Raw genomic sequence first — 42,414 nt, 5'->3', positions numbered from 1 at the left:
GGAGTGGTAGTTCAGTTGGTTAGAATACCGGCCTGTCACGCCGGGGGTCGCGGGTTCGAGTCCCGTCCACTCCGCCATTTGATATCGTAACAAAATTAGTAAGTGCATTACCCCATGCACATACCACTGCGGAGTGGTAGTTCAGTTGGTTAGAATACCGGCCTGTCACGCCGGGGGTCGCGGGTTCGAGTCCCGTCCACTCCGCCACTTGTTATTTCCTCAATAGCAAGCAATAAATAATTTCCTTATTAACTAATCCAAATATAATTTTTTATCAGCTATCAGCCATAATTTACACGTAAACCGTAGTAGATTTGAATTAAAAACTCATAGCTTAATTTTTAGTTTAGTTCATAGCTTTACGTGTTATCAGAATTCAAATTGTCCTTTAAAGTAGTTTATATGGCTTGAGGCTAAGTCATAGCGCCGCAGATGTAAAAAGCTTATCTTTATAGTGAAGTGTTAGAGAGGAACGCTGTTGATGTCACAAGCTTTTTCAGAGCTTCTGATACTGTTTCACTTTGCTAAAAGATTTATCGCTATTAGAAAGCGACGTTACTTTCCCGTTAGTGTTGTTTTAAAGCTGTGGTGATGGGTTTAGTTTCTCATAAAAGTTTATTTATAATATCACGCTTACTTATAGGGATATTTTATGATTGAAGTGATTGGCTTAAATAAGCAGTTTGTTACCAACGTGGTTTATCGTGATTACAATAAAGTGTTTAGCAGCCAAAAAATATGCATAGAAGCACCTAATGGCCAAGGGAAAACAACTCTATTGATGATGTTAGCGGGGCTTGAAACTTACGAAAGTGGTGAGCTTTTGTTTTCTGGAAACGCATTAACCGAACCACATAAGCAAGTTGCTATAGCCTCTGACAGTATTGCTTTACCCGACTTTTTAACAGCAAAGCAAATAATTAACTTATCCTCAAATACATTTGGCTGTTGTTGGCCAACAGCTATAGTCGATGGGTTTAGTTTTAATGAATTTCTAAATACGCGCTTTGACGCTCTATCATCAGGGAACCAAAAGAAGTGTCAGTTAATTTTAGCGCTTATGCGCGATGCACCGTATTTACTGTTAGATGAACCCAGTGCAGCGCTTGATCAAGCGAGTATTGAGTATTTATTAATTTTACTTGATGAATATTTAGTAAATAAGCCACAAGGTCAAATAATTATCACCTGTCACGAGCCCGAGCCTTTTTTACTGCATGGCTTTGAGTGTATGCCTTTATGATTGCAAATTTAAAACAATCAATTGGCCAATACCGCTCTTTTATGGATTATCGTTTTCTGGCATACAAGACTGAACTTACACAATTATTATTACAACTGAAAAGCTTTGGGGTGTTATTTTTAGTGGTGTTGGGCTCGTCAGTGTTGGGTTTGATATTGCTACTTTTTTTAGGGCTTGGAAAAATTATTGATAGTAGTGATGCACCTCAATATGGTGCGCAAATGGCTTGGCTGTATTTGCTGCTACAAAGTGTAATGTTAAGCGCAATGAAGTCCGCAATAAAAAACTCAGCCCAACGAGCGTTTCAACAGACATTGGTAAAGCGGTATTGGCTTGGTTTGGTGGATATAAAGCTTTTGCTGTTAAGTAATGGCTGGTTGATTGCAAGCCTTGTTATTGCGATTGACCTGAGCATAAACCAGTGGCTTAGGGTGCCGCATTTTTTGGTGTTTTTACTATTACAATTTATCCTCGGCATTTTATGTTTATACAAGCCAATAGCGCTTGTTTATGGATTTTTGTTATCTGCAATGTGGCTAATGTTACCGTTTGATGTAAGTCCACTGACTTATCAGTGTGGCTTTGTGCTGTTATTTGCCTTAAGCACCTTAATGGTACCTTTTAATTTTGCAGCTAAGTTAGAGCTAAGCTCACTTACAGGCTTTTGGCTAATGTTTTTTATACACAACAGCTGGACTTTGATTTGGCGAGGTGCTTTATTGTTGTGCGTATTTATGGCATTTGAGGTACTACTACAAGAGCGCGCAAATTTAGCTGATATATTTAGTATTTTGTCACTAGCTTTTGTGGTGTTGTTTAGTAGTTCATTACAATTTGATTGTAGTCATCTACATCAACAATATAGTGTGTTTTTTAAAATGCAGAATAAGCAAACAGCATTTTTTATTGGCCAATTTGTTCCTAGTTTAATTGTGCTCTTACTTTCGCTTATTGGTTTTTTTGCTTTATTCAACCAAGCAAGTGGCTTATTGCTATTAACTGGCATTATTTGGTGCGCACTCCAACAAGCTATCGTGCAAAAAAAACCAGCGCATTACGCGCTGGTTTGGATGATCACAACAGGAGGACTGTTGGCTGCGTTAACCTAACGGGTTAAGCTGCATCTGCTTTGCTGTCTTCACTTTTACGTGCGGCTTTGCCTGCTAATAAATCAGCTGGATCAAAGTCATCAACGTTAATCACATCTAAGCGGGCTTTTTCAACAGCGGCTAATTTATCAGCTTCTGCTTGGCTTAATATGCCAGCTTCAAGGCCCATTTTCGCTACTTTATCAAGTTGGAAGAATGGCAGTTTAAGGCCTTTTTCTTTACATACTCGTTCAAATAACGGCTCTACAGCCAGTACGTCTTTAAGTGTTTGCTCTTGACGGCCAACTAGGTTTAGTGGCTCATCTTTTAAGTAAACATAGCTTGCTAAACGGTTACGCGTTTCGCTAGGTACTTGAAGTAGTTGTGCTAGTTTATGCTCAAGTTTGTCGGTAGGTTTACGAACCGGGCGACCAAACGGGAACAACAATACTTTTAATACACCACGTAATGGGGCAGACGGCATGTTATTGATTAAATCAGCAAGGGCACGTTGGCAGTGGTAAAGATGATCCTGACAGCTCCATTTTACTAGAGCTAAATCTTCTTGTTTACGGCCTTCGTCGTTATAGCGTTTAAGCGTTGCAGACACTAAATATAAGTAACTTAGTAAGTCACCTAAACGTGCTGAAATACGTTCTTTACGTTTAAGCGAGCCACCAAATACCGCCATGCTAATGTCAGACATAAGCGCGAGCGATGCACTAAAGCGTGATGCTATACGGTAAAACTCTGCGGTGTCGTCTTTGTACGGTACGCTAGTAAAACGTGCACCACTAAGCGCAAGCCACTTAGTACGTACAAGGTTCGACATTGTAAAGCCAATGTGGCCCATTAGCGCTTTATCAAATACGTTAAGCGCTTCTTCGCGGTCTTCAATTTCACAAGCACCAAGCTCGGTTAGTACAAATGGATGACAGCGAATTGCACCTTGACCATAAATAATCATATTACGGGTCAAGATGTTGGCACCTTCTACTGTTATAGCAATAGGGGCACCTTGATAGCCACGACCTAAATAGTTATTTGGCCCAAGCATAATCCCTTTACCGCCAAGTACGTCCATTGCATGAATGGTCGACTCGCGCATTTGCTCGGTTAGGTGGTATTTAATAATAGCTGAAACAACCGATGGCTTTTCACCTAAATCTACCGCACCCGTTGACATACTAACTGCTGCATCTGAGCTGTAAGCGTAACCTGCAAGTTTAGCCAGTGACTCTTCAACACCTTCCATTTTACCAATTGGTAAACGGAACTGACGACGAATACGGCTGTATGCACCTGTTGCTACGGCAATTGTTTTAATGCCACCGGCAGAGTTTGATGGCAATGTAATTGCACGGCCAACCGATAAACATTCAACCAGCATGCGCCAGCCTTGGCCAGCCATTTCTGGGCCACCAATAATGTAATCAAGGGGTACAAAAATATCTTTACCGCGAGTCGGGCCATTTTGAAATGGTACGTTAAGCGGGAAGTGGCGACGACCAATTTCAACACCTGGCGTGTTAGTTGGAATAAGTGCACAGGTAATACCTGGCTCTTTGTTGTCGCTTAGTAAACCATCTGGATCTTGTAGTTTAAAGGCAAGACCAAGTACTGTAGCCACTGGTGCAAGAGTAATGTAACGCTTGTTCCAAGTAAGGCTAATACCTACTACTTCTTCACCGTTCCATTGCCCTTTACACACAACACCGTAATCAGGAATTGAGCTCGCGTCAGAGCCTGCTTCTGGCGAGGTTAATGCAAAACATGGAATTTCTTGGCCTTGGGCTAAGCGCGGTAAATAATGATTTTTTTGATCTTCTGTACCGTAGTGCTGTAGTAATTCACCTGGGCCTAACGAGTTAGGTACACCTACAATTGACGATAGTAAGGTCGATTTACTGGTTAACTTTTGCAGAACACAAGATTGTGCAAACGCAGAAAACTCTAAACCGCCGTATTCTTTTTTGATGATCATGGCAAAGAATTTATTATCTTTTAGATATTGCCATACATCTTGCGGTAAATCGGTAAGCTCGTGTGTTGCTTCCCAATCATCTAGCATGCTACATACTACTTCTACAGGGCCATCAATAAAGGCTTGCTCTTCAATAGTCAGCTTTGGAACTGGGTATTGGTGTAGCTTTTTCCAATCTGGGTTACCACAAAACAAATCAGCTTCCCACCACGTAGTACCGGCATCGATTGCTGACTTTTCAGTGTCAGACATGCTTGGCGTTACTTTTTTAAAGGTAGTAAAAATCGGCTTGATAATATATTGCTGACGAATGCCAGTAACAGAAAGAGGAACTGCGATGATCAAAAAGATCAACCAGCTAATTAAACCAAAAGCACCTGCAAAGGTACCAATTAGTAATGTTGCGGCAGAAACACCAAGTGCTGTGTTCCAACTCGCTCTGTGGTAAACCGCGATGCTGAGCAGTGCGATTAAACCGAGTGTAAATATGAGTGTCATTGCTTATTCCTTAATAGAGGTCAGACCACCTCAGTTAGAGTAGCGCTAGTGAGCGTAAGTTTCAAGTACATTACAGCGTTAAATTAACGACAAACTAGCCATTATGCTTATCATTATTCCCTTTATAAGGAACAAACATGCACCACTGCTATGTTTAATTCAATCACAGCGATTATTTAAGCGCTAAAAATCAGTAAATCAGCTAGCCAAAAAAGTTTTTTTAAGTAAGTATGTCTGTTGTAGCGCACAGCAAAGTACAGCGCTATTTATACGTATTTTTTAAGGGTTAGTATATTAATGTGTGAATTACTTGGCATGTCAGCCAACGTACCTACGGATATTTGTTTTAGTTTTTCAGGTTTATTAGAGCGCGGTGGTAATACTGGCCCGCATAAAGATGGCTGGGGTATTACGTTTTACGAGGGTAAAGGGTGTAGAACCTTTAAAGATCCTGAGCCAAGCTATCAATCAGAAATCGCCAAGCTAGTAAAAGCCTACCCCATTAAAAGTGTGTCGGTAATTAGCCATATTCGCCAAGGAAACCGTGGCCGAGTGTGCCTTGAAAATACCCATCCGTTTACCCGTGAGCTTTGGGGACGCGAAATTACCTATGCACATAATGGCCAGTTATCTAACTATCACGATTTAAAACCACAATATTATCGCCCTGTGGGTAACACCGACAGTGAGCTGGCGTTTTGTTGGTTGCTAGATAAAATTCGTGAAAAATACCCAAAACGTCCCTCTAATATGGCCTCTGTATTTAGATATGCGGCTAAGCTTTCGCATACGTTACGTGAAAAGGGCGTATTTAATATGTTATTGACCGATGGCGTATTTGTATTGGCGTACTGCACGAATAACTTACACTACATAACGCGCCGAGCGCCATTTGGTAAAGCAACGTTAATTGATGCCGATATGGTGGTTGATTTTAACGAAGAAACCACCCCAAACGATGTAGTAACAGTAATAGCTACACGACCATTAACCAACGACGAACGCTGGCAAAAAATGCAGCCAGGGGAGTTTGCGTTATTTAAAATGGGCGAACTAATTTAGTTAAATAGCCTAAAAGCAAACACAAAAACGCGATATAAAATCGCGTTTTTGTGTTTGCTATCACCGTGTTTACGGCGCTTCTGATCTTACTTCGCTGCCCTCACTTACTGGAGTAGAAACAGGCTGGGTAACGGTAAATGAATTCATTTGTACTTCAAACTGCTCCATGCCTTTTTCGCCTTTCCACATACGTACAAGCATGTAGTCCATTTCTGGTGCAAACCAGGCAAGGGCTTGGCGTTTATCGTTATCGTATAAACGTTTTACTTTTATAGCTTCTACGTTACCAATTGGCAGCGAAATCATTTCTTTGCCAACCACTTCAAAGTTGTAGTCGCGGCGATTGCCTTTTTTATCAATAAGCGGAAACGAAAAATAAGTTTCGCCTTTTTTTAAGCCTTCGCGTACTTGTACTTGATACGAAATAGCATCTTGAAATTCGTCAGTCCATTCGCACTTTAGCGGGTATTCGCTAGTACTACTGGTGACCACTTTATTTTGTGTATCAAAGTCTATTTTATAATCTTTATCTGGGCCGGTGCCGGTACGCACCATATTGTAATGATGAGGAGTGACTTTGTTATCTAAAAAAGTAAATACAGAGGTTTCTTCTCGTTTGTCAGAGAAAATCATCCACTCAATATTGCTGTGGTAAGTAAGTTGATACGTTTGCTCGCCAACTTTTTTAAGTTCGCGTACTGCCTCGCCATGATTTTTACCTTTGCGTAAAATATCGTAGCTGGCTTGATACTCTGTTAGTTTGCCTGCAATTAGGCTAGTAGGAAGTAAAGCGCCCACACATAACAGCAGGGCACTTATTTTTTTATTGTGGGTAGTGCGCGCCGTGTGCAGGAAGTTGTTTTTCGTCAAGAACTGCATAATCTGCTTCCATAGTAAGTCTGTGTTCACTGAACCACTTGACCACCAAAGGATAAATTATATGCTCTTGTTCGTGCACGCGTTTAGCTAATGTTTCTGCTGTATCATCCTTGAGTACAGGTATTTGCGCTTGAAGAATAACGGGACCGCCGTCTAACTCTTCAGTTACAAAATGAACACTTACGCCATGAACATCGTCTTTTGCATCAATTGCTCTTTGGTGGGTATTCAGCCCCTGATACTTAGGCAACAAAGATGGATGAATGTTCAACATTTTTCCAACATATTTTTGCACTAAGCTAGGAGTAAGAATACGCATAAACCCAGCTAATACAACTAGATTTGGCATAAAAGAGTCAATAACGTTCATTAATTGCGCATCATAGGCCTCGCGCGAGTCAAAATCTTTGTGACTGAGCACTTTTGTAGCAATACCTGCTTGTTTTGCACGCTCAAGGCCGTAAGCGTCTGCTTTGTTACTTATAACAGCCGCTATGTGTCCGTTTATTTCGCCGCGCTCGCAGGCATCAATAATGGCTTGTAAATTAGAACCACTACCCGATATTAATACCACTAAGCGAATGGGTGCCATTACTTAGCACCACCTACGATTTCTACTTGCTCTTCCCCGGCAACAGCATCTTGAATTTCACCAAGGTGCCATGCGTTTTCGCCAAGCTCTTTTAAAATGCTTAAGCTTTGCTCTAGCGCGTCGCCTGGTACTACTAATACCATGCCTACACCACAGTTAAATGTACGGTACATTTCGTGCGTAGTAATATTGCCGTTTTCTTGTAACCAGTTAAAAACGGTTGGCCACTGCCAGCTATCGCCTTTAACTACTGCTTTTGCAGAATCAGGTAATACACGCGGAATGTTTTCCCAAAAGCCGCCGCCAGTAATATGCGATAGGGCATGCACGTCTACTTGCTTAAATAATTCAAGTAAAGGTTTAACGTAAATACGGGTTGGCTCTAGTAAGTGCTCGCCTAGTGTTTTGCCGTCAATAACTTGGTTCGTATCGGCGTTTGATACTTCAAGCACTTTACGAATTAAAGAAAAGCCGTTTGAGTGCGGACCGCTAGAGGCAAGGGCAATAAGTTGATCGCCGGCTGCTACTTTTGTGCCATCAATAATTTTAGATTTTTCTACTACGCCGGTACAAAAACCGGCCATGTCGTAGTCTTCACCATCGTACATACCTGGCATTTCAGCTGTTTCGCCGCCAATCAGGGCACAGCCAGAAATCTCACAGCCTTTACCAATACCGGTTACTACATCGGCCGCTGTGTCTACATCTAGTTTACCTGTTGCATAGTAATCTAGAAAAAACAGGGGTTCAGCGCCTTGTACTATTAAATCGTTTACACACATTGCAACTAAATCAATACCTACAGTGTCGTGTTTTTTTAAGTCGATAGCTAAACGTAGTTTAGTACCTACACCGTCAGTACCTGCTACTAGTACTGGCTGTTTGTAACCTTCTGGAATTTCGCAAAGAGCGCCAAAACCACCAATTCCGCCCATTACTTCTGGACGACGCGTTTTTTTAACTACGCCTTTAATACGCTCAACAAGTGCATTACCAGCGTCGATATCTACGCCCGCGTCTTTATAGCTTAATGACTGTTTTTGTTCGCTCACAGGTTTTCCTCAAATAATTGCTTGGGGTTGCTTTTCGATAGCTTAGAAACGCGCGTATTTTACAACAATTGCAACTGCGCGGCTAGCTCAAATATAGTTTTGAAATAATTAACAAGGACACTTGTCCGCTATTAGTTTGTTAATTGCACAAAAAAAGCACCCTAGGGCGTGTTGACCTTTGCGGATTGGAATTTGTTCAATCTAGGGGCGATTAAATCGCGGCGCGAGGTTTGTAACCTAGTGGGCTAAGTAAAAATCGAGCAACAAAGAGTTTATCGTCCCTAGAAAGAACCCGAAGGGCAGCGCATGTTTGGCATTTATGCTGCGTTATCGCCTATTTATGTGGAATAACCACACTTCATAGGCTCTGCCTTGCCTAAAAACCAAACACACTGCTGCAAATTCAACCATCAAAGAACAACACGCCCTGGGTGCTTTTTAGTTATTTATGCTTTGGCAGTTAGTATTGCTCTAAGTGGAGCAGGGTAACCTTCAATGGTTTTACTGGTATCGTTTGGGTCTAAAAAATCAACTAACGATTCGTTTTCCATCCAGTCGGTCCTGCGTTGCTCATCAAGCGTGGTAATTGCGCAATCTTTTATTTGCACATCTTTAAAGCCAACGCGTTCCATCCACAGTTTTAGTGCAGCAGTACTTGGAATAAACCAAACGTTGCGCATTTTTGCGTAGCGGTCGGTAGGTACCAGTACGGTGTTTTCATCGCCTTCAATTACTAACGTTTCTAGTACGAGTTCGCCACCTGGGCGAAGCTGCGCTTTTAACTGCGCTAAAAAATCGATAGGCGAGCGGCGGTGATACAGCACCCCCATAGAAAAAACCGTATCAAACGCTTTAAGCTCGGGTAGTGCTTCTACACCTAATGGTAATAAATGCACGTTTTCATCTGGGTTGTAATGTTTAATGGCCTGAAACTGACACAAAAATAAATCAGAAGGGTCAATACCCACTACAAATTCAGCGCCTTCACCGCGCATACGCCATAAGTGATAGCCAGAGCCACAGCCTATATCTAATACTGTGCGGCCTTTTAATGGCTCAATATGAGGAAGCAGGCGGTCCCACTTCCAATCGCTGCGCCACTCAGTGTTTATTTCAATACCGTGTACAGTAAAGGGACCTTTGCGCCATGGAATCATGCGTTTTAATAAATGCGTGGCTTGTTTTTGCTCGCCTTCGCTCATCTCCCCCGGTGCGCCAATTTCTACTTTAGTGGCGATATCAACGTGGGTTGTTTTTACTTCTGGCAAATTTTTAAGTACTTTTTGCCATTTTGGTAAATCGCCATGGCTTGCCTCGTTTTGCCAATGCTTTAATTGAGCGGGCAGGGTTTCTAGCCAGTGGCTAAGCGGGCTTTGTGCAATTGCTGCGTAAAATTGGTTAAACCATTGAGACATAAGTCACTCTCTTTATTTAATTGCTACCATTGAGCAAAAATTAAAACATTGATACCACACCTGCGTTTGGCTAAAACCAATGTCGCTTAAACGATTAAAGTGAGTGCTTAGCGTATCGGGGCGCATCACGTTTTCAATGGCAGTACGTTTTTGGCTTATTTCAAGCTCTGAGTAGCCATTGTGGCGTTTAAAGTCGTGGTGCAAATCAATTAATAAATTATCGCACTGCTCGTTTTCGGCTTTAATTTTTTCGCTAAGGAGCAGTACGCCACCGGGTTTTAAGTTAGCGTAAATTTTTTCAAGCACGGCTTGGCGCTGTAAAGGCGGAATAAATTGCAAGGTAAAATTCATGGCTACTACCGAGGCATTTTGAATCTCAAGCTCATTAATATCGCCTAAAGTTACTGTAACAGGCACGTCTGATTTAAAGCCTTGTAAATGAACCTTACAACGCTCAACCATAGCTTGTGAGTTATCTACAGCAATAATGTGGCAGTTATCGGTGCGAATATTACGGCGCATACTTAGGGTAACTGCACCAAGCGAGCAGCCTAAATCGTAAAGGTTTGAATTACTTTGCGCATATTCACCGGCCAATTTACCCATAGTGCTTACAATGGTGGCGTACCCAGGCACAGAGCGCTGAATCATATCCGGAAAAACCTCAACCACATTTTGGTCGAAGCTAAAATCTTTTACTTGTTGCTCAGAGGCGTAAATACTGTCTTTTATACTCACTAAGGCAGTCTCTTTAAAAATAATGGCACTATTTTAACATTTTATACTGGATAGTCAGTGATAAATTCAGTAGCTTGGCTAGAATTATGAATAATAAGTATAAAAGAGAACGTTAAATGAGCAAAAGTAAGGTAATTAGCACAGACGATATATTAGCAACCCTATGTCATTCAGTGACGGGTGTTCTGTCATCAGCCAGTGGTAACAAAATTAGCTACTCGGCTATGGTGCAAAAAATAACGCGCACCTGTATGCGTCCAGACATTGGCTGTTTTGTATTATTTGATGGTGGCTTTACAGGGCTGGTAGTCACTAATTTTACAGCGCAAGCGGCAATGGAAATTTACGGCGATTACATGCGCAATATGGGCATGCCTGAAGAAGAAATTGCCCACAGTCATTTATCGGATGACGTTTCAAATGTAATGGGCGAACTGATGAACCAAATTGTTGGTGACTTCACTTCTAAAGTGCGTGAGCAGCTGCATACCTCTATTACGCAAAACCAGCCAAAAATGATGGCGATTAATAAACAAGTGCAAATATCGGTTGATACCACAATGGACCGTCCACAAGCACGCCGCGTAACCTTTACTACGCGCAACCAAAATATCTTTTACCTAGAGCTGGCAATGGATAAAACAGAGTTTATTAAACTACATGACTTTGACATTGTAGAAGCGATAGACCCTGATGATATTATCGAAAACGAAGCTAAGCAAAAGGCCGAAAAAGCAAAAGCTAAGTCAAAAGAAGCAGAACAAGATGATGCCGATGATGACTTTATGGCTGAGCTAGGGCTGTAATGTAGGTTGGGTTGAGCGAAGCGAAACCCAACGTGCTTTTGAGCTGTCAGTTTTAAGCTATCAGCGGTCAGATCAGACCGCTGACCGTTCATGAATAAGGATTCTCTCCCATCGCCACTACCACACAAAAAATCCTCAAATCTAACTCTAACTGATGGTATTGCGGCTCCATATGGCAGCACAATTTATAAAAGCTCTTGTTGTGGTCTTTTTCTTTAAAGTGGGCGAGTTCGTGTACGACTAGCGCTTTTAACAGTGGCTCAGGTGCGCGCAGTAAATCGCTGTTTATGGCTAAATCGTGCTTACGGGTTTTACCTTGCATGCGGTAGGTGTGGGTACCGAGTGCATTGGTTACCATATCCCCTTGTTTTTTAAATGCAGCGCGGCCAAACGGTGGGGCGTTTTTTAAATACTGCTTTTTTAAATCAGTGGCGTAACTGTAAAGTAGTTTGTCGGTGGTGATGGTGTGCGCATGTGGGTATTTTTTAAGTAAGTAGTCACATACCTTATTGTTATTTATAAGGCTTAATACTTGCTCAACAATGTTAGCTGGGTAGCCGGTAAAGTAACGTGCGTATTCACTCATTTGTATTCTCTATTTAAAAAAGCGTTGGCTGGTGGGCTTCTTTTTCGCCGCTGAATGGATTTAATACTGGGTGATTATACCCTAGGTCTTCACAAAACTGCCTAGCGAGTAGTGGAGATTCACGGTTATCGGCAGTATGAAAAAAAACATACGGGGTTTTTCCCTCATCAAGCCATTGTTTTACTTTATTGAGCCACGGTTTATAAAAGGGTTTATAGTCGTTTTGTAAATCGGCTATTACAAAGCGTGCCATCGGCTGCGAGCCAGTAGCTATTGCATGTACCGGTAAGTGGGGCTTTTTTTGTTGTGCATCTATTAAAGCCTCGGTGGTGGGCTTTACTGCAAAAAGCGCACGGGTATCCATAGAAATACGGTTTATATTATTTGCCATTAATAGCTGATTAAGGGCAATTTCGGCCTCACCTTTTTTAAAAAAACCACTATGGCGTACTTCTACGCCGTAATTTAGCTCTTTGGGGAGCAAGCTAATAAATTGCGTTAATTTAGGTAAATCGCTTGGCCCAAACGCTTTGGGTAGTTGCAGCATTATTTGCCCTGTTTTTTCAAGTATTGGGGCAAATAACGTAAGCCAGTCATTAAGTTCTGTTTGAACATTACTAAGCGCAAGCTCGTGGCTAAAGCGACGATGAAACTTAAACGTAAATTTAAAGTCCTCGGGTACGCTTTGAGCCCAGCGTAAAACAGTGCTTGGCGCTGGGTCTGCGTAAAAGCTGGTATTGCCTTCAACTGAATTAAAATGCTGGGCATATTGGCTTAGCATATCGGCATTTTTACATTGGCGGGTAAATAAGTTGCCTTTCCAGGCGCTGCTCGACCACTGAGGGCATCCAATATATAACATAAAAAAGGGTGGCTTAATGACTTCGTGGCGTAAGTGTACCAAATACATACGGTGCTTGCTGCAAATTAACATTACAAAGCTAAACACACGCTCTAGGGCGTGTTGATCTTTGTAGATTGAAATTTGTTCAATCTAGGGGCGATTAAATCGCGGCGCGAGGTTTGTAACCTAGTGGGCTCGATAACTGCTCCTGCGTTATTCTAATGACTTACATCCCTGTAAGAATAAGTAAAAATCGAGCAAAGCTTCCGCGTCCTGCTCACGCCCCTTACCTACATCCATGTAGGCAACAAAGAGTTAATCGTCCCTAGAAAGAACCCAAAGGGCAGCGCATGTTTGGCATTTATGCTGCGTTATCGCCTTTTTATGGGGAATAACCACACTACATAGACTCTGCCTTGCCTAAAAGCCAAACATACTGCTGCAAATTCAACCACCAACGTTCAACACGCCCTAGCATCTTGATACTACTTGGGTATAATGCAGGGCTTAATTTGATTATTTTTAGATTGCTAGCGGCTTTATTTGTATTGTGGTGACCAGTTTTTTAAATCACACGCCTTAAAACAAATAAATATAACCGTTTAAGCCTTTTATCTGACAGGAAAACTATGCGCTCTATATATTGCGGACAGCTAAATAAAACTCACGTAGATCAAGAAGTTGAACTATGTGGCTGGATCAACAAACGACGTGACCTTGGTGGACTTATCTTTGTCGATTTACGCGATAGAGAAGGGTTAGTACAAGTTGTATTCGATCCAGAGGTTGAAGGACTAATGGATAACGCTAACAAACTTCGCCAAGAGTTTTGTGTGCAGTTAAAAGGTGTTGTACGTGCGCGCCCAGAAAGCCAAGTAAATAAAGACATGGCAACAGGCGAAGTAGAAATTTTAGGTACTGAGCTAACTATTATTAACCGCTCTGAGCCGCTTCCGCTTGATTTTAATCAAACCAATTCTGAAGAGCGCCGCTTAAAGTACCGCTACTTAGATTTACGTCGCCTTGAAATGAGCGACCGTATTAAACTGCGCGCTAAAGCAAGCAGCTTTGTTCGTCGCTTTTTAGATGACAATGGCTTTTTAGACATTGAAACACCTGTACTTACAAAAGCAACACCAGAAGGTGCACGCGATTACTTAGTACCAAGCCGTGTTCATAAAGGTAGCTTTTACGCATTACCACAGTCGCCACAGTTGTTTAAGCAATTGTTGATGATGTCGGGTTTTGACCGTTACTACCAAATTGTTAAATGTTTCCGTGATGAAGATTTACGTGCCGATCGTCAACCTGAATTTACCCAAATAGATTTAGAAACCTCGTTCATGAGCTCAGATCAAGTACGTGGTATGACTGAAAAAATGATCCGTGAAATGTGGCAATCATTACTAAACGTTGATTTAGGCGATTTCCCAATTATGCCTTACAGCGAAGCAATGAGCCTTTACGGTTCTGATAAGCCAGACTTACGTAACCCAATGAAGCTTGTTGATGTAGCTGATTTAGTAAAAGACGTAGAGTTTAACGTATTTTCAGGACCAGCTAACGACGAAAAAGGCCGCGTTGCTGTATTAACAGTACCAGGTGGCGCTAAGCTTTCGCGTAAGCAACTTGACGATTACACTAAGTTTATTGGCATTTACGGCGCTAAAGGTATGGCGTGGATGAAAGTAAACGACCGTGATGCAGGCGCTGAAGGCGTTCAATCTCCAGTTGCTAAGTTTTTAAACGAAGAGGTAATTACCCAGTTACTTGAGCGTACTAACGCACAAACGGGCGACATTATTTTATTTGGTGCCGATAAACGCAACGTTGTAAACGAAGCAATGGGCGCGCTTCGCTTGAAGATTGGTGTTGATTTAGAAATCACTAACCTTGATAGCTGGGCGCCACTTTGGGTTGTTGACTTCCCAATGTTTGAAGAAGATGACGAAGGCACGTTACATGCTGTGCATCATCCATTCACAGCACCAAAAGATATTAGCGCAGAAGAGCTTGAAGCAAACCCAGCAGCGGCTATTTCAGATGCTTACGACATGGTATTAAACGGCTACGAAGTAGGTGGCGGTTCGGTACGTATTCATAATGCTGATATGCAAGAAGCAGCATTTAGAATTTTAGGTATTGATGCGCAAGAGCAACAAGACAAGTTTGGCTTTTTACTTGATGCCCTTAAATACGGCACACCACCACATGCTGGTTTAGCCTTTGGTCTTGACCGTTTAGTTATGCTTTTATGTGGTACCGATAACATTCGTGACGTTATTGCGTTCCCTAAAACCACTCAAGCATCGTGCTTATTAACCGATGCACCTAGCAAAGCTAATAGCGACTCGTTAACTGAGCTTGCAATCAGTGTGGTAGAAAAAGCAATTCCTAGCGAAGAGTAATGTCGCGCGCAACAAATGCGCTTAGCTAGATTTAAAAACCCTTAGGAGTATGCCTAGGGGTTTTTTTATGGTTAAATTTAAACCAGTTCATACCAATCGTGTTAAGTTATTAGTCTATTTAGCAAGCTAGAATAGTTAAATATTTAAGTCGATTGGTATCAAATATTATTCAATAGACAGGGAGTTCGTATGTCGTTTAATCTCACATTATTTGGTGAATTTTTAGCTTTTTTTATTTTGTTTTGCATTCCAATTTTTGCGCTTATTAGCTACAAAATAGGTAAACGCAAAAGCACCATGCCGGGCGTTTTAGCTTTTGTGGGCGGGTGCTTAGCGGTATTTCCGCTCTTTGGCTTAATTTTTATCGCCTTATTAGCGCTTAAACAAGATTTGCCAAAAACCAGCCCTTATGCCCATTAAACAACCCTAAATACGGACACGTAGTCACAGTGCCAATTTCTAATAATAGCTATTATTGCGATCAGCAATTTAGTGCCTTACAGCTAGCAAAACACACACTCGAAAACACAGAATTTGAAGCATGTACGTTTATAGATTGCGACTTATCTCAGGGGCAATTTAAAACGTGTCGATTTATAGAGTGCAGTTTTGAGCATTGCAATTTATCGAGCATTGAATGGGGATACAGCTCGCTTGAAAGTGTAAGCTTTAGCCATTGTAAGTTAAACAGCGTGCAATGGAGCAATGCTGATTGGGGAGCGCTAAGTATTGATGCGCCGGTGAGCTTTAATAGCTGTGAGCTTAGTAACAGCTCTTTTTATGAATTAACTTTAAAATCACTAAAATTAATTCACTGCTTTGCAAAAAATGTTGATTTTAGACATGCCAATTTAAAGCAAAGTACATTTACAGGAAGTAATTTTCGCGATAGTGAGTTTTTTCAAACCACTTTAACGGAGTGTGACTTTGTAGGGGCTACAGAATTTAATATAGATTTAAACAGTAATACGTTAGCGGGGGCTAAGTTTGAGCGCTTTGAAGCCCTTAATTTACTTACAAGCCTTAATATTGAGCTTTGCGATTAATGTGTGAGGAGCGTTTAGAAGCTGCATATTGCAAGCCTCTAAACAATGAATAACCTTCAATAAGATTAAACACTAGCCTGTAGCTTGGTATTAACAGCTAGGGCCATTTTTATTACGTGCGTTTGCCAATGTGCGGGCAATTTCAAGCAGTGCAGGGGTGATGTCATCAGCGCCGTCTTTAATTAACTTGGTTACATCGCCTGATGAATATAAGCTATCGCGCGGCGACTTAATACCAAGTTCGCGCACAAAGTCTTTTGTTTTACCTGTGCTGCCTGTTTCAATAAATTTAAATATAATACGCTCGTTGTTACTTTTTGGCTCGGCCTGTAACACGGCAATTTCTTCTTTATAGGCTTCTATTCGACTTTGCAAAATGTCGATACGTTGTTCAATAGTGCTGTATGATTTCATGGGGTACTTTTCTAAATTAACTAAAAATAATACCCGTATTATCGCATACATTAGCAATGGCGCGCGCTAACCTTTATAGTAAAAGTTATTTTTATTTAAAAACAATAATTTATATAAGCTACAACATGCATAAAACAATAAAAAAGTTACTAACATTAAGTGCATTTAGCCTAAGTGCGAGTTTAATATCACCATTAAGCTTTGCTGATGATGTAATAGTGGATCAAAGCCGCAATCGCACCATCCCTATAAATATCACATACCCCAATGAGAGTAATCAATGCAGCGTACACGCAAAGTGCCCTGTAGCATTTGTAAATGCAGGCTACGGCATTAGCCACAATGACTACGCGTTTGCGAGTAAGCTATTTAATGCACAGGGTTATTTAAGCATTGCAGTCGCGCATGAGCTAAAAACCGACCCCGCGCTTAATCGCATACAGCCTTATTTAACCACCCGAATGGAAAACTGGCATCGCGGTGTGGTTACCCTTAAATTTTTAGTTAATCAGCTAAGTGCTCAATACCCTGAGTATAACTTTTCCCAGCTCACGTTATTTGGCCACTCAAACGGTGGCGATATATCTGCTTTATATGCTTCAATTTACCCAAATGAAGTAAGCCAACTAATTACCCTCGATCACCGACGCATGTTGATCCCACGTAATAAAAATATACGCGTGCTTACACTGCGTGGTAGTGATTACGCAGCCGATGCGAATGTTTTATTAAATGAAACAGAGCTAAAAAACTTCCCTGTTAGCCAAGTAATGATTGAAAAATCGCGCCATAACGATATGCACGACGGCGGGCCAAAATGGCTGGCGGATAGAATGAGTAAAGAAATCAAGGCGTTTTTAAATTAACAAAAATTTGTAGAGCTTTATTTTAGGGCCTGTTGACCTTTCAGGGTTATAATTTGTTCAATCTAGGGGCCATTTAATCACGGCGCGAGGTTTGTAACCTAGTGGGCTAAGTAAAAATCGAGTAAAGCTTCCGCGTCCTGCTCACGCCCCTTACCTACATCCATGTAGGCAACAAAGAGTAAATGGCCCCTAGGCAGAACCCTTTGGGCAGCGCCTGTTTGGCATTTATACGTCGTTATCGCCTATTTATGGGGAACAACCACACTACATAGGCTCTGCCTTGCCTAAATACCAAACAGACTGCTGCAAATTCAACCTCGAAAGGTAAACAGGCCCTAAATAGCGCAGCCACAGCTGCGCTATTTTTGTTTTAGTTACTCAACTAATTCACTTACTACAATTGGGCTGTTATGCAGGGTTTTATGCACTGGGCATTTGTCGGCTATTTCTAGCAGACGCTGGCGCTGTGCTTCGGTTAAGTCGCCGCGTAGGGTAATTTTACGGGTAATGGCCTCTAGGTTTTGGGTGCATTCGCCGTTGTCGCAATCTTTGTAATAGTCGCGGGTGTGTTCAAGTTCTACTTTTACATGATCAAGCGGCAGCTTTTTTAAGGTTGCATACATACGCAGTGTCATTGAGGTACACGCGCCTAGACCTGCGAGTATATGGTCGTACGGATCGGGGCCTAAATTACTGCCACCTACTTTTAATGGCTCATCGGCAAGCCATGTATGATCTTTAGTACTTACGTGCTGAGTAAATATATGATCTTTTTCTTCAACCAGTACTTTGCCGTTTTCTAATTTTGCGCTGTAGTTGCTTTGCTCATATTTAACGTAGCGGTTTGCCCAATTAGCAATAAGCGTAGCAGCGTACTCGGCATCGTTTTTATTACTTAGTAAGTGGTCGGCGTTATCGAGGCTAATAAAGCTTTTTGGGTGTTTGGCTGATGCATAAATTTTCTCGGCTTCTGAAATATTAACCGTGGCATCAACAGGGGAGTGCATAACTAAAAGTGCGCGTTTTAATTTGCCTATATGGCTACGGTCGTACTTTGCTATGTCCTCTACAAATTGTTTTTTTATGGTAAATTCGCGCCCAGCTAAGCTAACTTTAGCTTCACCTGCGGCGTTTATTTCGTCTAAATGGGCTTCAAAGTTATGTGCAACGTGTTGTGCATCTGAAGGAGCGCCAATTGTTGTAATAGCCGATACCTCAGGAATATGCTCTGCAGCAGCCAGTACGGCAGCGCCGCCTAAGCTGTGGCCAATTAATAACTGCGGCGCATCAAAGTGCGTACGCAGGTGATCGGCTGCGGCCACTAAATCTTGAATATTTGATGAGAAGTTACTGTTTGCAAAGTCGCCGTCGCTATTGCCAAGACCGGTAAAGTCAAAGCGCAGTACGGCAATACCCTGTTGGGTAAGGGCGCGGCTTATGCGCGTAGCGGCAGCAATATCTTTCCCACAGGTAAAGCAGTGTGCAAATAAAGCATAAAACTTTACATCGCCGGCTGGGCGTTCAAGCTGGCCTGCAAGTTCTAAATCGCCGCTTTTAAAAGATACTTTTTGTCGCATAGAAGAGCCTTAGTGTTTCATTAAAATACGTTACAATAATAGATAAGATATAAGCACTAACTAGTGTAATTTCAATGTTTATTATGCTTTGATCTTGATCAAGTAAACTGTTTACTATTTCATCGTGAGGACATTTGTCCTTATGTTTTTTGGGTGGTTTGTCTATCCTCGCACAGCGCTATAATGAAGGTTTTGCTACTTTATATTGGCTAATTAGCTATATTTTAAAGCAGCTCACTTCTAACAACCTATTCACTGGAACGTACAATGCAATTACCTACTGTTGATTATAAAGCTCCCGATGCGGCTGCTCACTTTGTTGAATCGTTAAGAAACACCGGTTTTGGTGTATTAAAAAACCACCCAATCCCGCAATCTTTAGTTGAGTCTATTTACGAAAAATGGCAAGACTTTTTTAATTCAGAGCAAAAGCACGACTTTTTATTTTCTAAAGAAACGCAAGACGGTTATTTCCCACCTTCTGTATCTGAGGTAGCTAAAGGCTTTACAGTAAAAGACATTAAAGAGTACTTTCATGTTTACCCTAAAGGTCGCGTGCCTGCAGAGCTTGAAGCCGACGTACGTGAGTACTACCGTTTAGCTAACGAATTTGCAGCAACGCTTTTAAGCTGGGTTCAAGCAGAGGCACCAGCCGATGTACGTGCTAAGTTTTCTATCGATTTAAAAGACATGATTGCTGATTCTGAGCAAACATTGTTACGCATTTTACATTACCCGCCAATGACAGGTGATGAAGAGCCAGGTGCAATTCGCGCTGCGGCACATGGTGACATTAACTTATTAACTGTGTTACCTGCATCGAACGAGCCAGGCCTGCAAGTTCAAAAAACTGATGGCGGTTGGTTAGATGTGCCATGTGACTTTGGTAGCTTAATTATTAATATTGGTGACATGTTACAAGAAGCGTCGGGCGGGTACTTCCCATCGACTATTCACCGTGTAATTAACCCAACGGGTAAAGCGTCGACTAAGTCGCGTATTTCTTTACCGCTGTTTTTACACCCACGTCCTGATGTTGTGCTTTCTGAGCGTTACACTGCAGACAGCTACCTACAAGAGCGTTTACGCGAGCTAGGTGTTAAATAACGTTATATTTATTGAGTTAAATATAAACCAAAAGCGGCTTTTAGCCGCTTTTGTTGTTTTTAAGCAAGGTTATACCAATCCGCAATAATGTTGAATCATTTTTAGGGGCTAAACGTGTCGCTATCTGCATTAAAAAATTCTCATTTATGACTATATGAATGCAGAAGGTAGAGCAATGCAGGAGAAATTGCCGAGAACAACTAAATAACGAATTTATTGTCTAGCTATCAACACGTTTATCTATTCTCAAAATAGATCACTTAATTAAGCGGATTGGTATTAATTTTTTGGGTAAGTTTGTTTCATTATTAAAACCGACTCAGCAATTATTTGCTCAAGTATAGCTAAATCGATATTTTCCAATTTTGTCACGTACAAACAGCTTTTACCTAGGCTATGTTTACCAAGCTTATTTAATAATGCCGCTATTTTGGGGTGATCAAAGCCAGGCATAATATAAATAGAAAGCTTAGTTTTGCGTGGTGAAAACCCTGTGATTGGCCATTCACCTGTGCGGCCGGAGTCGTACCTATAGCTGTATTGGTCAAACCCTATAATATCTTTACCCCATACAACAGGCTTTGCCCCTGTGACTTTTTCAAACAGGGTTAGTAAGGTTTGTGTGTCTTCAATACGCTTTGAATCTATACTTTCTAGGCATTGCTTAAGTGTTATTTGGTTTGCTTTAGTTTTTAATGTCATAGCGTTGATTTGTATTGTTATTAGCTACTCTAAGGTTAGCACTTAATTTGCTAAGTGAATATTTCCATGCATTTCTAAGTTAGTTGCGTATAATGCGCCCTTGGCCGGTTTGGCCTTTATTTTATTGAGAGATTTTATGAGTTTTGATGGTTTAGGTTTATCACAGTCTTTAGTTAACGCGGTTTTAGAAAAGGGCTATGAAACGCCAACGCCTATTCAGGCTCAAGCAATTCCTGCAATTATTGAACGTCGCGATGTAATGGCGGCTGCACAAACAGGCACAGGTAAAACCGCTGGTTTTACTTTACCGCTAATTGAGCTGCTATCTAAAGGCAGTAAAGCAAAAAGTAACCACGTACGTGCCCTTATTTTAGCGCCCACGCGTGAGCTGGCTTTGCAGGTAAGCGAAAACGTTGAAGAATACGCTAAGCACTCTGATGTAAGTTCGTTTGTAGTGTACGGCGGCGTAAAAATAAACCCACAAATGCAGCGCCTTCGTAAAGGGGTTGATATTTTAGTGGCCACGCCTGGGCGTTTAATCGATTTACATAATCAAAACGCTGTTAAGTTTGATAATGTTGAAGTGCTGGTACTTGATGAAGCCGACCGCATGCTTGATATGGGCTTTATTCACGACATTAAACGCCTGATTGCTAAAATGCCGCCTAAACGCCAAAACTTAATGTTTTCGGCAACGTTTTCAGATGATATACGTGCATTAGCAAAAGGGTTAATTAACGACCCTGTTGAAATATCAGTTGCGGCAAAAAACACCACTGCTAAAAGCGTAACGCAAAGCGTTTACGCTGTTGATAAATCGCGTAAAACCGCATTACTTAGCCATTTAATTCGTAGCAACGATTGGCAACAAGTATTAGTGTTTAGCCGTACCAAGCACGGAGCAAACCGTTTAGTTAAACAGCTTGAGCGCGACGACATAGTAGGCGCCGCTATTCATGGTAATAAATCACAAGGCGCTCGTGTTAAAGCGCTTGATGGCTTTAAAAGTGGTGAAGTACGCGTACTTGTAGCCACTGATATTGTGGCACGTGGTCTTGATATTGTTGAGCTTCCGCATGTGGTTAACTACGACTTACCAAACGTATACGAAGATTACGTTCACCGTATTGGCCGTACCGGTCGTGCTGGTGCATCAGGGCATGCTATTTCGTTTGTAACAGCCGATGACGCCGCTGATTTATACGGTATTGAACGTTTTATTGGTGAGCTAATCCCTCGCGCTGAAGAGCCTGGATTTGAACCAACTAGCCCAGTACCTGAGCGCGCATTAGATGCTCGCCCAATTAAACCTAAAAAGCCTAAAAAAGCAAAGCAGCCGTTTAACAAGCCTAAGTCTGATAAGCCGAACAGCAAAAAACCAAACAATGGGGGAAGCGGTACCGGCCCTCGTCGTGGTGGTTCTAAAAAACCAGCAGCGAAAACTGATGACAACGCACAAAGCCCATGGGCAAAACGCCAATCGGTAGGTGGTAATGGCCAGCGCCGTCGTCGCCCAAATAACGATTAATCATTATTAAAGATTGTATTGGCCTTTAATTAAACGCCAATACAAAAAAACGCGCTACCTTTTTAATAGAAGTAGCGCGTTTTTTATTATCTGTAATTTATACTTACCTGATCAACGAATTAACGCCTAAACCTACAAACAAGGTCACGCTAACGCTTAGTAAGGTGCCAAGCATAACGTACTCGGTGAGCTTTTTATCTTTACTGGCACTTAAATCGCCAAACCTAAATACCGACTTGGCAGCTAGCAAAAAGCCAAGCCCAGCAAATTGGTCAAGTAATATAAAGCTCAGCATAAGTACACGCTCTATCATGCCAATGCTTTGTCCGGCCAACGGTAAGCTGCCCTCACTTGAAAAGTTAGCGGTGAGCCTTTCAAGCATCATTCTTATAAATACGGCACTTGGGCTTAATATAATTAAATATCCGCATACAACCCACAGTACTTTAGGGTTTATGGCAAGTGCGCTTACGTACGCGATTAAACTTTGGTTATCAGTTATATAAATACACAGCGCTATTATTACGGCTATATGCGCTATTTGGTCGAGTAAAAAGGGCACAACCCCTTTATTTGAATACGACTTAGCAATATCTATTAGGTAGTGGCTAAGCATAATTGCAGCTGTTGAAAGTAACACGGTGCTTAGTTGTTGCCAGCCATAGCTATATTCCCAAAGCGCTAAAATAACGGCGCTAACCACACCGTGTACTAATACATGCAGGTAGAGCTTTTTAGCTTTAAAGTGGTGGGTGTTTCTATCGTTTACCCAGCTCATTGGTTGTAAAAAAAAGTCACTGACTAGGTGGCCTATAATTAATGTCACTAATAATAACGAAAACCCCATTACTCACTTCCTTTTGCAATCGTTGTTATGACCTGTTTAGCGTGTACTATAAATCGCTCTATAAGCTGATAATTTGCTAAATTAAGCAATTTAGTGACATTTTCGCGACTGGTGTTAAGCTCTTTTGCCAGTGCTGCATGACTGTTATCGGCCTGGGTTAAATACACGTAAAGCGCATTGGCTTGTTTTTGCGTTATTTTGCTAAGCAAGGTATCGACAAAGGCAAGGTTAAGGCTAAAACTTTCATCTAGGGCGTGCTTTGCTACCTGTAAGGTAAAGCGTTGGTTGGCTATTTTATCAAGGCCTTGCCCTGAGAGCACAAAGGCCGAGCCGGTGGCTGTTTTTATATCGCTGCGTAGGTTGTCTACCTCACCTAAGGCCATACTTTGGCGTAGCTCGTAACCTGCCGACTTTAAATGCAAATAAATGATAATAGCGGTTTTAATTAACTGCTCGCTTTGATTTATTTGTAACTGAAAAGCATCACCTCGGTATATGGTCCACAGTGAGGTATTATTACTAATTGCACGCAAACTTTGCTCTAGCTGATAAAGCATGGCATCGTATTGCTGCTTAGGTATTTTTTGCGATTTAATTATATCGCCGCTGATCACACCAATCATAGAAATCCAAAAAGTAACTTAATGCAGTTACATAGAATCAGGTAACCAAATTTGGTTACATTTAGTTAAGTAACCAATTTAGGTTACTTAAAACAAAATTGCAAGGTTCACTCGTTAATGGCGTTTTATTTCAGCTACGCTGAGCTGTGAGCACTTAAGGAAACAAATGACTTTACAAAACGATCAGCAAATCAGTAAGCCACGTGTCGGTATTTTTGTTGATGTACAAAACATTTATTACACGTGCCGCGAAAGTTACCGTAAAAACTTTGATTACAATGCATTTTGGGCGCACATGAAGCAGCAGTATTCTATAGATTGTGCATTTGCGTATGCCATTCACCGCGGTGATGAAAAACAAAACCAGTTTCAAAATATTTTGCGTGCTATTGGCTTTGAGGTAAAACTAAAGCCGTTTATTCAGCGCCGTGACGGCAGCGCAAAAGGGGATTGGGATGTAGGCATAACGATAGATATGCTAGAGCAAGGCAAAAACCTCGATAAAGTTATTTTGCTCTCTGGTGATGGCGACTTTGCGTTATTGCTAGGGCATTTAAAAAATCAATACAATGTACCGTGCGATGTTTACGGCGCCGATAAGTTAACCGCAGAGGTGCTTAAGCAAAGTGCAGAACAGTTTCATTTAATTGATGATAGCTTACTACTCTAAAGCATAAAATATAGCGGCTAAGTGCCTGCAACATGAGAGTTTTTAATAAAGAGCCTATATAGCTAATATAGGCTTTTTTTATTGCTGTAATAAATTGGGTTTACTCAGCGGTTATGGTAATTTTACGCCATATCATGTTATTGAGGACTCACATGCTTTATTACAGCGACATGCCATTAGACCGCGGGTCTAATTTTCGTAAAAACGCGGCGTGGTTAAACGCACAAATGTCGGCACAAAGTAAGTGGCTTTTGGTGAATAATAACCACACTTTGTTTTATAAAGACGCAGCTCAAGTGTGCTACTTAACGTATCAGCAGATTGCCCATTTAGATTTATCAAACGCTATTTATTTAGGCTCAAATACTGAGCAACAGGGTGTGTTTGCGTTAGATGTTTCAGCCATACACGATGACGAACTCAAGCGCGTTATAGGCGACGCACAGTTTTTTGATATACGCCAATATGGCCCTCACGTTGATATACAAGATGGCTCTATAGCCGCACTTGCACGTGGTTTATGTTATTGGCATGCAACGCATAGTTTTTGCGGGCGTTGTGGCAGTAAAAATACATTAGTAGAGGCAGGGCATTCACGCCTATGTGAAAACGAGCACTGCAAGCACCCTACATTTCCACGCACTGACCCTGCAGTAATTATGGTGGTTACTAAAGTATTTGAAGATGGAATAGAGCGTTGTTTATTGGGTCGCCAAGCAATATGGCAACAAGGTATGTATTCGTCATTGGCAGGCTTTGTAGATCCAGGTGAAACACTAGAGCAAGCTGTAGCGCGCGAAGTTAAAGAAGAAGCAGGCATTGACGTTGATAATGTACGTTATATTGCCTCGCAACCTTGGCCATTTCCTTCCTCTATTATGTTGGGTTTTATTGCTCAGGCTAAAACTGAGCAAATAAACGTAGATAAAGACGAATTAGACGATGCCAAATGGTTTACGCGCGAAGAAGTTAAGGCGTTTGGCAATATGGGCGATGAAGGCGATCATTATAAACTCCCTCGGGTCGATTCAATTTCGCGTTTTTTAATTGAACAATGGCTTTCAAATAAGGCTTAAGGATTGGTAATGGCGACAAGCAAAAATAAAAATACCCAGTTAGTATCAACGGGGCGTAAAAAAGTCTACACCCATGGTGTGGTAAATCCCGTAGTACAGCGCGCTTCTACAATTGTATTTGACAGCGTGGCCGAATTAAAAGAAGCCGCTAAAACCCGCGGTGATAAAACATTATTTTATGGCCGCCGTGGCACAACTACACATTTTGCACTGCAAGAGGCAATAACCGAGCTTGAAGGCGGTGAAGGCTGCGCACTTTACCCATGCGGCGCTGCGGCAATAAGCCAAGCGTTATTGTCGTTTGTAAAGGCGGGCGATCATATTTTAATGGTTGATAACGTGTATGAACCTACGCGTGATTTTTGCGATAAAATTTTAGCGGGGCTAGGTGTTACCACCACTTATTACCCACCTACAATTGGCGCAGGTATTGAGGCGTATATTCAGCCAAACACAAAAGTGCTGTTTTTAGAATCGCCTGGCTCTATAACCATGGAAATACAAGATGTACCTGCCATGGTAAAAGTAGCCAATGAGCATAATATTATGACCATGCTTGATAACACCTACGGCAATGGCTTGCATTACCGCCCACTTGAACACGGTGTAGATATTAGTATTCAAGCAGCAACTAAGTACATTGTTGGCCACTCTGATGTAATGATGGGTGTAGCAGTGGCAAATAAAAAGTACTGGCCAACCCTGCGTGAGCAGTCGTACTTATTGGGGCAATGCACCAGCGCAGATGATGCCTATTTAGCGCTTAGAGGCTTACGCACTATGGCAGTGCGTTTAAATCAGCACGAAAAGGCGGCTATAGAGGTGGCAAAATGGCTTGAGCAACATGAGTTAGTTGATCATATTCGCCATCCTGCATTTGAAAGCTGCCCTGGGCATGAATTTTTTAAGCGCGACTTTGATGGCAGCAATGGGTTGTTTTCATTTGTAATGAAAGCCGGTAACCAAAAAGCCATTGATGCGTTTTTAGATAGCCTTGAGCACATTAAAATGGGCTTTTCGTGGGGTGGCTTTGAAAGTTTAGTTACCGCCAATTTGACCATGAAAGGTTTACGTTCGAACACGGGTTGGGATTTAGGCCCTGTTATTCGCTTGCATATTGGCCTTGAAGACATTGATGATTTAATTAATGACTTAAGCCAAGCGCTTGAGGTATACCAACAGCATTTATAAAAATAGGCTAAATAAACAAAGTTTGGCCTGTTACATTTAAACGGTTTGTTACAAAGCTCACTTATGGTGAGCTTTTTTTTGCTGGTAATTCAAGGTGTTTACACTTACTGTTGTTACATTACGCTTTATTTTAAAGCATGAGCAACGTCATTAAGGAAAGCCAATGGCAACATCATCATTAGTGAACATAGGGCGATTAACCCAAATAGCGGGTTTTGAGCTAGTACGTATGTTTTTAACCAAGCGCGGCTTAATTGCAATGGCCGCCTTTGCCCTTGTGTGGTTACTTATTTTACGCTACCCGATAGGCCAAGCCGTCAGCATTATTAGTGCCCCCAATTTTGAACAAATGGCACGCGATATTTCAGGCAGTATTGGTTTAAGTAAGTTGCTTGATTGGCCTGAGGCCGAATTTGCTATGTACTGGCTAGTCGCTTTGTATAGCTTTCCGCTGTTTGCTATTTTTATATCAAGCGATCAAACCGTTGGCGATAGAGAGCGCGGCACATTACGGTTTTTATCATTGCGTTCTACACGGTTTGAAATTTTATTTGGCCGTTTTTTAGGTCAGCTTGGCGTGTTAGCGTGTTTATTAGCTATTACCTTAGTGGCAACCCTTGGCGTACTTGGTTACAGAGAGCCAAGCCTATTAATGGGAGGGTTAAGCCGTGCGGTTTCTATATTTATAATAATGGTGGTGGTACTTAGCCCGTTTGTGGCATTAATGAGTTTGATTAACACATTTGCTCGCTCGTCGCGTTTAGCAATTGTGTTAGCCATTTTATATTTTGCTGGTGGCGGCATTATTGTGGGTATATTGGCGTGGCAAGTACCGGCTTTAAATGCGCTCGATTACCTTTTCCCAGGGGTTAATTCTGAGCTTTTAGCTGGGCAAAACCTACCTTTATTGAGTGCCTTAGGTGTGCCGCTTATTCAAAGCGCTGTATTTATAGCGATTGCGCATCGAATATTTACAAGGAGTTCGCTATGAGCGTATTAATAAAAGCCAGCGGCTTGAGTAAATCGTATGGCGCAAAGCAAGCACTTAACAACGTAAGCTTTGAAATTCAAAAAGGCGCACCAGTGGCGTTAGTGGGCCCAAATGGCGCCGGTAAAACCACATTATTTAGTTTATTGTGCGGCTATATTAACCCAAGCCACGGTGAGCTCAGTATTTTAGGGCATAAGCCTGGTAGTGCAGCGTTGTTCAACCAAGTAAGTGCATTACCGCAAGATGCGCAGTTAGATCCGCGTTTTAATATAGATAAGCAACTGGCGTTTTATGGCAAGCTTCAAGGCATGGGCGCTAAACAAAGCCACAATGAAGCGCTGCGCGTACTTGATTTGGTTGGCTTAAAAGAAGTCGCTAAACAGCGTGCGGGCGATTTATCTCACGGTATGCGTAAACGGGTAACGATAGCGCAAGCGCTGATTGGCTCGCCGAAAATAGTGATGCTTGATGAAGCCACAGCAGGGCTTGACCCTATTCATGCCAGAGAGGTGCGAGAGCTGGTATCGAGCTTAAGCGATGAAGCCACCTTTATTTTAAGTTCGCACGATTTAACCGAACTTGAGCGATTATGCTCCCAAGTGCTTCACCTAGATAAGGGCATTTTGAGCGAGCACCAAACAAAAGACAACAATACGCATACTCACTTTTATACCTTAATGCTCAACGAGGCGTATCAAAATGTGGAGCAGCAACTGCAGGCGTTAGCAGGTGTAAGCCGTGTGTATATGAGCCAACATAAAGAATACGTGATTGAGTACCAGCCAACCGGTGAGCCACTTGATATTGCTTTATTAAACTTTTGCCATCAACAAAACTGGCAATATAGGCAGTTAGTAAATGGTCACACCTTAGAAAATCAAATATTTACACAGGAGAAAGCATAATGGGACTACTCAGTGGTTTAATGGGAAATGCAAGCGAAGTAGATGATTCTGATTTAGAAAAAGTACTTGCCAATACCCTAATAGATGGCGAACAAGTAGAAAAAGCCTATAAGGTGATTCGCGATATGTTTATTTTTACTAATAAGCGTTTAATTTTAATTGATAAGCAAGGTATGACCGGCTCTAAAATGGAAATGGTGAGTATTGCTTATTCTAAAATTACTAAGTTCAGTAAAGAAAGTGCAGGGCACTTTGATTTAGATGCCGAGCTTAAAATTTGGATTGGTTCAGACCCAACGCCTATTAGTAAAGAGTTTAAATCGGGCGATAATATTAACGAAGTTTATCGTGTAATAAGTCAGCATGCACTTTAGTTTGCTGAACATGTTTTAAGTAGTTGTTGACTATATGTTGCAACTACTTTAAATTTACAGTTTCTTACACCTACTTACAATTAACTTAATAAATACAACTGCTTAATTAAGTTTTCATTCAGTTTCTCAGCGTTAGCATGTCCCCACTTTAGTCAATGAGCTAAAGCATAAAAAGCAATGCACAAAGGGAAGTCTTACAATGAAAAAATTAGCAGTTATTATTTCAAGCATTTTATTATCTAGCACTGCGGCTGCTGCAGACAGCTACAATTCAATCAGTAATTTAAGCTACAAAGATAGCGATAACAACGACACTGTTGCTGTAGACTCTATTTATTACCTATCTCCTAAAAAAACATTAGGTCCGTACGATCAGTTTGAGTACATTAATAAACAAACTAACGTTTACGGCGGTTATGCTGATGACGACTTTGGTGATGTTACTAACATTGGTGGCGAATACTTTATTAATGAATTTGTTGTTGGCGCATCTTACGAAAACCTTGACCCAGATTCGGGCTCTAACGGTGAGCTTTACAAGCTAACTGGTGGCTACTTCTTTAACCCTGATTTATTAGCAAAAGTAACGCTTGTTGAAAACAAAGACGGCGATGACTTTGCTTTGTTTGATTTAGCATACAATCACATGCTAAACAGCACAGACTACGTAGGTGTAACACTTACATCTGATGACGACTTTGATTACCGCGCTGTTGCAGCTAAGTACTTTATTGACTTACAGCAAGGTAACTTTTTAACGTTTGAAGGTAAATACGAGAGCATTGAAGATGCAGAAAACCAGTGGGTAGCAGAAACTAACTACTACTTCTCAAAAGCAACCTCGGTATTTGCTAACTACAACAAGCAAGATACATACAGCTTTGGTGCTCAGCACTTCATCAATAAAAACATTGGTCTTAAAGTAGGTTACGAGAACAATGCAGATGACTCTGATAACGATGCATACTTTGCAAACATGCGTTTTCAGTTTTAATTAAGCCCTGTACTTAATTAAAAGCATAAAAAGCCCGCTACTGTAGCGGGCTTTGTTGTTTTTAACTTAAATTAACCGTGGTAAAAGTTTTACCAGGTGCAATTACGGTCTTTGTTCTGCTCATCTAAATAGCATCTTTTAAATTAAAAATAATAATTTTTTTGAAAAAAGAGAAAAATATAATGAGGGATAGTTATATTGATGAGGTTTATCGAATAGTTAAGTTGTATTCAATTTAGCGACAGTTTGTACCTTATTTGTTACTTTTGAAGTTTAAATGCTGAGATATAATTCTACTGTAGATTTAAGCTGTGCTTTATATTTACATTTGTACGAAATGATTAACAATTCAAGTGATTGATATTGTGTTTAATTTGCTCATCCATTCATTTTTTGTTCATTGTTTGTTGTTAGGATGCGCCCCGACTTTGGCTACATGGCCCAAGCATAGAAAATAACATTTATAGGGAATTTAAAATGAAAAAATTAGCCGTTATCATTTCGAGTATTTTATTATCAAGCGCTGCATCTACTGCAATGGCAGCCGATACTTACCAATCTATCAGCCACGTAGGATACATGGACATTGATGGAGATGACACGGTAAGTGTTGACTCAACTTATTACTTTTCTCCAAAAGCGACGTTAGGTCCTTATGATCAATTTGAGTACATCAATAAGCAAACAAATGTTTATGGTGCATACAGTGATAATGATTTTTTAGACGTTACTAGCATCGGCGGTGAGTATTTTGTAGAAGATTTTGTACTAGGTGCACAGTACAATAACTTCGATAGTGATTTTGGCTCAAGCACGGATGTAATTGAACTTTCAGCTGGTTACTTCTTTAATCCAAACCTTGTATTAAAAGCAACGTTTGTAGATGTTGAAGATGCTGACAATCAGTTTGTGGTTGACTTAGCATATAACCACGAATTAAACAGCACTGATTATATCGGCTTTACAGTAACAGCAGATGATGAGTTTGATTACCGTGCAGTAGCAGCTAAGTACTTTGTTGATTTACAGCAAGGTAACTACTTAACTGTTGAAGGTAAATTTGAAGATGTTGATGGCGGTTCTAGTAGCTGGGAATTAGCATCTAACTACTATTTCAGTAAAGCAACATCGGTGTTTGTTACAGTTAACAAGAACGATGACTACGCTTTTGGTGCTCAACACTTTTTCAATAACAATGTTGGTTTAGAAGCAGGTTACGGTAATAACTGGGATGATTCTGATTACGATGCTTACTTTGCAAATGTAAGCTTACAGTTCTAATTTAACCAAAAGTTAGTTACTGAACAAAAAGCCCGCTACTGTAGCGGGCTTTGTTGTTTTTAACTTAAATTAACCGTGGTAAAAGTTTTACCAGCCGCAATTACGGTCTTTGTTCTGCTCATCTAAATAGCGTTGCAGCGGTGCAAAGTAATCAAGCATAGCGGTTGCATCCATTTGCGGCTTGCCAGTAATGGTTTCAAGGGCTTCTTGCCATGGACGAGAAGAGCCCATTTCTAGCATTGCGTTTAGCTTATCCCCTGCTTCTTTTGAATTATAAATAGAGCAGCGGTGAATGGCTTTATCGTTACCAGCTATTTCACATAAGCTACGGTGAAATTCAAACTGTAAAATATGTGCTAAAAAGTAACGTGTATAAGGGGTGTTGCCTGGTACGTGGTATTTAGCACCTGGATCAAAGTCATCTTCGCTACGTGCAATAGGCGCTTTCACACCTTGGTATTTTTCACGTAGCTCCCACCACGCTTTATTATAATCTTGTGGCTTTACTTGGCCCGAAAATACCTGCCAGCGCCATTGATCAACCATTAAGCTAAAGGGCACAAAGGCGACTTTATCTAGCGCCATTTTCATTAGTAAGCCAATGTCTTTTGACTCATCAGGTACTTGCTCAAGTAAACCAATTTCTTTTAAGTAACCGGGTGTAACCGATAAAGCAATGGTGTCGCCAATGGCTTCGTGAAAACCATCGTTGGCACTTTCTTGATAAAATAAAGGCTGTTTATTATAAGCGCGCTGATAAAAGTTGTGGCCTAGCTCATGGTGAATAACAGAAAATTCTTCGCCGGTGCGTTGAATACACATTTTAATGCGTAAGTCGTCTTTGCTATCTATATTCCAAGCAGAGGCATGACACTGCACGTCTCTGTCTTTTGGTTTTACAAATAACGAACGCTCGTAAAAGGTCTCTGGCAATGGCTCAAACCCCATTGAGGTAAAAAAGGTTTCAGCACCTTTAACCATTTTTAGCTCGTCGTAATTATTTTTAGCTAATAGCTCGGTAACATCGTAACCCGGATCGGCGTTTTCTGGCGCGACTACATCGTAAATGTTACCCCACGCTTGCGCCCACATGTTTCCTAATAAATGCGCAGGAATTGGCTCATCTTGGGCTACTTTGTCGGTGCCGTATTTTTCGCCTAATTTAGCGCGTACATGGCAATGCAGTGAGTTATAAAGTGGCTTTACTTGCCCCCAAATGCGGTCAAGTTCGGTTGTAAAGTCATCGGCTGGCATATCGTACTTGCTGCGCCACATTGCGCCGGTATCAGCATAACCTAGCTCTTTAGCCCCTTCATTTGTAAGGGTTACTTGCTGCTCGTAAAGTGGGCGCATTGGCTTTGAAATTTGACGCCACCCTTGCCATAAATCAAGTAGCTCGTTGTAATCACGGCTGGTGGCCATTTTTGCGGTCATATCACCAAGGCTTAAACAGCTGCCATCGTCTTTACAGTATTTACCTTTACCGTATAAACCCCCAAGCTCTGCCACAATAGTTGAAAGTTGGGCTGTTTTTTCAGCGTCCTGAGGTGCGGGTAAAGTAAGCGCAAGTTTAAGTTTATTAAGCTTGCGGCGTGCATCGTAATCAAGCGCTAAGTCGTCAAATTGGGCTGCCTGATTGGCTAAACGTACGACTGACTCGGTCATTTTACGATTAACCTCGGCAGATAACGCCGAGGTGTCGTGCGTTATAAAGTTTGCGTAAATCCACTCAGCGCGGCTCGACTCTAGGTAAAGCTGACTTAGCTCTTGCTCGGCTTTGGCAATAAATGCATTGGCATCTTGTTTTGTAAGAGGCTTCTCGGCCTGTGCTGAATCACTAGTGTCTATGGCTATTTCTGCTTCGCAGGCGGTTAGCGCTAATGTACTTGCGACTATGAGAGCGCTCATACTTAATTTAAAGCGTGGCGTGTTCATTGTATTCCTTTGGTTTATTGTTATTAAGAAAGTGATAATAGCAGCGATGTTTAAAACAATAAAATTAATACGTTAAGGCGTGTGGTGCATCGCGCAATGATTGTATTTAAACTAAGATGGGTCATAATTAAGTTACTATTTTCATTCAATGTAAAAGGAATGTGCTCATGTCAGTATTTATAATATTGCTGGTCGTGGTGGTGGTTATTTTTGCAGTCAAAGATATTCGCCTTAACCTGATCAGCCGTCCTACGTTTAAAATGTTTAAAAAGGTACTTCCGCCGCTCTCGCAAACGGAGCGAGAGGCAATGGAAGCCGGCGATGTATGGTGGGATGGTGAGCTATTTAGTGGTAATCCAGATTGGCAAAAACTGCATAACTTTCCAAGGCCTGAGCTTAGCGATAAAGAAAATGACTTTATGGATAATCAGGTTAACACGCTACTGGCGATGCTAGATGATTACCAAATTGTACAAAAAGACAAAGACCTGCCAAAAGAAGTCTGGGATTACTTAAAAACAGAGGGCTTTTTTGCGCTGATCATTCCTGAAAAATTTGGTGGACGTGAGTTCTCTGCCATTGCTAATTCAACCATAGTGTCAAAAATTGCCACAAAAAGCTTAACTGCGGCGGTTACTGTTATGGTGCCTAATAGCTTAGGCCCAGGCGAGCTGTTACTGCATTATGGCACAAAAGAGCAACAAGACCGTTGGTTGCCAAGCCTTGCAAGTGGTAAAGATGTACCGTGTTTTGCACTTACAGGCCCAGAAGCAGGCTCTGATGCGGGCAGTATTCCCGACTCAGGCGTAGTGTGTAAAGGGCAGCATAATGGTGCAGAAGTTATAGGCCTGCGTTTAAATTGGTCTAAGCGTTATATTACGCTTGCGCCGGTGGCAACCGTACTTGGCCTTGCCTTTAAAATGTATGACCCAGATGGGTTTTTAGGCGATGAAAAAGAGCTAGGGATTACCTGTGCGCTAATTCCTACTGATCATGAAGGGGTAGAAACGGGTGAGCGCCATTATCCATTAAACATGGCATTTATGAACGGGACTACCTACGGTAAAGATGTTTTTATTCCGCTAGATTGGATTATTGGCGGTGAGCAGGGCGCAGGACGAGGCTGGCGCATGTTGGTTGAGTGTTTAAGTGCTGGGCGCGGTATTTCTTTACCTGCACTAAGCACCGCAACAGGGCATTTAGCCTCTAAAATGACTTCTGCTTACTCTGTGGTACGCCAACAGTTTGGTGTATCAATCGGCCAATTTGAAGGTGTACAAGAAGCCTTAGCGCGTATTGGCGGGTTAACGTATACATTAGAGTCTGCGCGTTTAATGACCGCAGGCGCAATAGATTTAAAACTGAGCCCATCGGTTGTTACCGCCATTGCAAAATACCATATGACCGAAATGGGGCGTACGGTAATGAACGATGCAATGGACATTCATTCTGGTAAAGGTATTCAAGTTGGGCCTAATAACTATTTAGCCCATGGTTATATGGGGATCCCGGTATCGATTACCGTTGAAGGGGCAAACATTTTAACCCGCAACTTAATGATTTTTGGCCAAGGTGCCACGCGTTGTCATCCGTTTGTGTTAAAGGAAATGGAAGCTGCCGCAATGGAAGACGATGATGCAGCACTTGATCAATTTGATAGTTTATTGATGAAGCACATTTTATTTGCTGCCAGTAATGCCGGCATGGCTTTTGTGCATGGTCTTACGCGAAGCTGTTTGGCAAAAGCGCCCGTGTGCGGTGCAACCGCTGTGTATTACAAACAGCTAAGCAGAATGAGCCGAGGGCTTGCTTTTACTACAGATGTAGCCATGTTGGTACTTGGCGGCGAGCTAAAGCGTAAAGAAATGATTTCGGCGCGTTTAGGTGATGTGCTTAGCCATTTATATTTAGCGTCTACGGTATTAAAGCGCTTTGAAGATGAAGGGCGCCAACAGGCTGATTTACCTTTTGTGAAATACGCTATTGAAAATTCTCTTTATGAGATAGGCCAAGCGTTTGATGGTTTTTTCAAAAACTTTTCAAATCCGGTGGTTAACTTTTTACTTAAACGCATTGTGTTTCCGCTGGGGAATCACTACCACAGGCCAAGTGATGAAACAGCCCAAAGTATTTGCGAGCATATGACGCAACCTGGGGTGTTTAGAAACCGTTTAACGCACTTATGTTATGTAGATGAAAATGCGGGCACGGGCGTGATGGAAAATGCATTTTTAGCTATGCACGATATGCAAACACAGTTTAAAGAATTAAAACACTGGCAACGCAGTGGTAAGGTCCCTGCAACACTCGACATAGAAGGCGCAATAAATTACGCACTAGAGAATGAGCTCCTTGCGCAAGCAGATGCCGATGCAATGCACCATACCAATAAACTAAGAAAACAAGCAATTGCCGTTGATAACTTTAAACCCGGTGAATTATAACGCTTAAGATAAGCGCTAAACGCAAAAAGGCCTTACATGTGTAAGGCCTTTTTTGTGGTGTATAAGTTAGCGTGCGTAAGGATCTGCAACTATTTTATCTATATACCATTTCCCTTTTTTACGAAGCATTTTAACGCTGCGCATATCATCGACTTTATCGCCATTAAAGTAGCCTGTAAAAATGAGGTTTATTTTGGCGTTATCGCCATATTGTTCGCGTACGCTCATGTTGGTCATATCGACTTCAATTACTACTTCATCGTATTGCAGGTTTACTAAGTTGCGGGCAAATTGCTTAGCGGTGCCATAGGATTTCATAATCCGGCTTAGGTTAGGGGTAGCCATTGTGCTGGCTTTTTGTAAATCTTTTTGATTATACAATGCATCAAAGTAAGCGGTGGCTGTATCGCCCGGTGAGTCGCCCAGCGTTTGTACGCTATCGCCACAGGCGGCTAAAAATAAGCATACGATAAAACTTAAATAAGCTGTTATTTTTTTCATGTTGAATGTTTTTAATTAGTTTTTTTAAAGTGTGTGGTTAATTAAACAAGATGTAAAGCAGCACTGGGGAATAAATAGAAAATTGAATCATAAATAATAAAAAAGGATGCCATAAGCATCCTTTTAAGTATCTCAAGGAGAGAAGTTTACTGTACTAATTCTTGCTCGCTAAATTCTTCAGCAAACATTGGGCTAGACAGGTAACGCTCTGTGGCACTTGGTAAAATCACCACAATATTTTTATCAGCGTTTTCTGGCTTTTCAGCAAGGCGTTTAGCGGCAACAACAGCTGCGCCTGATGAAATACCCACTAAAATACCTTCTTTTTTCATTAGCTCATGAGCCATTGCAATAGCATCTTCGTTTGATACTTGCTCAGCACCATCAATCACACTTAAATCAAGGTTTCCAGGAATAAAGCCTGCGCCAATACCTTGAATTTTATGTGGTCCTGGTTTTACTTCTTCGCCTGCAAGCGTTTGGCTAATAACAGGTGAGTTAGTTGGCTCAACTGCAATCGCTTTAACATCTAGGCCTTTTTCGTTTTTAAGGTAACGGCTAACACCTGTAATAGTACCGCCAGTGCCTACGCCTGCTACAAAAAAGTCTACTTTACCATCAAGCGCTTCAAAAATTTCTGGGCCGGTTGTTTCAAAGTGAATTTTAGGGTTAGCTGGGTTTTCAAACTGTTGTAATAAAATGTATTTTTCTGGATCTGTTGCTTGAATTTCTTTTGCTTTTTCAATTGCGCCATTCATACCTTTAGCGCCATCTGTAAGCACTAAGTTAGCGCCTAATGCTTTTAATAGTTTGCGGCGCTCTAGGCTCATTGTATTTGGCATGGTAAGTGTTAATTTGTAACCACGTGCTGCTGCAACAAATGCAAGGGCAATACCTGTATTACCCGATGTAGGTTCAATTAGTTCTTTACCTTCAACAAGCTGACCTGATTTTTCAGCTTCCCAAATCATTGATGCACCAATACGACATTTAATACTAAAGCTAGGATTACGCGATTCTACTTTAGCGTAAACGTTTCCGCCTGTTACGCGATTAAGTTTTACCAGTGGTGTATTACCAATGCTTAGTGAGTTATCTTCAAAAATAGTAGACATAATGTTCCTTTGGATACAATCGGATCAATGTGTTAATAGCCTTTGCTATTAACTATATAAATACACTTTACTGCGAGTTTAAAAAAACTAAAGTAAAGTTTGGCTATAACATATATCTATTGGGCTTATAACCAGCCGAAATAAAAATTAGTTATTATTGTTGCTTTAGTTATTAAAGATGCGGGCTCATTTTTAAATTTAAAGAGTAAATTTCGCCACGTAGTTAAAAAATGCTCAGAGTAGGCTAATTATTGCGATGTTTTTGTGTGTTATTTGCGCACATGAATATAACTTGAATACTTTTATCACACAATGCGCCTAAAACATGTTAAAAACACTCTATCTATATTCAACTAAGCAATCACAATGAAGTTAATCTTAAAATTAATTGCCGGTATTGTGGCCGGTATTTTGGTCGGGCTTTATGTGCCTCTTACAGGTGTTGAGCTTTTATTTACTGTTAAAGAACTTATTGGCCAACTCATTTCTTTTACCATTCCATTAATTATTTTATTTTTTATTGCTTCTGGCATTGCGGGCTTGCCTAAAGGGTCTGGCCATTTATTAGGTAAAACCGTTGGCTTTGCTTATAGCTCTACAGTAATTGCAGGTACGCTTGCCTTTTTACTAGTAAGTGCGGTTATTCCACTGCTAAGTGGCAATATTACGTTTGAAGCCGAAGTTGCCACTGAAATTGGCAGTTTTATTGATTTAGAAATTCCACCGCTGATGGGTGTAATGACAGCGCTTGTGACTGCATTTGTGTTTGGTATTGGCATGAGCCAACTTGAATTAGAAACACTTAAAAAAGTGTCTGATCAGGGTCGCGATGTAATCGATGCTTTATTATCTAAAGTAATTATTCCGGCATTACCATTTTACATTGCGGGTGTATTTGCAGAAATGACCGTAGCAGGGACCGTGGTCGATACACTGCAAACCTTTGGTGTTGTGCTTATTGCTGCACTTGTTATGCACTGGCTGTGGCTAACCGTATTATATGTTTCTACGGGGATATTACTTAAACGTAACCCGTTGGAGCTCGTTAAAAATATGCTTCCTGCTTATTTTACAGCGCTGGGGACAATGTCGAGCGCGGCAACCATTCCGGTGTCTTTGCAATCAAGCAAAGCAAATAACGTAAAAGAAGATGTAGCAAACTTTACAGTGCCACTGTGCGCTACTATCCATTTATCGGGTTCTACCATTACGATTGTGACGTGTGCAATGGCCGTTATGTTTTTATCGCCAAGCATGGAAGTACCTTCTTTAATGGGGATGCTGCCGTTTATTATGATGTTAGGGGTAGTAATGATTGCAGCGCCAGGTGCACCTGGTGGAGCAGTAATGTCGGCGCTCGGTTTATTAACCAGTATGCTTGGCTTTAACGAAGGCGCTGTTGCACTTATGATTGCACTTTACCTTGCGCAAGACAGCTTTGGTACTGCGTGTAATGTAACAGGCGATGGTATTATTGCCCTATGGGTAGACCGTTTTAGCGAAAAAGCAGCGTCATAAAAAACTAAAGTACTGGTATTTAGCAGTAGTAAAATAATGCTAAAAGATGAGTACACCTAAAGCGAAGCAATAATATTAGTTATTGTTTCGCTTTAACTGTGGTAATGTGGCAAATTAGATTGTTTGTTGCGTATTGTTAGGTTAATGAGGGTATTACATTGATTAATGTGCTTTTAGTTGATGACCATGAGCTGGTACGAACTGGTATAAAACGTATATTAGATGATGTACGTGGTTTTAAAGTGGTAGGCGAAGCTAAAGATGGAGAGGCTGCGGTACAGTTTTGTCGCCAGCACGCACCTAATATTGTATTAATGGATATGAACATGCCTGGCATGGGTGGCTTAGAGGCCACAAAAAAGATTTGTCGCTATTGCCCAGATGTAAAAATTATTGTGCTTACGGTTAATTGCGAAGACCCGTTTCCATCAAAAGTGATGCAAATTGGCGCGCATGGCTTTTTAACCAAAGGTGCAGGCTCTGATGAAATGGTTCGTGCTATACGGTCTGTTCATGCAGGTCAGCGTTATATCGCCCCAGAAATTGCACAACAAATAGCCCTTGCACAAGTAACAGGGCGTACCGATGAAAACCCTTTTCAAAGCTTATCTGAGCGCGAGCTACAAATTATGCTAATGATCACCAAAGGTGAAAAAGCTCAAGATATTGCCGAGCGCTTAAATTTAAGCTCAAAAACAGTGAACAGCTACCGTTACCGTATGTTTGAAAAATTAAACGTAGGGGGCGACGTTGAGCTTACTCATTTGGCTATTCGCCATAAAATGATTGATATAGACGTATCTCATTAATTTTTTAATTTATGTCTGAATTCGATCACGCCCAATTTTTAAAAACGCTATCAAGTGAACCGGGTGTATACCGTATGCTTGATAGTGAACAACAAGTTATTTATGTCGGTAAAGCAAAAAACTTAAAAAAACGGGTAAGTAGCTACTTTAGATCTAATCTAACCGACAGTAAAACCCGTGTGCTAGTGAGTAATATTTGCGATATTGAAGTTACGCTCACAAACACCGAAACCGAAGCCCTGCTGCTTGAAAACAACCTTATAAAAAAATATCAGCCGCGTTATAACATTTTATTACGTGATGATAAGTCATACCCCTATATATTACTTACCAGTCATAAACATCCGCGTTTAGCCTTTCATAGAGGCAGCCGCAAGGTAAAAGGCGAGTACTTTGGGCCTTTCCCAAGCGCTGGCGCAGTGTCGGAAAGTTTGCGTTTAATGCAAAAAATATTTCCTGTACGTCAGTGCGAAGATGCCTATTACCGTGCCAGAAGCCGCCCGTGTTTACAGTATCAGCTAAAGCGCTGCTCAGCACCGTGTGTTAATAAAGTGACAGAGCAAGAGTACGGCGAACAAGTTGATTATGTACGTAAGTTTTTAACAGGTAAGTCGCACGAAGTAATAGCCGATTTAATAAAAAAAATGGAAGCGGCGAGTAAAGACCTTAACTTTGAGCTCGCAGCTAAAGTGCGTGACCAAATTATGCTACTGCGCAAAATGCAGGAGCAGCAGTCTATTTCAGGTAATTTTGCTGAAATGGATGTGGTAGGTTTTGCGCACTTAAATGGATTAAACGGGATTCATTTATTAATGATCCGTGATCATAAAGTGCTAGGCAGTAAAACCTATTTTCCAAAAGTGCCTAAAGATTCGGGACAAGAGGAAATACTCACTTCGTTTTTAGGGCAATATTATTTAGCGCCTGGTGCGACAGGGCGCATAGCAAAAGAGATTATTTTACCGTTCGAGATTGAAGAAAGTAGCGCATTGAGTGAAGCGCTTACGCAAATTAGTGAGCGTAAAGTATCGCTTAAAGTGGTCACCCGCGGAGAGCGAGCACAATATCTTCAGCTTGCTAATAAAAACGCATTAAACAGCATTACCGTTAAACAAAGTACGCAAGACTCTATAAATAAACGTTATGCACAATTAAAAGCGACCCTAGGCTTAGATGATATAAACAGAATGGAATGTTTTGATATCAGCCATACCATGGGGGAGAACACAGTAGCCAGTTGTGTAGTATTTGATTCGCAAGGGCCAAATAACAAAGAGTACAGACGCTACAACGTAACGGGTATAACCGGCGGTGATGATTACGCGGCAATGGAGTTTGCACTGAACAAACGCTACAACAAAGTGGTAGATGAAGACAAAATCCCTGACGTTATATTCATTGACGGTGGTAAAGGGCAACTAGGCCGTGCAGAGCAGTATTTTGCCACGTGGCCACATGCTAAAATGCCGCTGTTAGTAGGTGTAGCAAAAGGCACAAGCAGAAAGCCAGGCCTTGAAACCTTATTAATTGATGGCGGGCGAAAAACGATTCCTATGGATTCGGATGCGCCAGCACTACATTTAATCCAGCATATTCGCGATGAGTCGCACCGATTTGCTATTGCAGGGCACCGTAATAAGCGCCAAAAACAGCGCACGCAATCATTATTAGAAGAGATCAACGGAGTAGGTTCTAAGCGCCGCCAAACATTATTAAAATATTTAGGGGGCATGCAAGGGGTAAAAGCTGCTAATATAGAACAGTTAAAGAAAGTTCCTGGGATCAGTCCTGACATGGCTGAGAAGATATTTAACCATTTGCATGACAAGGGCTAGCCCTTCATGCGAATATAGAAAAAAAGACATATCCAAGTAGTTATGTGGAATATTCCAAACACACTCACAACCTTTAGACTTTTTCTTATCCCCATATTTTTGGTGATATTTTACTTGCCTTATAGCTGGGCGTTTTTTGCTGCCGCTTTTATTTTTTGGCTTGCATCAATCACCGATATACTTGATGGCTATTTAGCACGAAAGCTAGAGCAATCTACGCCTTTTGGTGCGTTTTTAGACCCTGTAGCCGATAAGGTTATGGTGTGTGCTGCACTTGTTGCGCTCTCTGATCATTATCAGTCTATGTATATGACGATTCCGGCCCTTATTATTATTAGCCGTGAAATAGTGATATCTGCATTACGCGAGTGGATGGCAGAACAAGGCAAACGTGGAAACGTTGCAGTATCAAATATGGGCAAAATAAAAACCGCGGCGCAAATGCTGGCGATTATTGGCCTAATTTGGCAATACGATACGTGGATGATCTATTTAAGTTTTGCTTTATTGTATATAGCCACCTATTTAACACTGAGCTCTATGGTGCAATATTTAATGGCTGCATGGAGTGAATTGACCAAAAATTGATTGTAAACGTCTAATAACGCACCGTTTTAGATAAAAAATAATCAAACAGTTCAAAAGTGGCATTTTTTGTGTTGACGCGTTTAATAATCTCTGTAGAATGCGTCCGTGTTGAGAGGGCATAGCCCCTAAGATAAAGAAAACCAAAGTTACTTAGTTAGCAGCGTAAACATCGCAAGATGTTGAATAACGCAGATAATTAAATAATAATGCGGCACTAGCTCAGTTGGTAGAGCGCGACCTTGCCAAGGTCGAGGTCACGAGTTCGAGCCTCGTGTGCCGCTC

General features: G+C 41.3%; 39 protein-coding genes and 3 tRNA genes. 26 read left to right on the top strand and 16 right to left on the bottom strand.

Annotation, left to right across the window (positions count from 1 at the left end; translation table 11 throughout):
• The 4 genes from MTN96_RS33670 to MTN96_RS33655 all read left to right on the top strand — a co-directional run bounded on the left by MTN96_RS33670 (position 1) and on the right by MTN96_RS33655 (position 2,352).
• Positions 1 to 77, top strand: a tRNA-Asp gene (locus MTN96_RS33670).
• Between the two features lie 53 nt (positions 78 to 130).
• Positions 131 to 207: transfer RNA gene (locus tag MTN96_RS33665), tRNA-Asp, on the top strand.
• A gap of 445 nt (positions 208 to 652) precedes the next feature.
• Entirely contained in the window at positions 653 to 1,243 is a 591-nt protein-coding gene (locus tag MTN96_RS33660) for an ATP-binding cassette domain-containing protein (RefSeq protein ID WP_248534361.1), read from the top strand.
• The gene (locus tag MTN96_RS33655; RefSeq protein WP_248534359.1) at positions 1,240 to 2,352 is read left to right on the top strand and encodes a DUF6136 family protein; all 1,113 of its coding nucleotides are present in this window, start codon (positions 1,240 to 1,242) and stop codon (positions 2,350 to 2,352) included. Before MTN96_RS33660 ends, MTN96_RS33655 begins: the two co-directional genes overlap by 4 nt.
• A gap of 4 nt (positions 2,353 to 2,356) precedes the next feature.
• Here MTN96_RS33655 and fadE read toward each other — a convergent pair whose 3' ends face one another.
• The gene (gene fadE / locus MTN96_RS33650) at positions 2,357 to 4,813 is read right to left on the bottom strand and encodes an acyl-CoA dehydrogenase FadE (protein WP_024033679.1); all 2,457 of its coding nucleotides are present in this window, start codon (positions 4,811 to 4,813) and stop codon (positions 2,357 to 2,359) included.
• 297 nt (positions 4,814 to 5,110) lie between these two features.
• Here fadE and MTN96_RS33645 point away from each other — a divergent pair, with 297 nt between their 5' ends.
• On the top strand, positions 5,111 to 5,875 hold the full coding sequence (locus MTN96_RS33645) for a class II glutamine amidotransferase (protein WP_004587229.1): 765 nt from the start codon (positions 5,111 to 5,113) through the stop codon (positions 5,873 to 5,875).
• Positions 5,876 to 5,944: 69 nt separating this feature from the next.
• Here MTN96_RS33645 and MTN96_RS33640 read toward each other — a convergent pair whose 3' ends face one another.
• The 5 genes from MTN96_RS33640 to cmoA form a co-directional block, all read right to left on the bottom strand.
• Complete coding sequence (locus MTN96_RS33640; protein ID WP_248534363.1) at positions 5,945 to 6,682, bottom strand: DUF3108 domain-containing protein; 738 nt, start codon at positions 6,680 to 6,682, stop codon at positions 5,945 to 5,947.
• 16 nt (positions 6,683 to 6,698) lie between these two features.
• Complete coding sequence (gene purN, locus MTN96_RS33635; RefSeq protein WP_004588939.1) at positions 6,699 to 7,346, bottom strand: phosphoribosylglycinamide formyltransferase; 648 nt, start codon at positions 7,344 to 7,346, stop codon at positions 6,699 to 6,701.
• Positions 7,346 to 8,398, bottom strand: a complete 1,053-nt coding sequence (gene purM, locus MTN96_RS33630) for a phosphoribosylformylglycinamidine cyclo-ligase (protein WP_029772582.1) — start codon at positions 8,396 to 8,398, stop codon at positions 7,346 to 7,348. Before purM ends, purN begins: the two co-directional genes overlap by 1 nt.
• A 446-nt stretch (positions 8,399 to 8,844) precedes the next feature.
• Positions 8,845 to 9,813 carry a tRNA 5-methoxyuridine(34)/uridine 5-oxyacetic acid(34) synthase CmoB gene (gene cmoB / locus MTN96_RS33625; protein WP_248534357.1) on the bottom strand — a complete coding sequence of 323 codons (969 nt, stop codon included), beginning with the start codon at positions 9,811 to 9,813 and terminating at the stop codon, positions 8,845 to 8,847.
• A gap of 12 nt (positions 9,814 to 9,825) precedes the next feature.
• The gene (gene cmoA, locus MTN96_RS33620; RefSeq protein ID WP_004588942.1) at positions 9,826 to 10,551 is read right to left on the bottom strand and encodes a carboxy-S-adenosyl-L-methionine synthase CmoA; all 726 of its coding nucleotides are present in this window, start codon (positions 10,549 to 10,551) and stop codon (positions 9,826 to 9,828) included.
• 116 nt (positions 10,552 to 10,667) lie between these two features.
• Between cmoA and MTN96_RS33615 the strand changes: the two genes are divergently transcribed.
• Entirely contained in the window at positions 10,668 to 11,357 is a 690-nt protein-coding gene (locus MTN96_RS33615; RefSeq protein WP_248534354.1) for a DUF3334 family protein, read from the top strand.
• 88 nt (positions 11,358 to 11,445) lie between these two features.
• Here the strand turns inward: MTN96_RS33615 and MTN96_RS33610 are convergent, their stop codons facing one another.
• Positions 11,446 to 11,943, bottom strand: a complete 498-nt coding sequence (locus MTN96_RS33610; RefSeq protein ID WP_055255240.1) for a M48 family metallopeptidase — start codon at positions 11,941 to 11,943, stop codon at positions 11,446 to 11,448.
• Between the two features lie 13 nt (positions 11,944 to 11,956).
• A complete protein-coding gene (locus MTN96_RS33605; RefSeq protein ID WP_055255241.1) occupies positions 11,957 to 12,805 on the bottom strand; it encodes a DUF72 domain-containing protein in 849 nt (282 codons plus the stop codon).
• Between the two features lie 611 nt (positions 12,806 to 13,416).
• Here MTN96_RS33605 and aspS point away from each other — a divergent pair.
• From aspS to MTN96_RS33590, 3 genes are all read left to right on the top strand, one after another.
• Positions 13,417 to 15,195 carry an aspartate--tRNA ligase gene (aspS, locus tag MTN96_RS33600; RefSeq protein WP_029772588.1) on the top strand — a complete coding sequence of 593 codons (1,779 nt, stop codon included), beginning with the start codon at positions 13,417 to 13,419 and terminating at the stop codon, positions 15,193 to 15,195.
• Between the two features lie 189 nt (positions 15,196 to 15,384).
• Complete coding sequence (locus tag MTN96_RS33595) at positions 15,385 to 15,615, top strand: hypothetical protein (RefSeq protein WP_024033669.1); 231 nt, start codon at positions 15,385 to 15,387, stop codon at positions 15,613 to 15,615.
• A gap of 29 nt (positions 15,616 to 15,644) precedes the next feature.
• Positions 15,645 to 16,241 (top strand): pentapeptide repeat-containing protein, encoded by a 597-nt coding sequence (locus tag MTN96_RS33590; RefSeq protein WP_248534351.1) that lies wholly within the window; start codon positions 15,645 to 15,647, stop codon positions 16,239 to 16,241.
• 90 nt (positions 16,242 to 16,331) lie between these two features.
• On the opposite strand, the gene MTN96_RS33585 is transcribed toward MTN96_RS33590, so the two are convergent.
• Positions 16,332 to 16,655 carry a hypothetical protein gene (locus tag MTN96_RS33585; protein ID WP_004588950.1) on the bottom strand — a complete coding sequence of 108 codons (324 nt, stop codon included), beginning with the start codon at positions 16,653 to 16,655 and terminating at the stop codon, positions 16,332 to 16,334.
• A 125-nt stretch (positions 16,656 to 16,780) separates the two neighbouring features.
• Between MTN96_RS33585 and MTN96_RS33580 the strand changes: the two genes are divergently transcribed.
• Complete coding sequence (locus MTN96_RS33580; protein ID WP_096041953.1) at positions 16,781 to 17,521, top strand: alpha/beta hydrolase; 741 nt, start codon at positions 16,781 to 16,783, stop codon at positions 17,519 to 17,521.
• A gap of 374 nt (positions 17,522 to 17,895) precedes the next feature.
• Here the strand turns inward: MTN96_RS33580 and MTN96_RS33575 are convergent, their stop codons facing one another.
• Positions 17,896 to 19,098 (bottom strand): bifunctional alpha/beta hydrolase/OsmC family protein, encoded by a 1,203-nt coding sequence (locus tag MTN96_RS33575; RefSeq protein ID WP_096041952.1) that lies wholly within the window; start codon positions 19,096 to 19,098, stop codon positions 17,896 to 17,898.
• A gap of 267 nt (positions 19,099 to 19,365) precedes the next feature.
• Here MTN96_RS33575 and MTN96_RS33570 point away from each other — a divergent pair, with 267 nt between their 5' ends.
• Positions 19,366 to 20,205, top strand: coding sequence for an isopenicillin N synthase family oxygenase (locus MTN96_RS33570; RefSeq protein WP_004589526.1), 840 nt, complete (start codon positions 19,366 to 19,368; stop codon positions 20,203 to 20,205).
• A gap of 279 nt (positions 20,206 to 20,484) precedes the next feature.
• On the opposite strand, the gene MTN96_RS33565 is transcribed toward MTN96_RS33570, so the two are convergent.
• Positions 20,485 to 20,907 carry a DUF1801 domain-containing protein gene (locus MTN96_RS33565; protein ID WP_024033661.1) on the bottom strand — a complete coding sequence of 141 codons (423 nt, stop codon included), beginning with the start codon at positions 20,905 to 20,907 and terminating at the stop codon, positions 20,485 to 20,487.
• A gap of 136 nt (positions 20,908 to 21,043) precedes the next feature.
• Here MTN96_RS33565 and MTN96_RS33560 point away from each other — a divergent pair, with 136 nt between their 5' ends.
• Entirely contained in the window at positions 21,044 to 22,435 is a 1,392-nt protein-coding gene (locus tag MTN96_RS33560) for a DEAD/DEAH box helicase (protein WP_004589525.1), read from the top strand.
• 103 nt (positions 22,436 to 22,538) lie between these two features.
• On the opposite strand, the gene MTN96_RS33555 is transcribed toward MTN96_RS33560, so the two are convergent.
• Together MTN96_RS33555 and MTN96_RS33550 are read right to left on the bottom strand one after the other, a co-directional pair.
• Complete coding sequence (locus MTN96_RS33555; protein ID WP_248534349.1) at positions 22,539 to 23,282, bottom strand: DUF3307 domain-containing protein; 744 nt, start codon at positions 23,280 to 23,282, stop codon at positions 22,539 to 22,541.
• Positions 23,282 to 23,905, bottom strand: a complete 624-nt coding sequence (locus MTN96_RS33550; RefSeq protein WP_248534347.1) for a hypothetical protein — start codon at positions 23,903 to 23,905, stop codon at positions 23,282 to 23,284. Before MTN96_RS33550 ends, MTN96_RS33555 begins: the two co-directional genes overlap by 1 nt.
• Positions 23,906 to 24,071: 166 nt before the next feature.
• Between MTN96_RS33550 and MTN96_RS33545 the strand changes: the two genes are divergently transcribed.
• The 8 genes from MTN96_RS33545 (at position 24,072) to MTN96_RS33510 (ending at position 31,387) form a co-directional block, all read left to right on the top strand.
• Entirely contained in the window at positions 24,072 to 24,575 is a 504-nt protein-coding gene (locus tag MTN96_RS33545) for an NYN domain-containing protein (RefSeq protein WP_004589523.1), read from the top strand.
• A gap of 152 nt (positions 24,576 to 24,727) precedes the next feature.
• The gene (nudC, locus tag MTN96_RS33540) at positions 24,728 to 25,651 is read left to right on the top strand and encodes an NAD(+) diphosphatase (RefSeq protein WP_248534345.1); all 924 of its coding nucleotides are present in this window, start codon (positions 24,728 to 24,730) and stop codon (positions 25,649 to 25,651) included.
• 9 nt (positions 25,652 to 25,660) lie between these two features.
• Positions 25,661 to 26,842, top strand: coding sequence for a cystathionine beta-lyase (locus tag MTN96_RS33535; protein WP_248534343.1), 1,182 nt, complete (start codon positions 25,661 to 25,663; stop codon positions 26,840 to 26,842).
• Positions 26,843 to 27,005: 163 nt separating this feature from the next.
• Complete coding sequence (locus MTN96_RS33530; protein ID WP_054983890.1) at positions 27,006 to 27,833, top strand: ABC transporter permease; 828 nt, start codon at positions 27,006 to 27,008, stop codon at positions 27,831 to 27,833.
• A complete protein-coding gene (locus MTN96_RS33525; protein ID WP_024033654.1) occupies positions 27,830 to 28,738 on the top strand; it encodes an ABC transporter ATP-binding protein in 909 nt (302 codons plus the stop codon). Before MTN96_RS33530 ends, MTN96_RS33525 begins: the two co-directional genes overlap by 4 nt.
• Entirely contained in the window at positions 28,738 to 29,112 is a 375-nt protein-coding gene (locus tag MTN96_RS33520; protein WP_004589518.1) for a PH domain-containing protein, read from the top strand. The genes MTN96_RS33525 and MTN96_RS33520 overlap by 1 nt, the downstream gene beginning before the upstream one ends.
• 199 nt (positions 29,113 to 29,311) lie before the next feature.
• Positions 29,312 to 30,106 carry a putative porin gene (locus MTN96_RS33515; RefSeq protein WP_004589517.1) on the top strand — a complete coding sequence of 265 codons (795 nt, stop codon included), beginning with the start codon at positions 29,312 to 29,314 and terminating at the stop codon, positions 30,104 to 30,106.
• A gap of 477 nt (positions 30,107 to 30,583) precedes the next feature.
• Entirely contained in the window at positions 30,584 to 31,387 is an 804-nt protein-coding gene (locus MTN96_RS33510) for a putative porin (protein ID WP_248534340.1), read from the top strand.
• Positions 31,388 to 31,474: 87 nt separating this feature from the next.
• Here MTN96_RS33510 and MTN96_RS33505 read toward each other — a convergent pair whose 3' ends face one another.
• Positions 31,475 to 33,322, bottom strand: a complete 1,848-nt coding sequence (locus MTN96_RS33505) for a M2 family metallopeptidase (protein ID WP_248534338.1) — start codon at positions 33,320 to 33,322, stop codon at positions 31,475 to 31,477.
• A gap of 167 nt (positions 33,323 to 33,489) precedes the next feature.
• On the opposite strand from MTN96_RS33505, the gene MTN96_RS33500 reads away from it, so the two are divergent.
• Positions 33,490 to 35,766 (top strand): acyl-CoA dehydrogenase, encoded by a 2,277-nt coding sequence (locus tag MTN96_RS33500; protein ID WP_248534336.1) that lies wholly within the window; start codon positions 33,490 to 33,492, stop codon positions 35,764 to 35,766.
• Between the two features lie 66 nt (positions 35,767 to 35,832).
• Here the strand turns inward: MTN96_RS33500 and MTN96_RS33495 are convergent, their stop codons facing one another.
• Positions 35,833 to 36,267, bottom strand: a complete 435-nt coding sequence (locus tag MTN96_RS33495; RefSeq protein ID WP_029773124.1) for a hypothetical protein — start codon at positions 36,265 to 36,267, stop codon at positions 35,833 to 35,835.
• Between the two features lie 146 nt (positions 36,268 to 36,413).
• Entirely contained in the window at positions 36,414 to 37,382 is a 969-nt protein-coding gene (gene cysK, locus MTN96_RS33490) for a cysteine synthase A (RefSeq protein ID WP_004589513.1), read from the bottom strand.
• A gap of 366 nt (positions 37,383 to 37,748) precedes the next feature.
• Here cysK and MTN96_RS33485 point away from each other — a divergent pair, with 366 nt between their 5' ends.
• The 5 genes from MTN96_RS33485 (at position 37,749) to MTN96_RS33465 (ending at position 42,413) form a co-directional block, all read left to right on the top strand.
• On the top strand, positions 37,749 to 38,900 hold the full coding sequence (locus MTN96_RS33485; RefSeq protein WP_024033649.1) for a dicarboxylate/amino acid:cation symporter: 1,152 nt from the start codon (positions 37,749 to 37,751) through the stop codon (positions 38,898 to 38,900).
• A gap of 158 nt (positions 38,901 to 39,058) precedes the next feature.
• Positions 39,059 to 39,709, top strand: a complete 651-nt coding sequence (gene uvrY / locus MTN96_RS33480; protein WP_004589511.1) for a UvrY/SirA/GacA family response regulator transcription factor — start codon at positions 39,059 to 39,061, stop codon at positions 39,707 to 39,709.
• Between the two features lie 11 nt (positions 39,710 to 39,720).
• Complete coding sequence (uvrC, locus tag MTN96_RS33475; RefSeq protein ID WP_004589510.1) at positions 39,721 to 41,544, top strand: excinuclease ABC subunit UvrC; 1,824 nt, start codon at positions 39,721 to 39,723, stop codon at positions 41,542 to 41,544.
• Positions 41,545 to 41,586: 42 nt separating this feature from the next.
• The gene (gene pgsA, locus MTN96_RS33470) at positions 41,587 to 42,132 is read left to right on the top strand and encodes a CDP-diacylglycerol--glycerol-3-phosphate 3-phosphatidyltransferase (RefSeq protein ID WP_024033647.1); all 546 of its coding nucleotides are present in this window, start codon (positions 41,587 to 41,589) and stop codon (positions 42,130 to 42,132) included.
• 208 nt (positions 42,133 to 42,340) lie between these two features.
• Positions 42,341 to 42,413 (top strand) — tRNA-Gly (locus MTN96_RS33465).
• Position 42,414 lies beyond the last annotated feature (1 nt).

The organism is Pseudoalteromonas sp. 2CM28B (assembly GCF_023161935.1).
Note: the sequence above shows the minus strand (reverse complement) of the source record. Positions and strands in the feature narration are given on the sequence as shown.

What these genes read in the sequence shown, in the direction of transcription:
- fadE (WP_024033679.1), bottom strand. Translation starts at nt 4,813, where the DNA reads ATGACACTCATATTTACACTCGGTTTAATCGCACTGCTCAGCATCGCG.
- cmoB (WP_248534357.1), bottom strand. Translation starts at nt 9,813, where the DNA reads ATGTCTCAATGGTTTAACCAATTTTACGCAGCAATTGCACAAAGCCCG.
- MTN96_RS33560 (WP_004589525.1), top strand. Translation starts at nt 21,044, where the DNA reads ATGAGTTTTGATGGTTTAGGTTTATCACAGTCTTTAGTTAACGCGGTT.
- nudC (WP_248534345.1), top strand. Translation starts at nt 24,728, where the DNA reads ATGCTTTATTACAGCGACATGCCATTAGACCGCGGGTCTAATTTTCGT.
- MTN96_RS33645 (WP_004587229.1), top strand. Translation starts at nt 5,111, where the DNA reads ATGTGTGAATTACTTGGCATGTCAGCCAACGTACCTACGGATATTTGT.
- MTN96_RS33660 (WP_248534361.1), top strand. Translation starts at nt 653, where the DNA reads ATGATTGAAGTGATTGGCTTAAATAAGCAGTTTGTTACCAACGTGGTT.
- MTN96_RS33610 (WP_055255240.1), bottom strand. Translation starts at nt 11,943, where the DNA reads ATGAGTGAATACGCACGTTACTTTACCGGCTACCCAGCTAACATTGTT.
- MTN96_RS33485 (WP_024033649.1), top strand. Translation starts at nt 37,749, where the DNA reads ATGAAGTTAATCTTAAAATTAATTGCCGGTATTGTGGCCGGTATTTTG.
- uvrC (WP_004589510.1), top strand. Translation starts at nt 39,721, where the DNA reads ATGTCTGAATTCGATCACGCCCAATTTTTAAAAACGCTATCAAGTGAA.
- MTN96_RS33525 (WP_024033654.1), top strand. Translation starts at nt 27,830, where the DNA reads ATGAGCGTATTAATAAAAGCCAGCGGCTTGAGTAAATCGTATGGCGCA.
- cysK (WP_004589513.1), bottom strand. Translation starts at nt 37,382, where the DNA reads ATGTCTACTATTTTTGAAGATAACTCACTAAGCATTGGTAATACACCA.
- MTN96_RS33545 (WP_004589523.1), top strand. Translation starts at nt 24,072, where the DNA reads ATGACTTTACAAAACGATCAGCAAATCAGTAAGCCACGTGTCGGTATT.
- MTN96_RS33500 (WP_248534336.1), top strand. Translation starts at nt 33,490, where the DNA reads ATGTCAGTATTTATAATATTGCTGGTCGTGGTGGTGGTTATTTTTGCA.
- MTN96_RS33570 (WP_004589526.1), top strand. Translation starts at nt 19,366, where the DNA reads ATGCAATTACCTACTGTTGATTATAAAGCTCCCGATGCGGCTGCTCAC.
- MTN96_RS33520 (WP_004589518.1), top strand. Translation starts at nt 28,738, where the DNA reads ATGGGACTACTCAGTGGTTTAATGGGAAATGCAAGCGAAGTAGATGAT.
- MTN96_RS33535 (WP_248534343.1), top strand. Translation starts at nt 25,661, where the DNA reads ATGGCGACAAGCAAAAATAAAAATACCCAGTTAGTATCAACGGGGCGT.
- MTN96_RS33530 (WP_054983890.1), top strand. Translation starts at nt 27,006, where the DNA reads ATGGCAACATCATCATTAGTGAACATAGGGCGATTAACCCAAATAGCG.
- MTN96_RS33495 (WP_029773124.1), bottom strand. Translation starts at nt 36,267, where the DNA reads ATGAAAAAAATAACAGCTTATTTAAGTTTTATCGTATGCTTATTTTTA.
- MTN96_RS33555 (WP_248534349.1), bottom strand. Translation starts at nt 23,282, where the DNA reads ATGGGGTTTTCGTTATTATTAGTGACATTAATTATAGGCCACCTAGTC.
- MTN96_RS33580 (WP_096041953.1), top strand. Translation starts at nt 16,781, where the DNA reads ATGCATAAAACAATAAAAAAGTTACTAACATTAAGTGCATTTAGCCTA.
- MTN96_RS33515 (WP_004589517.1), top strand. Translation starts at nt 29,312, where the DNA reads ATGAAAAAATTAGCAGTTATTATTTCAAGCATTTTATTATCTAGCACT.
- MTN96_RS33505 (WP_248534338.1), bottom strand. Translation starts at nt 33,322, where the DNA reads ATGAACACGCCACGCTTTAAATTAAGTATGAGCGCTCTCATAGTCGCA.
- MTN96_RS33575 (WP_096041952.1), bottom strand. Translation starts at nt 19,098, where the DNA reads ATGCGACAAAAAGTATCTTTTAAAAGCGGCGATTTAGAACTTGCAGGC.
- MTN96_RS33510 (WP_248534340.1), top strand. Translation starts at nt 30,584, where the DNA reads ATGAAAAAATTAGCCGTTATCATTTCGAGTATTTTATTATCAAGCGCT.
- MTN96_RS33655 (WP_248534359.1), top strand. Translation starts at nt 1,240, where the DNA reads ATGATTGCAAATTTAAAACAATCAATTGGCCAATACCGCTCTTTTATG.
- MTN96_RS33565 (WP_024033661.1), bottom strand. Translation starts at nt 20,907, where the DNA reads ATGACATTAAAAACTAAAGCAAACCAAATAACACTTAAGCAATGCCTA.
- MTN96_RS33605 (WP_055255241.1), bottom strand. Translation starts at nt 12,805, where the DNA reads ATGTTATATATTGGATGCCCTCAGTGGTCGAGCAGCGCCTGGAAAGGC.
- MTN96_RS33585 (WP_004588950.1), bottom strand. Translation starts at nt 16,655, where the DNA reads ATGAAATCATACAGCACTATTGAACAACGTATCGACATTTTGCAAAGT.
- aspS (WP_029772588.1), top strand. Translation starts at nt 13,417, where the DNA reads ATGCGCTCTATATATTGCGGACAGCTAAATAAAACTCACGTAGATCAA.
- purN (WP_004588939.1), bottom strand. Translation starts at nt 7,346, where the DNA reads ATGGCACCCATTCGCTTAGTGGTATTAATATCGGGTAGTGGTTCTAAT.
- MTN96_RS33595 (WP_024033669.1), top strand. Translation starts at nt 15,385, where the DNA reads ATGTCGTTTAATCTCACATTATTTGGTGAATTTTTAGCTTTTTTTATT.
- MTN96_RS33550 (WP_248534347.1), bottom strand. Translation starts at nt 23,905, where the DNA reads ATGATTGGTGTGATCAGCGGCGATATAATTAAATCGCAAAAAATACCT.
- pgsA (WP_024033647.1), top strand. Translation starts at nt 41,587, where the DNA reads ATGTGGAATATTCCAAACACACTCACAACCTTTAGACTTTTTCTTATC.
- MTN96_RS33615 (WP_248534354.1), top strand. Translation starts at nt 10,668, where the DNA reads ATGAGCAAAAGTAAGGTAATTAGCACAGACGATATATTAGCAACCCTA.